Source organism: Cobetia sp. BMC6 (assembly GCF_029991385.1).
Classification (GTDB): domain Bacteria; phylum Pseudomonadota; class Gammaproteobacteria; order Pseudomonadales; family Halomonadaceae; genus Cobetia.
On sequence record NZ_JAKUMF010000009.1, the window covers coordinates 57672 to 114436 of the forward strand.

52 protein-coding genes (2 of these 52 cut by a window edge) are annotated in these 56765 nt (G+C 62.4%); 22 read left to right on the forward strand and 30 right to left on the reverse strand.

Translation table 11 applies throughout. The features are described from left to right. Positions 1-608, forward strand: the 3' portion of a protein-coding gene (locus MKZ40_RS14245; protein WP_254627156.1) for an alcohol dehydrogenase family protein. It extends 427 nt beyond the left edge of the window; the window shows 608 of its 1035 coding nt (coding positions 428-1035); its start codon lies off the left edge, out of view; it ends in the stop codon at positions 606-608. 157 nt (positions 609-765) lie between these two features. Here MKZ40_RS14245 and yghU read toward each other — a convergent pair whose 3' ends face one another. Next, on the reverse strand, positions 766-1629 hold the full coding sequence (gene yghU / locus MKZ40_RS14250) for a glutathione-dependent disulfide-bond oxidoreductase (RefSeq protein ID WP_175090244.1): 864 nt from the start codon (positions 1627-1629) through the stop codon (positions 766-768). Between the two features lie 370 nt (positions 1630-1999). Between yghU and MKZ40_RS14255 the strand changes: the two genes are divergently transcribed. The 3 genes from MKZ40_RS14255 to MKZ40_RS14265 all read left to right on the forward strand — a co-directional run bounded on the left by MKZ40_RS14255 (position 2000) and on the right by MKZ40_RS14265 (position 4154). Beyond that, positions 2000-2569 (forward strand): manganese efflux pump MntP family protein, encoded by a 570-nt coding sequence (locus MKZ40_RS14255; RefSeq protein WP_175090245.1) that lies wholly within the window; start codon positions 2000-2002, stop codon positions 2567-2569. Positions 2570-2807: 238 nt separating this feature from the next. Next, positions 2808-3347, forward strand: a complete 540-nt coding sequence (locus MKZ40_RS14260) for a redoxin domain-containing protein (RefSeq protein WP_175090246.1) — start codon at positions 2808-2810, stop codon at positions 3345-3347. Positions 3348-3704: 357 nt separating this feature from the next. Continuing rightward, positions 3705-4154, forward strand: coding sequence for a DUF3455 domain-containing protein (locus MKZ40_RS14265; protein ID WP_282627959.1), 450 nt, complete (start codon positions 3705-3707; stop codon positions 4152-4154). 294 nt (positions 4155-4448) lie between these two features. Here the strand turns inward: MKZ40_RS14265 and MKZ40_RS14270 are convergent, their stop codons facing one another. Together MKZ40_RS14270 and MKZ40_RS14275 are read right to left on the reverse strand one after the other, a co-directional pair. Further along, positions 4449-5486, reverse strand: a complete 1038-nt coding sequence (locus MKZ40_RS14270; protein ID WP_175090248.1) for a hypothetical protein — start codon at positions 5484-5486, stop codon at positions 4449-4451. Between the two features lie 96 nt (positions 5487-5582). Next, on the reverse strand, positions 5583-6155 hold the full coding sequence (locus MKZ40_RS14275; RefSeq protein WP_175090249.1) for an XRE family transcriptional regulator: 573 nt from the start codon (positions 6153-6155) through the stop codon (positions 5583-5585). A 147-nt stretch (positions 6156-6302) separates the two neighbouring features. Here MKZ40_RS14275 and rhtA point away from each other — a divergent pair, with 147 nt between their 5' ends. Together rhtA and MKZ40_RS14285 are read left to right on the forward strand one after the other, a co-directional pair. Next, entirely contained in the window at positions 6303-7196 is an 894-nt protein-coding gene (gene rhtA / locus MKZ40_RS14280; RefSeq protein WP_175090250.1) for a threonine/homoserine exporter RhtA, read from the forward strand. A 122-nt stretch (positions 7197-7318) separates the two neighbouring features. Next, on the forward strand, positions 7319-7858 hold the full coding sequence (locus MKZ40_RS14285; protein ID WP_254627158.1) for a TspO/MBR family protein: 540 nt from the start codon (positions 7319-7321) through the stop codon (positions 7856-7858). A gap of 182 nt (positions 7859-8040) precedes the next feature. Here MKZ40_RS14285 and MKZ40_RS14290 read toward each other — a convergent pair whose 3' ends face one another. Genes MKZ40_RS14290 through MKZ40_RS14305 form a run of 4 tightly spaced genes read right to left on the reverse strand, consistent with a single transcriptional unit; the run spans position 8041 to position 12924 of the window. Continuing rightward, positions 8041-9549 (reverse strand): ATP-binding cassette domain-containing protein, encoded by a 1509-nt coding sequence (locus tag MKZ40_RS14290; RefSeq protein WP_217485916.1) that lies wholly within the window; start codon positions 9547-9549, stop codon positions 8041-8043. Continuing rightward, complete coding sequence (locus tag MKZ40_RS14295; protein WP_175090251.1) at positions 9546-10463, reverse strand: ABC transporter permease subunit; 918 nt, start codon at positions 10461-10463, stop codon at positions 9546-9548. The genes MKZ40_RS14290 and MKZ40_RS14295 overlap by 4 nt, the downstream gene beginning before the upstream one ends. After that, positions 10460-11386, reverse strand: coding sequence for an ABC transporter permease (locus MKZ40_RS14300; RefSeq protein ID WP_175090252.1), 927 nt, complete (start codon positions 11384-11386; stop codon positions 10460-10462). The genes MKZ40_RS14295 and MKZ40_RS14300 overlap by 4 nt, the downstream gene beginning before the upstream one ends. Then, positions 11383-12924 (reverse strand): ABC transporter substrate-binding protein, encoded by a 1542-nt coding sequence (locus MKZ40_RS14305; protein ID WP_175090253.1) that lies wholly within the window; start codon positions 12922-12924, stop codon positions 11383-11385. Before MKZ40_RS14305 ends, MKZ40_RS14300 begins: the two co-directional genes overlap by 4 nt. Positions 12925-13355: 431 nt before the next feature. Between MKZ40_RS14305 and MKZ40_RS14310 the strand changes: the two genes are divergently transcribed. Beyond that, complete coding sequence (locus MKZ40_RS14310; RefSeq protein WP_175090254.1) at positions 13356-13919, forward strand: GNAT family N-acetyltransferase; 564 nt, start codon at positions 13356-13358, stop codon at positions 13917-13919. A 93-nt stretch (positions 13920-14012) separates the two neighbouring features. On the opposite strand, the gene MKZ40_RS14315 is transcribed toward MKZ40_RS14310, so the two are convergent. Next, on the reverse strand, positions 14013-14855 hold the full coding sequence (locus MKZ40_RS14315) for an alpha/beta hydrolase (protein WP_254627159.1): 843 nt from the start codon (positions 14853-14855) through the stop codon (positions 14013-14015). A 177-nt stretch (positions 14856-15032) separates the two neighbouring features. Here MKZ40_RS14315 and MKZ40_RS14320 point away from each other — a divergent pair, with 177 nt between their 5' ends. Next, positions 15033-15338: a hypothetical protein gene (locus MKZ40_RS14320; RefSeq protein WP_077376944.1), complete on the forward strand. Its 306-nt coding sequence runs from the start codon at positions 15033-15035 to the stop codon at positions 15336-15338. Between the two features lie 165 nt (positions 15339-15503). On the opposite strand, the gene MKZ40_RS14325 is transcribed toward MKZ40_RS14320, so the two are convergent. After that, entirely contained in the window at positions 15504-17468 is a 1965-nt protein-coding gene (locus tag MKZ40_RS14325) for a bifunctional 2',3'-cyclic-nucleotide 2'-phosphodiesterase/3'-nucleotidase (protein WP_175090255.1), read from the reverse strand. Between the two features lie 140 nt (positions 17469-17608). Then, on the reverse strand, positions 17609-18838 hold the full coding sequence (locus MKZ40_RS14330) for an MFS transporter (protein ID WP_175090256.1): 1230 nt from the start codon (positions 18836-18838) through the stop codon (positions 17609-17611). A 156-nt stretch (positions 18839-18994) separates the two neighbouring features. Here MKZ40_RS14330 and MKZ40_RS14335 point away from each other — a divergent pair, with 156 nt between their 5' ends. Then, entirely contained in the window at positions 18995-19906 is a 912-nt protein-coding gene (locus MKZ40_RS14335; RefSeq protein WP_175090257.1) for a helix-turn-helix transcriptional regulator, read from the forward strand. 155 nt (positions 19907-20061) lie between these two features. On the opposite strand, the gene MKZ40_RS14340 is transcribed toward MKZ40_RS14335, so the two are convergent. From MKZ40_RS14340 to MKZ40_RS14370, 7 genes are all read right to left on the reverse strand, one after another. Further along, positions 20062-20781: an amino acid racemase gene (locus MKZ40_RS14340; protein ID WP_136937933.1), complete on the reverse strand. Its 720-nt coding sequence runs from the start codon at positions 20779-20781 to the stop codon at positions 20062-20064. A 112-nt stretch (positions 20782-20893) separates the two neighbouring features. Next, the gene (locus MKZ40_RS14345; RefSeq protein WP_175090258.1) at positions 20894-22174 is read right to left on the reverse strand and encodes a TRAP transporter large permease; all 1281 of its coding nucleotides are present in this window, start codon (positions 22172-22174) and stop codon (positions 20894-20896) included. 4 nt (positions 22175-22178) lie between these two features. Continuing rightward, entirely contained in the window at positions 22179-22736 is a 558-nt protein-coding gene (locus MKZ40_RS14350) for a TRAP transporter small permease (protein WP_175090259.1), read from the reverse strand. 135 nt (positions 22737-22871) lie between these two features. Further along, positions 22872-23810, reverse strand: a complete 939-nt coding sequence (locus MKZ40_RS14355) for a TRAP transporter substrate-binding protein (RefSeq protein WP_217485917.1) — start codon at positions 23808-23810, stop codon at positions 22872-22874. 168 nt (positions 23811-23978) lie between these two features. After that, positions 23979-25187, reverse strand: coding sequence for an aminotransferase class I/II-fold pyridoxal phosphate-dependent enzyme (locus MKZ40_RS14360; RefSeq protein WP_175090261.1), 1209 nt, complete (start codon positions 25185-25187; stop codon positions 23979-23981). A gap of 9 nt (positions 25188-25196) precedes the next feature. Continuing rightward, positions 25197-26513 carry a histidinol dehydrogenase gene (gene hisD / locus MKZ40_RS14365; RefSeq protein WP_175090262.1) on the reverse strand — a complete coding sequence of 439 codons (1317 nt, stop codon included), beginning with the start codon at positions 26511-26513 and terminating at the stop codon, positions 25197-25199. 127 nt (positions 26514-26640) lie between these two features. Next, positions 26641-27654 (reverse strand): D-cysteine desulfhydrase, encoded by a 1014-nt coding sequence (locus tag MKZ40_RS14370; RefSeq protein ID WP_077376967.1) that lies wholly within the window; start codon positions 27652-27654, stop codon positions 26641-26643. Positions 27655-28040: 386 nt separating this feature from the next. On the opposite strand from MKZ40_RS14370, the gene MKZ40_RS14375 reads away from it, so the two are divergent. Continuing rightward, positions 28041-28946, forward strand: coding sequence for a LysR substrate-binding domain-containing protein (locus MKZ40_RS14375; RefSeq protein WP_175090263.1), 906 nt, complete (start codon positions 28041-28043; stop codon positions 28944-28946). 42 nt (positions 28947-28988) lie between these two features. Continuing rightward, the gene (locus MKZ40_RS14380) at positions 28989-29207 is read left to right on the forward strand and encodes a TIGR02450 family Trp-rich protein (protein ID WP_175090264.1); all 219 of its coding nucleotides are present in this window, start codon (positions 28989-28991) and stop codon (positions 29205-29207) included. Between the two features lie 106 nt (positions 29208-29313). On the opposite strand, the gene MKZ40_RS14385 is transcribed toward MKZ40_RS14380, so the two are convergent. The 6 genes from MKZ40_RS14385 to bla all read right to left on the reverse strand — a co-directional run bounded on the left by MKZ40_RS14385 (position 29314) and on the right by bla (position 35844). Continuing rightward, positions 29314-30522 carry a pyridoxal phosphate-dependent aminotransferase gene (locus tag MKZ40_RS14385; RefSeq protein ID WP_175090265.1) on the reverse strand — a complete coding sequence of 403 codons (1209 nt, stop codon included), beginning with the start codon at positions 30520-30522 and terminating at the stop codon, positions 29314-29316. A 2-nt stretch (positions 30523-30524) separates the two neighbouring features. Then, on the reverse strand, positions 30525-31199 hold the full coding sequence (locus MKZ40_RS14390; RefSeq protein WP_175090266.1) for a TetR family transcriptional regulator C-terminal domain-containing protein: 675 nt from the start codon (positions 31197-31199) through the stop codon (positions 30525-30527). 84 nt (positions 31200-31283) lie between these two features. Continuing rightward, complete coding sequence (locus tag MKZ40_RS14395) at positions 31284-32033, reverse strand: class II aldolase/adducin family protein (protein WP_217485918.1); 750 nt, start codon at positions 32031-32033, stop codon at positions 31284-31286. A 141-nt stretch (positions 32034-32174) separates the two neighbouring features. After that, on the reverse strand, positions 32175-33131 hold the full coding sequence (locus MKZ40_RS14400; RefSeq protein ID WP_175090267.1) for an NAD(P)-dependent oxidoreductase: 957 nt from the start codon (positions 33129-33131) through the stop codon (positions 32175-32177). Positions 33132-33434: 303 nt separating this feature from the next. Then, positions 33435-34541 carry an NADH:flavin oxidoreductase/NADH oxidase gene (locus tag MKZ40_RS14405; RefSeq protein ID WP_175090268.1) on the reverse strand — a complete coding sequence of 369 codons (1107 nt, stop codon included), beginning with the start codon at positions 34539-34541 and terminating at the stop codon, positions 33435-33437. Between the two features lie 226 nt (positions 34542-34767). Further along, entirely contained in the window at positions 34768-35844 is a 1077-nt protein-coding gene (gene bla / locus MKZ40_RS14410; RefSeq protein WP_282627954.1) for a class A beta-lactamase, read from the reverse strand. Between the two features lie 198 nt (positions 35845-36042). Between bla and MKZ40_RS14415 the strand changes: the two genes are divergently transcribed. Together MKZ40_RS14415 and MKZ40_RS14420 are read left to right on the forward strand one after the other, a co-directional pair. After that, positions 36043-37404 (forward strand): IS1380 family transposase, encoded by a 1362-nt coding sequence (locus MKZ40_RS14415; RefSeq protein WP_175090269.1) that lies wholly within the window; start codon positions 36043-36045, stop codon positions 37402-37404. A 375-nt stretch (positions 37405-37779) separates the two neighbouring features. Beyond that, positions 37780-38952 carry an alpha-hydroxy acid oxidase gene (locus MKZ40_RS14420; RefSeq protein ID WP_077376993.1) on the forward strand — a complete coding sequence of 391 codons (1173 nt, stop codon included), beginning with the start codon at positions 37780-37782 and terminating at the stop codon, positions 38950-38952. A 117-nt stretch (positions 38953-39069) separates the two neighbouring features. On the opposite strand, the gene MKZ40_RS14425 is transcribed toward MKZ40_RS14420, so the two are convergent. Next, positions 39070-40479 (reverse strand): FAD-dependent oxidoreductase, encoded by a 1410-nt coding sequence (locus tag MKZ40_RS14425; RefSeq protein WP_175090270.1) that lies wholly within the window; start codon positions 40477-40479, stop codon positions 39070-39072. A gap of 230 nt (positions 40480-40709) precedes the next feature. On the opposite strand from MKZ40_RS14425, the gene MKZ40_RS14430 reads away from it, so the two are divergent. Continuing rightward, entirely contained in the window at positions 40710-41531 is an 822-nt protein-coding gene (locus tag MKZ40_RS14430) for an FCD domain-containing protein (protein ID WP_175090271.1), read from the forward strand. A gap of 49 nt (positions 41532-41580) precedes the next feature. Beyond that, positions 41581-42858 (forward strand): Zn-dependent hydrolase, encoded by a 1278-nt coding sequence (locus MKZ40_RS14435; RefSeq protein WP_254627160.1) that lies wholly within the window; start codon positions 41581-41583, stop codon positions 42856-42858. Positions 42859-42971: 113 nt separating this feature from the next. Here the strand turns inward: MKZ40_RS14435 and MKZ40_RS14440 are convergent, their stop codons facing one another. From MKZ40_RS14440 to MKZ40_RS14465, 6 genes are all read right to left on the reverse strand, one after another. Beyond that, on the reverse strand, positions 42972-43733 hold the full coding sequence (locus tag MKZ40_RS14440; RefSeq protein WP_175090272.1) for a M15 family metallopeptidase: 762 nt from the start codon (positions 43731-43733) through the stop codon (positions 42972-42974). A 6-nt stretch (positions 43734-43739) separates the two neighbouring features. Further along, positions 43740-45017 carry a TRAP transporter large permease gene (locus tag MKZ40_RS14445; protein WP_077377007.1) on the reverse strand — a complete coding sequence of 426 codons (1278 nt, stop codon included), beginning with the start codon at positions 45015-45017 and terminating at the stop codon, positions 43740-43742. Then, a complete protein-coding gene (locus MKZ40_RS14450) occupies positions 45014-45580 on the reverse strand; it encodes a TRAP transporter small permease (protein ID WP_175090273.1) in 567 nt (188 codons plus the stop codon). The genes MKZ40_RS14445 and MKZ40_RS14450 overlap by 4 nt, the downstream gene beginning before the upstream one ends. A gap of 209 nt (positions 45581-45789) precedes the next feature. Further along, on the reverse strand, positions 45790-46818 hold the full coding sequence (gene dctP, locus MKZ40_RS14455; protein ID WP_175090274.1) for a TRAP transporter substrate-binding protein DctP: 1029 nt from the start codon (positions 46816-46818) through the stop codon (positions 45790-45792). Positions 46819-47145: 327 nt separating this feature from the next. Next, positions 47146-48021: an MBL fold metallo-hydrolase gene (locus MKZ40_RS14460; protein ID WP_175090275.1), complete on the reverse strand. Its 876-nt coding sequence runs from the start codon at positions 48019-48021 to the stop codon at positions 47146-47148. Positions 48022-48114: 93 nt separating this feature from the next. After that, the gene (locus tag MKZ40_RS14465; RefSeq protein ID WP_254627162.1) at positions 48115-49083 is read right to left on the reverse strand and encodes a LysR substrate-binding domain-containing protein; all 969 of its coding nucleotides are present in this window, start codon (positions 49081-49083) and stop codon (positions 48115-48117) included. A gap of 438 nt (positions 49084-49521) precedes the next feature. On the opposite strand from MKZ40_RS14465, the gene MKZ40_RS14470 reads away from it, so the two are divergent. The 7 genes from MKZ40_RS14470 to MKZ40_RS14500 all read left to right on the forward strand — a co-directional run. Continuing rightward, on the forward strand, positions 49522-50424 hold the full coding sequence (locus MKZ40_RS14470) for a LysR family transcriptional regulator (RefSeq protein ID WP_175090276.1): 903 nt from the start codon (positions 49522-49524) through the stop codon (positions 50422-50424). Between the two features lie 221 nt (positions 50425-50645). Beyond that, positions 50646-51446, forward strand: a complete 801-nt coding sequence (locus tag MKZ40_RS14475) for a putative hydro-lyase (RefSeq protein ID WP_175090277.1) — start codon at positions 50646-50648, stop codon at positions 51444-51446. A 92-nt stretch (positions 51447-51538) separates the two neighbouring features. Then, the gene (locus MKZ40_RS14480; protein ID WP_175090278.1) at positions 51539-52585 is read left to right on the forward strand and encodes a TRAP transporter substrate-binding protein; all 1047 of its coding nucleotides are present in this window, start codon (positions 51539-51541) and stop codon (positions 52583-52585) included. Between the two features lie 164 nt (positions 52586-52749). Further along, entirely contained in the window at positions 52750-53355 is a 606-nt protein-coding gene (locus tag MKZ40_RS14485) for a TRAP transporter small permease (RefSeq protein ID WP_175090279.1), read from the forward strand. Further along, complete coding sequence (locus tag MKZ40_RS14490) at positions 53355-54635, forward strand: TRAP transporter large permease (protein WP_175090280.1); 1281 nt, start codon at positions 53355-53357, stop codon at positions 54633-54635. The genes MKZ40_RS14485 and MKZ40_RS14490 overlap by 1 nt, the downstream gene beginning before the upstream one ends. Positions 54636-54748: 113 nt before the next feature. Next, entirely contained in the window at positions 54749-55432 is a 684-nt protein-coding gene (locus MKZ40_RS14495; protein ID WP_052384353.1) for a DUF2848 domain-containing protein, read from the forward strand. Next, a protein-coding gene (locus MKZ40_RS14500) for an amidase family protein (protein WP_175090281.1) crosses the window boundary here: on the forward strand, positions 55429-56765 show its 5' portion. 55 nt of this gene lie beyond the right edge of the window; 1337 of the gene's 1392 nt are visible here — the first part of the coding sequence; its start codon is at positions 55429-55431; its stop codon lies beyond the right edge, outside the window. The genes MKZ40_RS14495 and MKZ40_RS14500 overlap by 4 nt, the downstream gene beginning before the upstream one ends.

Consider the following 56765-nt stretch of genomic DNA (forward strand, 5'->3'; position numbering starts at 1 on the left):
GCTCGCTCAGCGATGTGGAGCTCGCCTCCTTCCCCTGCTCCTACTCCACCGCCGAGAATCTGCTGACCCGCACCCAGCTTGCCAAGGGCGAGCGCGTGTTGATTACCGGTGCTTCAGGAGGCGTCGGCTCCGCGGCAGTCCAGCTGGCCAAGGCACGTGGCGCCCACGTCATTGCCGTTACCAGTACGGCCAAGGCGGATGCCCTGCGCGACATCGGCGCCGATGAGATCGTGCTTCGCGATCAGACACTGGCGGATGTGGTTGAAGGCAACAGTGTCGAGGTGGTCATTGATCTGGTGGGTGGCCCGCAATGGCCAGAGCTGCTGGATATTCTCGGGCACAAGGGACGCTATGCGGTAGCCGGTGCCATCGGCGGTGAAATGGTGGAACTTGATCTGCGCACGTTATACCTGAAGGATCTGAGCTTCTTCGGCTGTACCGTGCTGGAACCGGAAGTCTTCCCCAACCTCGTGCGCCATATCGAGCAAGGCAACATCAAGCCGCTGGTCGCTGACACCTTCGCACTGGCCGACATAGCCACCGCTCAGGAGGTCTTTCAGCAGAAAGGTCACGTGGGCAAGGTCGTGCTCAAGGTCCGTCAGGACTGAGAGCCCCTGCCTGCGTGACTGGCCACAACGCAAGAGGGCTACCCGATGGGTAGCCCTTCTTGTGACTGAACGCTCATTGCTCGACAGTCATTGCTCGATGGTCACTGCCAGACGATCTCTGTCTAACGATCTCTGTCTAACGATCGCGTGGCGATAATCAGTCGCTACGCTTGTCTTCGGTGTTGGACTCGAAGTCACTCGCCGAGTGGCGTTCGATCAGCTGCTCCTGCGGCTCCCCCCAGAAGCGATTGACCATGCGACCCCGCTTGACCGCCGGGCGCTCGGCAATCGACTTGGCCCAACGCTGAACGTGGGTGTAGTCCTGCACGGAAAGGAACTCGGCGGCGTCATAGAGCTTGCCTTCGGCCAGTGCGCCATACCAGGCGTAGATGGCGATATCCGCGATGCTATATTCATCGCCCGCGATGTAGGCGTTGTCGGCCAGCTGACGATCCAACACGTCCAATTGCCGCTTGGTTTCCATCGCGAAGCGGTTGATCGGGTACTCGAGCTTCTCCGGCGCGTAGGCATAGAAGTGGCCAAAACCACCGCCCAGGTACGGCGCGGACCCCATCTGCCAGAACAGCCAGTTCATGACTTCGACACGTTTGGCAGGGTCCTTGGGGATCAGAGCGCCAAACTTCTCGGCCAGATGCAGCAGGATGGAGCCGGATTCGAACACGCGAATCGGCGTCTCACCGCTCCTGTCCACCAGCGCGGGGATCTTGGAATTGGGATTGATCGCGACAAAACCACTGCCGAACTGGTCCCCATCACCGATGCGGATCGGCCAGGCATCGTATTCGGCACCGCTATGTCCGAGCGCCAGCAGCTCCTCGAGCATGATGGTGACCTTCACGCCATTGGGTGTCGCCATGGAGTAGAGCTGGAAGGGATGCTCGCCGACCGGCAGCTCCTTGTCGTGCGTCGGGCCCGCGATCGGCCGATTGGTACTGGCGAACTTGCCGCCACTCTCGCTTTCCCATGTCCAGACCTTGGGTGGCTGATAACTGTCGCTCATACCCTTGACTCCTTGGCATCCGGTTGAAGCTTCAAGACTTCGATGGCGTCAGACACGCCGGTATTGCGCCGCTCTGACTTGGTAGGCAAGTTATGAAGGTCAGACGCGCGTGACACAAGGGGGTGAAATGACAAGTTTTAGTTGCTAGTATGCCACCAGTTTTTGGGGAGTAGCCCGCTCTCGTCCCCCAACGAGAGTCTCGGATGTCAACATAGTCGGCAAGCATTGCCGTGGCACCGAGGACCCACCTATCCGATCATGCCCGTGATCAGTCAGGACGAGGTTCGGCGAGACCAATGACAGTCAGACGCTTCCGGCCGGTGGTGTCTTGCTGTTATTGACTCGCAACCGGCCTGGAACATCCTGACAAATGCCACTGCTACCGACATTTCTGCTCGCCTTTTCCATGTCCTGCGACGCCTTTGCAGCCGCCTTGTGCAAGGGTGCTGCCATACGTCGCCCCTCATTGAAAGACGCCCTGCGTATCGGTCTCATCTTTGGGGTCATAGAAGCCATCACGCCGGTAATCGGCTGGCTGATCGGTCGCTCACTTGCCGTTTACGTCGAACAGTGGGACCACTGGATCGCTTTCGCCTTGCTGCTGGTGCTCGGTCTGCACATGATTCATGAGGGACTCTCCAAGGATGAGGAAGACGAGGACTGCACCACGCCGCAGTCGTTGCCCCGCCTGATGCTGACCGGCCTTTCTACCAGTATCGATGCCATGGCCGTGGGCGCCGGGCTTGCCTTTGCGGGCGTGAACATCGTGACTACTGCGCTGGCGATCGGCACCGCCACCTTCGTAATGGCCACCACCGGCGTGATGCTGGGCGGTGTGCTGGGCAAGATGGTCGGCAAGCGCGCGGAAATCATCGGTGGCCTGGTGCTGATCGGCATTGGCACGACCATCCTGCTGGATCACACAGGCTATCTGGGCTGATCTTCTACTGAAGAGCGCCCTGAACGGCCCCGTGTCGTCCCCTGGCGATGGACGCACCGTCGCGTTGCGCCAATGGCCCCTTGAAAACCCTGACAATGGCGTCATTCAAGGGGGGACACATGGCGTATCCTGTCGCTGGTCATTCAAGGCACTTGATCTCCAGACACGTGATATCCGCCGCTTGATCAGCGGAGACATGAAAGCCGACGCCGTGAACTTCCAAAGGGAGCCAGATTGCATGTATACACGCAAGCTTCATCCAGGCAGTGAATTCCCGGCCATCCAGGTCAAACGCAGCGACGGTGAGGCACTGACCCTCGGCAGGCCCCAGGGCGAACATGACTGGCAGCTGGTCGTGGTCTATCGCGGCAAACATTGCCCGATCTGCACCAAGTTTCTCAACAAACTGGAGAGCTATCGCGAGCGCTTCAGCGCCCAAGGCGTCGATCTGGTCGCCGTATCTGCCGATGATGAGCAGCAGCTCACGCAGCATCGCGAGTCGCTGGAGGTCAACTTTCCGCTTGCATATGGACTGACCCTTGAACAGATGCAATCGCTGGGACTGTTCATCTCGACGCCGCGCAGCGCAAAGGAAACCGATCACGACTTCCCGGAACCTGCCTTCTTCGTCGTCAATGGCGAAGGCAAGATCCAGATTCAGGAGATCGCCAACGCGCCCTTCGTGCGGCCTGATCTGGATACCCTCATCGGGGGCATCGAGTTCATCCGCAAGCCGGATAACGACTACCCGATACGCGGCACCCGCGATTACGACTGAATCCTTCAGGGTTCACGCCGTCACACAGACGCCCCGCAGCCTCGTGCTGCGGGGCGTCTGTGTATCTGGGCCTATTCTTGACACCTGGCCTTCACCTCACCCGCCTTGCGCTTTTGGCCTCTTTACATGACCCCGCTGATAAGCGCTGAAAACAGGCCACGAAAAAACCACGAAAAAAATATGATCCCGTGACATCCAGACGAGAAAGGCCAGCGTTATGAACAGTGCAAGGGAGACAACGACACACCTGCAACCGCTAGCTGAACCTTATCTGTCTACGGAGTCGTCAAGATGAAAACAATCGCCTGTATCTCTGGTATTTTCGCTGCCCTCGCATTGAGCCCGCTGGCTCAAGCCATGGAGGTTCCCGAGAGCGTCACGGTGCCAAAAGGCAATGAAGTCGCCATGAAAACCGTCGGTGTCGGCAAGATCAAATGGGCCTGCGAAGCCAAGGACGACAGCACCATGGGCTGGGTCTTCAAGGGCCCGGATGCCGCGCTGAATGATGCCGATGGCAAGCAGGTCGGCAAATACTATGGTCCGCCCGCCACTTGGGAATCCATGGATGGCTCCAGGATCACCGGCACACAGCTGGCGGTAGAGCCCAACGGCAAGGGCAACATTCCGCTGCAGCTGGTCGAGGCCAACCCGGCCCAAGGTGAAGGGCATATGCAAGGCGTCACCTATGTTCAGCGCCTCAATACCCAGGGCGGTGCCGCACCTGACATGACCTGCGATGAAGCCCACAAGAACAAGGTCGAAATCGTGATGTACCAGGCCGATTACCTGTTCTACAAGGCGATGTAATCTCTCGCCTTGAATAAAAGGGATTCACCACTCGATGTCGTGTGACAAAGCGTATTGACACAGGGAAGGTGCGATCATGAAAAGCCCCGACATGCAGATGCATGTCGGGGCTTTGTCGTCATCAGTCCCGACAAGGGGATGATGATTCAGCATAAAGCTCAAGCAGCAATATGCAGGCAATAACAGAAGAGATCAGGGAGGCCACCACGCAGACAGCCCGCCTCACATTTCGGTGCCAAAACCGTGAGATTTTTCCCTGATCCGTGAACCGATCTCTGATCCGATAAGCTGCCGTCAGACCAGCGCGAGCATCGTATAGGGCGCTTCACAGGAATGGCGCTCGTCGCGTTCATCCACACTGCCCAGCTCATGGTTGCGATCATTGTCATAGACCACGAACAACCGTTCGCGATCCAGTACCGCAAGCCCTTCCGCCTTGTGCTCGAACTCCAGCACCCCACCATCCTCATGCGTCACCAGCGTCGGGGGCTTGCCCGCGTGGAAGTCCGCCAGCGACAGCACCCACAGATACCCCCCGATCACTTCTTCACTGCCTTGCTCGGTCTCGAAGCTGGTCACCAGATAGAGTCGTGCGTGATAGGGATCATATTCCAGGCTCGAAAGACCACACTCGTGATCCACGCCCTCATACTCGGCGGGGTCAAAGGCATAGACGTCGTGCAGGTCCTCGATGAACTCGATATTGTCGCTGTCGGTCATCGCATAGCGCGCTCCGATGACGCGTCGCACGTACGCGAAGTCATCATGCGAATTGCCTTGTTCGCGCACCCCGAACAGGATCAGCCCATCGCCCTTGTCACTCGGGACGACCGCCAGGCCTTCAATCTTGTAGTACGGCTGGCCAATGGCCGTGTCCAGCTTCTGACGAAACTCCAGTGAGCCCTCGACTCCGTCACGCGGGTCCGGGTCAACCACCTGCACCTTGTCCGGCTCGCCCAGCGGCCAGATCAACAGGTGGTTGTAGGCATTCAGGGCATGGCTCTCGCTATCGATGCGATCAAACCCGGTGGTTGCCAACATGTGACGGCCATCAGTGGTCAGCGCGAAGTCTTCATACTTGACCGCCTGACGGATCAACGGCGTGGTCAGATACTCAAGCTGGCTGTCATCCGGTCCGCGAGAATCCAGTGGCAAGGAAAAGACGGCTGAACGCCCCTCCCCCGGAATCGGCTTGTCACTCGCCATCAGCAGTCGCTCGCCATCATAGGCCACGGCAGAAATCTCGGCGTTCACCAGCTTGCCATCCTCATCCTTCAAGCCTGCCGGAAAACAATGGATCGTGCCCTGTTGCGTGATACGTACCTTGGCCATGCACAGCTCCTTGTAATGAAACGTCATGACATTGGGACAGGCCATGTGGGATTGAGTTCGGGCTAGCCACTTGAAGGTCTTGAGCCACGATCATCATCAGTGCAGTACGTTGCGAATGAAGCGCAGCATCCCGGTGCCCGCGTTGTGGTAGCGGTAGGCCTGGTCACTGGGATAAACATGAAAATCCCCAGCGTGAATGACGATTTCCTCATGTCCAAGGGTGAGGGTCAGCTCACCCTGGGTGACGACCAGCATCTCGTGCCAGCCGGCATCATCCGGCGCGGAGTCATAGTGCTCGCCGGGGGCAAGAGTCCAGTCCCATAACTCGACTTCCTGGGTCGCCGGTTTGCTGGCCAGCAACACGGCGCGGCTTTCGGGTGCCTGCCCGACCCACGCCACCTCATTGATGCGTGCCGAATCTTCGCTTTCCGGGGGCTGTACCAGCGCGTAGAAGAGCACCCCGAGCGCCTCGGCGAGCTTGTCGAGCGTCCCGAGGCTGACATTGACGTCGCCCTTCTCGATGTTCACCAGCATGCGGCGACTGATCTCGGCCTGGTCCGCGAGTGCCTGCTGGCTCAGCTCGGCGGCCAGACGCAGACGGCGAACATTGGCCGCGACATGGACCAGAACATCGGGTCGATCTTTACTGTTGTGCAATATAGTGCGCATCCGTACAATCCCGCTGACGATGAGGGAAGCCGGCATATGACAGGCCTCAAGCTCCCTCCCCTTGCTACCTCAATGTCCCTGAATCATGCCGCATGTGTTCTTGACTGACCATGCCCGTCATCCACTGGATCGCTCAAGGAGCCCCCCATGTCCGTTGCTGTCGCAGCCTCCTCTTCTCGTCTGTGGCCCGTCGCCATGTTGCTGGTCGCCATGTGCTCGATCCAGAGCGGTGCTTCGCTGGCCACTTCGTTGTTTCCGATGATCGGCGCGGCGGGCGCGACGGCGATTCGTCTGATCATCGCATCGATTCTGCTGCTGGCCATTCTGCGTCCGTGGCGCAAGCCGGTGACACGCAAGGCCTGGAAGTCCATCACCCTCTACGGCGTTGCACTGGGTGTGATGAACCTGCTGTTCTATCAGGCCCTCAAGACAGTACCGCTGGGCATCGCCGTGGCTCTGGAATTCACCGGCCCGCTGGCCGTGGCGTTACTGAGCTCGCGCCGCTGGCTTGACCTTGGCTGGGTGGCGCTGGCAATTACGGGACTGGTACTGCTGCTGTTGCTGGGTGAGGACACCGCGGCACCGATCGATCCCGTCGGTGCCGCCTTCGCACTCGGCGCCGGCGTGTGCTGGGCGCTGTATATCCTGTTCGGCCAGAAGGCCGGGGCAGGCAATGGCACCCAGAGCGCGGCGCTGGGCATCACGATCGCGGCGCTGGTCGTCGCGCCCGTCGGCCTGATGGAGGCCGGCAGCGCCATGTTCTCCCTCGATATCCTGCCGCTGGCACTGGCCGTCGCGGTGCTCTCGACCGCGCTGCCCTACACTCTCGAGATGGTGGCCTTGCCGCGCCTGCCGACTCATACCTTTGGCACCCTGATGAGCCTTGAGCCCGCCATCGGGGCGCTCTCCGGCCTGTTGTTCCTCGGTCAGGCGCTGGGCATCTTCCAGTGGCTAGCCATCGGCCTGGTCATCGCCGCTTCGGTAGGCACGACGCTGACCGGTCGCAGCAAGGAAGTCTTCGATGGCCCGGTGCCCGATTGAGGGCGACCCCGCCATCTGCTGCTGAATCGTTCAGGTGCACCTCTCACAGGACAGTGAATCAAGACGCAGCGTGAGATATCGTGTCTTTCTCTATCACGCTTTTCGAGACAGGAGACCGCCAGATGACTTCGCCACGTTCCGCGTCTTCCTCACCCTCCGCTGCGCGCTCCACCGCCCAGATGGTGGTGTGGTTCGGGCTGAGCTTCCTTACTGCCGCCATCGGCGCGCTGGCCTCGGTGGATGCGAAGACCTTCTATGCAAGCCTCACCCAGCCGGCATGGGCCCCGCCGGCGGGTGCCTTCGGGCCGGTGTGGACGGCGCTGTTCGTGATGATGGCGCTCGCCGCCTGGCGTGTCGCGCGCGATGGATTGCATGCCAGAAATGGCTTCCGTCCGCGTCATCGACTGGCGCTCGGGCTGTTCGTGGTGCAGCTGATCGTCAACGGGCTGTGGAGCTGGTTGTTCTTCGCCTGGCACCTCGGACAGGCGGCGTTCATCGACGTACTGGTGCTGTGGGCGCTGATCGCCGTCACCCTGGTGGCGTTCTGGCGCATCAGTCGCCTGGCCGGGCTGTTGATGCTGCCCTATCTCGCGTGGGTGACGCTGGCCAGTGCGCTGACCTGGTCCGTCTGGCAAGCCAATCCCGCCCTGCTGGGCGGGTGAACCGTCAGCGACCGCCCTGACGGCAGATGAGCGGTCATCGCTCGGGCCCAACGCCAGAACATCCCCCGCAGACACCAAACGCCAACGCCCGGCCGAGACTCCTGCAGAGTCTCGGCTGGGCGTTGTCTTATGAAGCTTCGTCTTGCGGTTGCGATGATGCAGCGGTGCGGGCAGGTGAGCGATCAGAGCGCCTTCAAACGACCTTCCTCTACTACCAGCACGCGATCCGCGACCTTGCGCAGCAGTGCCGCATCATGACTGACCAGCACCAGCGCCGTGTCCTGCTCGCGCACCATCTTCACCATGCAGGCGATCACCTCCTGCTGGACCAGCGGGTCGAGGCGTGAGGTCGGCTCATCGGCGAACACGAAGCGCGGCTTGATCAGCATCAGACGCAACAGCGCGAAACGCTGCAGCTCGCCACCCGAGACCTGTCCCGGCAGACGCGAGAGCAATTCCGGCGCCAAGCTCAGTTGCGCCATCAGCTGCGGCAACTGGCTGTCATCGAGACGATGGCGTGCGCTGAGATCCTTCAGCAGGCGGCCCAGTGTCCGGCGTGGCGGGAAGGTCGCCACGGGGTCCTGATAGAGCTTCTGAAACTCAAGCATCTCGGCGCTGCGCACCACTTTCCCTGAATACGGAGCCAGCAGGCCGAGCAGCGCATCCCCCAGCGATGACTTGCCGCAGCCTGACGCACCCTGAATGCCGATGATCTCACCGCCCTTCACGCTGAGCTCCACGTCACGCAGCAACGAGGTGCCCCCGCGCGCGATGGTCAGACTCTCGGCACGGAGGATGGCCTCGCCTGCCGCCTTGCCATCACGGCTTGCACTGTCCGCTGCCGGCTTGAAGGCGGCCTCCGGCCAGGCCTGCGGCGCGGCATTCACCAGGCGCCGGGTATAGGCATGTGTCGGCGCGGCCAGCACGTCACGGGTCGCGCCCTGCTCGATCACTTCGCCCTTGCGTACCACCATCAGGCGGCCGCCGATCTGGTGCGCCAGCGCCATGTCATGGGTGATGACCATCAAGCCGGCACGCGGTGTCTCGGCCAGTGACTTGAGCAGCAGCTCGCCGATCTCGCTGACGCGGGCGGCGTCCAGCCCCTTGGTCGGCTCGTCGGCGATCAACAGCGGCGCGCCGCCGGCGCGGGCGGCCGCGAAGGCCACACGTTGCGCCATGCCACCGGACAGCTTACCCGGCAGCTGCTCGCCGGCGGCAGCGACACCAAGCTGCTCCAGATCACTGCGCGCGGCCGCATGAGAGGCCTGCGCCGAACGCCTCGCGACCAGACGATATGCCTCACTGACCTGACGAATCACCTTCATCAGCGGGTCCAGCGCCAGCCAGGGCTCCTGGGGCAGTACTGCCAGACGGCGACCCCAGAGCGGGCGACGATTCTCTGGCGTGTGCAGAGGATATTGCTCGCCGTCGAGCCACAGGCTGCCGGAGGCCACAAGCTCCTGAGGCAGCGTGCCCAGCAGGGCCTGAGCCAGCAGGCTCTTGCCGGAGCCTGTCTCGCCGATCACCACCAGCGGCTCTCCCGGCTTGAGCGCAAGCGAGACAGGCGCCAGCAGTGCCGTCTGCGCGCCGCGGACCCGCACGCTCACGTCCTCGGCGCTCAGCACCACATCATCCGTCGTTACCCCATGCCGCGCGTGAGAGGCAGGCGTGGTCATCGTCGCGACATTCATGGGCGCGCTCCTTCGAGGGTGTCAGCGGCGGTTGACGTTCTGGCCTTGCTGCCGGACATCAGCAACAGTCCCAGTAACAGCAGGAAGGTGACCAGCACCGGCGTCAGCAGCGCGAACGGCGCTTCACGCCAGTACGGCAACAGCTCGACCATCATGGTGCCCAGCTCCGGCGTGGGCTCTGGAATGCCGACGTGCACGAAGCCCAGCGCGGCAATCGCCATCAGGGCGTTGGCCATGCCGAAGGCCATCGCCGTCATCATCACGGGGGCCATTTCCGGCCACAGGTGATGACGAAAACGGTACCAGGCCCCGAAGCCCAGCAGACGGCTGGCCTCGACGCCGGGACTCGCCAGCACGCTGCGACCGGTGGCACGTGCCAGGCGGAAGAATTCCACCCACAGCACCAGCGACAGGCCCAGCCACAATGCCAGCGGCGTCGACGGCAGGATGACGCTGACCATCAGCACCAGCAGCAGCCCCGGCAATGCCAGCAGGCTATCTGCCACCAGGCTCAACAGGCGCTCGGCCCAGCCACCGCGTCCCGCGGCCAGCAGGCCCAGCGAGATACCCGAAAACGCCGCCAGAATCACCGCCCCCGCGGCAATGGAGAGCGACAGCCCGAGCGCCGCCACCAGGCGGTGATACAGGGAGCGCCCGAGATGGTCATAACCCAGCGGGGCGCTGGTGATCACCTCACCGGCGTCAGAGACACCGACGGCATCCGCGCCCTGCAGTGCACGATAGAGATGCTGCTCCAGCGGGTCTCCCGGTATCACCAGATTGCCCAACAAGGCCAGCAACACGAGGCTCGCGACAATCGCGGCCCCGATCACCCGGCGCAATGGCCAGTCAAGACGTGGACGACGCACGGCATCCACGCGCTGCGGCGCAGCCCCTTCCACCACCTGATTCATTTCACACCCCGTGGGTCCAGTTGGCGACCCAGCAGATCAACCAGCAGATTGACCAGGACAAAGCCGACGCCCAGCACCAGGGCGGTGCCCTGCACCATCGGCACATCGCGCGAGAAGATGGCGTGGACCAGCGCATGGCCGATGCCCGGCCAGCCGAAGATGCTCTCGATCACCACCACCCCTTCCACCAGGGTCACGAACTGCAGCCCCAGATAGGTCACCAGCGGCAAGGCCACATGGCGCAGGCCGTGACGCCAGAAGGTCTGGGCGTTGCTGAGGCCCTTCCAGCGTGCGAAATCATGGAAGGCCGTCTGGGTGATAGCAGCCATGGCATCGCGTGCCAGGCGTGCCGATACCGCTGCCAGCCCGAGCGCCAGCGTCATCGCCGGCAGGATGAAGTGCTGCGGCTCACCATGACCGGCGGCCGGCAGCAGCCCCATCTCCACGGAGATCAGCAGGATCAGCACCAGCGCCAGCAAAAACTGCGGTGTGGCACGCAGCAGACTGCAGACGGCCAGCAGGCTACGGTCCACCCAGCCACCGGCACGCAGACCGGCCAGCAGCCCCAGCGGCGGGCCGATCAACAGCGAGATGCCCAGCGCCGCGCCGGCGAGTGACAGGGAGTTGCCCAGCTGATGACGAATCTCCACCCACACCGATTCCCCGGAAATCAATGAAGTGCCCAGCTCCAGGCGCAGGATATCGCCCAGCCAGTAGAGGAAGTGCAAGCCGCCTTGTGCCTCGAGGCCCAGCTCGGCGCGCACCGAGGCCGCAGCGGCCGCATCCAGCGCGTCATAGCCATAGCGACCGGCCGCGATACGCCAGGCGGCATCGCCGGGCAGACTCTGCATCATCAGATAGCTGGCGCCGCCGACCATCAGCATCACCATCAATAGCTGCAACAGACGTGAAGGGAGATTCATGGTGCCCACCGCAATTCTGAAAGGCCGAAACTACGCTCCCAGGGGTCTACCTGAGCGCGTTGCAGTCGATGGGAGATCGCCAGGTTCTGGTAGTACCAAGCGATGGGGATCACGGGTAATGCCTGCTGGATCACGCCACTGGCCTGCGCTCGCGGGTCCTCACCTTCGGGCGTGGGGCCGTAGCCCTCGCGTGCCATGCGCTCAAGCTCTGCGGTGAAGTCCGCATCGAACCAGCCCATCGCGCCCCAGTCGCCACCGGGGGCTTCAGGCGTTCCCGCGTAATCGCTCAGCACGTTGCCGATGGGGTCCGGCACCATGGCCAGATTGCGCGCGAACAGCGCCATGTCGAGGCTGCCGTCATGATGACCGGCCGGAATCGCCGAGAAATTGGTGATATCGAGGCGCGTCTGGATGCCGATGGCGTGGAACTGACGCTCCAGCACCGTGGCGACCAGCGGTAGCTCCGGACGGTCCGAGAAGGTGATCAGGCTGATCGCGAGGCGCTGACCGTCCTTTTGACGAACGCCATCCTCGCCGACGGTCCAGCCAGCGGCGTCCAGCAATGCACGCGCTTCAAAGACATCCTGATGGAGCTCGGGCAGCGCGGGGTCATGCCAGCCTTCCACCATCGGCGGGAACAGCTGGCTGGCCCCGCGCGGATATCGCAGCACGACCTGCGCGATGGCGGTGCGATCGATCGCCAGGCTCAAGGCACGCCGCACATCAGGGTCCTGGAAGGCCGGATGATTGGCGTTGACCTTCAACAGCATCGTGCGCGGCGTCGCGGCCGCCGCCAGGGTCACGCGCGGCGACTGGGAGAGACGCTGACGACTGGCGGGGTCCAGCCCGTAGGTGAAGTCGGCATCTCCGCTCTCGGCGATCAATGCCCTGCCCTCGGCGCGACTGACCGCCTGATAGCGCGCCTGGCGCACCTCGGGCTGCTCGCCCCAGTAGTCCTCGAAGGCGGTGACTTCGAGGCTCAAGGGCGGCGTCATGCGCAGCATGCGATAAGGGCCGGTACCAATGACCTGCTGGGCAGTGCCTGACTCATCGAAGGACGCCGGTGCCAGAATCTGCTGGCGATAATCGGCCAGATAGGCGGGCAACGCGGCGAAGGGCTCGCTGAGGGCAATCACCAGCGTATGGTCATCTGCGGCGACGATCCGCTCGATTGGCACTGACTTCAAGATGCCCGGCTTGGCACGGGCGATCTCGAGACTCTGACGCGCGACTTCGGCATCCAGACGGCTGCCATCATGGAACTGCACGCCGGAGCGCAGCGTGAAGCGCCACTCCAGGCCGTCATCCGAGACCTTCCAATCGATCGCCAACCCCGGCTGAAGCTCTCCCGTGGCATCCACCTCGACCAATGTCTCGACGACCTGCATGCGCTGGAAAAGGATACCGCTGAGCAGCGGGTCCGCTCCCTTGATGTCAAAGGGCGCGACGATCTCCAGACGACGCGACGTCGCCTGCTCATCGCCCGAAGACTGAGCGGATGCCTTGACGGCCTGAGGCATGCCAAGACCGAGCACCATGAGCGTCATTCCCAGCCAGCACGTGATCTGCTCAGCCACGGGCCGGGAATGCCTTGCAGACCTGGAAGGATCAGCCGACACGGGAGCTGTCAGAGAGCGGAAAAGCGACTTGTACCATCGCCGTTCAGCGTCAGGAGGCCTGAGCCTGCTCAGAGGGTGGACCATCGTCATTGCGCATCCTGTCAAAAAGACATGTTCGCTGCCGTCAGACAGCGCGGGAAAAGCGCAATGTTATAGTATAACGAACTAGCTTTGGCAATCCCGAGCGGCATCTGGTACTGGACAGGCATTCACTTGTCAGGCTGTCCTGAAAACCTGAAGATAGTGCGCTTGAATTAGCACTCACTAACTGACTGGATGGTCGGCCTGCAGAAATTGCAACGTGACGGATGCTACTCCCTGACATAACTCTCAAAAGAATCGGAAGGATCATGGATGATCTCAGCATTTCCCCCATCTACGACACACCTGCCAACCGCTACCTGAATGCAGCGGCGCACCGGCTGAGTTGTGGCAACATGCTCGCGACCTACAAGCGTCATGGTTTCCATTGGGATGCAGAGCAATTCGAGGAAAAATGGCAGGAAAACAAGAACTTCGCCGTGCGCCTCAATGGCGAATGGATCGGCTTCATCAGCCTCAAGTCGCTGAACGACATGGTGTATCTGCGTGACCTGCAGCTGGTGGCCCAGTGGCAGGGACGCGGTATCGGCTCCACCTGTCTGAGCTGGTTGATCGATTGCCTCAGCAAGCGTCAGCCCCACGACACCCTCCTGCGGCTTCGGGCCTTCTCCGACAGCCCGGCCATCGCCCTGTATGAACGCCATGGGTTCGTGAGACTCGAGGAGCCCTTCACCCCGACGCGCGCGGGAGGCATCATCGCCATGCAGCGCAAGGTCAAGACGGGGGCCAGGGCCATGACAACCAGTGAGATGTCTTCGCCCCCTCTTCGCCATGACGCCATGGCAGAAAGCTCGGCAGCGTCTCTGCAATGACAAAAAAACCGCCCGGTCTCATGACCGGGCGGTTTTGTTTGCTCTCTGGGATGGCGCCCGTCACCCCGCTTGGGCATCGGGGCTGGCCATCTCTCAGCGCGCCAGGAAATCCAGGATATAGCGCACGGTTTCTTCGGGCTTCTCGTCAGTGACCCAGTGACCGGCGTCCTTCACCCAGATCAGCTCGGCACCCGGGATGGCATCTGTGAGCATCGGGGCGTAATCCGGCTTCTGGAAGTTGTCCTTGTCGCCCCACAGCACCAGAGTCTTGATCTCGATATTCTTGAGCTCACCGGCGATGGCCTGGGTGTACTCCTTGTTGAGACGACGCATGTTGCGGAAGAAGGCTGCCTTGCCTTGCTCGCTGTTCCACTGGGACACGTAGCGCTCGACCATCTCTTCGGTCGCCACCGCCGGATCATGCACACCACTGGGCATGAAGCCGCGCATGGTGCTGATGAATTCCTCGACGCTGGTCGCTTCCTCGACGCCCGGCTCCAGCAGCTGCTTGAACTCCGGAATCGGCCAGGAATCGAAGCACACGCTGTCGATCAGCACCTGGCGACGAACGCGCTCGGGGTGGTTGACCGCCATCAGCTGACCGATACCCCCACCGATATCATGCGAGACGACATCCGCACTCGCCACACCCAGCGCATCCATCAGCTTGATGAAGATGCGTGTCTGGGCATTGATGGAAACATCAGCACCCACCGGCATGTCCGACTCGCCATAGTTGAGCATGTCCGGTGCGATGACCCGGTAATGTCTGGCCAATTCCGGCATCACATCGCGCCACATCAGCTTGTTGGTCGGAATGCCGTGAATCAACAACAGCGGCTGACCTTCCCCCATTTCCTTGTAGGCAATGCGGTGACCTTCGATCATCGCATAACGGGTTTCCAGGGCTTCCATTGTCACGTTGTCGTGGCTCATTGCTGACCTCCTTGCTTGCTCGATTCTCAATCACGGCCTCGGCGATCTCGATTGCCGAGCCTTGTGCGCCGTGAATGTGGAGCCACCGTACGTATTCTTGAGCAATCACTCAACCTCTTTTTTGATCAATCACTCAAAATACGTTTCAATAGCCGCAATCTTCAAAGGGAAAGCCCAATGGCCCGTGTCATCAACCGTAGTCTGCTCGATCTTCGCCGCCTGACCATCAATCTGGTGACCTACCCCGAGGGCCACAGCGTGATGCGCCATAACGACCCGATGGGTAGCGGCAGCTACTACAAGCTCAATATCGTGCTCAAGAAACCCCGCCAGGGCGGTGTCTTCGAGACCGATGGCAGCATTTTTTGCCTCACAGACCGCGTGGTGTTCTTCCGCCCCGACCTTCACGAACACAGCGTCAGCCGCATCGAGCGCGGCAAACGTGTGCTGCTGAGCATCGCCTTGCACGCGCCTTGGCGGTGATCCGCAGTGAGACTGCGCTCGAGAGTATTGAAGTGAAAGCGGATAGTAAAACAGATGGCGGGTAGCGCCTGGCGACAAAAAACGCCAGTCAGCAATCGCTGACTGGCGTTTTTTCCCACCTGAATCCAGGCCAATAACTACGTGCTCAACAATGAGCTGCCTCGGCTATCGCATCCGGTCCAGCCCGACGCGATAGCGGGCAAAGCCCATCTCGTCCTGATCTACCAGCGTCATCGGATAGACCGCCTGGGCATCGATGAACTGCTGCGCATCCTCGCCGGGGGCGGTGGTGAAGCGAATGTCCAGCGGGGTGTCCGTGTCGATCGCGGCCAGACGCCAGTTGTGATCCGCCGCAGGGTCCACCGCGCCCTGCTGCTGCGTCTGTCGCGAGATGTACTGGGCCAGAATGCTGCGATTCTCGTCCGGTGACGCGAAGGCGACATGCGACTCTCCGGTGCCGGGGAAGTCCTCGCCGTAGGCGCGATAGTTGTTGGTCGCGAGCAGGAAGACATCGTCGTCCTTGACCGGCTCGCCCTCGTAGGCAAGCCCCTGGATACGGTGGGTATCGGAGTCGATCAGCGCGCAATTGCCGTCATAACGCGCCGGCTGCGTGACATCCACCTGATACTCGACGCCGTCGATCACATCGAAGTTGTAGCTGCGGAAACCTTCCCAGTTGATCAGGGGCTGGGGCGTGGCGAGATTCGGGTCAATGCGATGGAACTGCCCGGCACTGCACTCTAGCCATTCCCGCACTTCCTTGCCGGTAACCTTGAGCGCCACCAGCGTATTCGGATAGAGATAGAGGTCGGCGGCATTGCGGAAGCTCAGCTCGCCGGCCTCCATCTCGGTGAACTGGGTCGGGTCATTGTGACGGCCACCGACCTTGAACGGCGCGGCTGCCGAGAGAATCGGCAAACCTTCCAGGTCCGGGTCGCCTTCGACGAAGCGTTTGACGTAATCAGCCTGGGCACGATTGACGATCTGGATCGTCGGGTCGTCCTGCACCAGCGCCAGATAGCTCTTCATCGCCGCACTGGCGCGACCGATGCTGCGGTTGACGTACTCCCGCGTGGCGCCGTGCTCATGCTCGACCAACGCCGCCAGTTCGGCATCTTCCCCCACCTGCGCCTCGCCACCCACCTGAATCGGGCGTGCCTCTGTCTGGCCACTTACCACCCGCCACTGGCCCGAGTCATTGCTCAGTTCGAGATCCATCACGCCCACATGGCTGCCCCAATGCCCCGGCATCATCGCCGGCACCCCATTGAGGGTGCCCTTGGCGATATCGGCCCCCGGCACCTCAGCAAATTCCTCGCTGGGGAAGACCGCATGGGCATGCCCGAAGGCGATGCCATCGATGCCTTCCACCTGCGAAAGGTAATACACCGAATTCTCGGCCATCACCCGGTAAGGGTCAGTCGAGATGCCGGAGTGTGGGATGGCGATCACCACATCCGCGCCCGCCCGGCGCATCTCGGGTACCCAGCGCCTGGCGCTCTCGGTGATGTCCTCGGCCGTCAGGCGGCCCTTGAGGTGCTTGCGATCCCAGGTCATCACCTGCGGCGGCGCAAAGCCGATATAGCCGACCTTCACTGTCTGAGCGTTGCCCTCACTGTCGGTGAAGGCATGGGGGGTGATCTGATAAGGCGTGAAGTACGGCTCGCCGGTCGTGGCGTCCAGCAGATTGGCGTTCACATAGGGGAACTGCGCGCCGGAAAGCGCCCGTTCGAGATACTCGAGCCCGTAATTGAACTCATGATTGCCGATGTTGCCGACATCGTAATCCAGCTGATTCATGACCTTGTAGGCCGGGAAGACATCACCCTCCTCGAGACCTTCCGCCGCCATGTAATCGCCCATCGGGCTGCCCTGAATGAGATCTCCGTTGTCCAGCAGCACGCTGTTGACCACCTCGGAACGCGCCTGCTGGATCAGGCTCGCCGCCCGCACCAGGCCGATGCGCACGCTGGGACGATCCTTGTAATAGTCGTAATCCATCACGTTGGCGTGGATGTCGGTGGTCTCGATCACGCGCAGTGACAGCGTCGCGGCATTGGCTGGCTGAGCGATCATCACGATACCCCCAATGCTGGCCAGACCGAGGATGGCTGCCCGCAGGCGACGCATTGCACACGGACGCCGAGTATTCCCCGCAGCCTCTTTGGTACCAGAGGCCGGCTGACCTTTCCTTCCGGATGATGCATTCGCCATCTCTCACTTCCTTGTCATGGGGGGATGTTCCTGTAGCCCTTCAGGGCAACGCTCCATTATTCAGATGCCGACGCCTCAGGCAACTGGCGGTCCCTGCCCGCCAGCCAGCCGATCCCCGCCATCAGCACACTGAGGGAGGCACACACCATCAATGCCAGCTGCCAGTCACCCTGCCGATCGTAGAGCGCCCCGATCAACGGCGGCCCCATGGCCGCGAGCAGATAGCCCAGGGTCTGCGCCATGCTCGACAGCGACGCCGATTGCATGGCATCGCGCGCTCTGAGCCCCATGAACGACAGGGCGAGAATGAAGCTGGCACCGGAGCCCGCGCCCAGCAACAGCACCCACACCAGCGCCCACCCCGGCATCAGCCACAGCCCGATGAACCCTGCCAGCGACATGCAGGGCGTCGCGAAGGCGATCAGGCGTTGATCCTTCAGGCGCGGCATCAGAGGCACCAGAATCAGCCCCGGCAAGGCTGAGGCCAACTGCAGCAGGCCATGCAACGATCCCGCCTTTTCCGGGGAAAAGCCGTTGTCCGCCAGCATGCTCGGCAGCCAGCTGTTGACGGTATAGAACAGCAGCGAATTGATCCCCATGAACAGCGTCACCTGCCAGGCCAGTGGCGAGCGCCACACGGCTGCCTGACGCACCGGACCCGCGGCACCCTTCTCGACTTCCTTCGCCGCCGGCAGGGAGCGATGTGACAACTGTGGCCACCACATCACCATCGTCATCAATGGCAGGATGACCACGATGAGCATCGCGAATTGCCAGCCATCCGGACTGTCCTGCGCCAGCGGCACCATCACCGCCGAGGCGATGGCGGCCATGATGCCCATGGTCAGCACATAGCAGGAGGTCAGCAGCGCGATGTGTCGGGGAAAGCTGCGTTTGACCAGACTGGGCAACAGCACATTGCCCACCGCGATGCCCGCCCCGATCATGGCGATCCCCACATAGAGCGCCAGCGTGTTGCCCTGCACCCGCAGCACGATGCCGGCGGCGATCGCCAGCAAGGCAAGGAATACACTGCGCTCAAGCCCCACATGACGTGCGAGACGGGGTACCCAGGGGGACACCACGACGAACGCCAACAGCGGCAGAATCATCAGCAACCCTGCCGCCGTGGCATTGAAGCCCAGCGCCGCCTGCAGCCGCTCAAGCAACGGTGCGATACTGGTAAAGGGCGCACGCAGATTCATGGCAATCATCAGGATGCCGGCGATCAACACGGCAGGATGGCTCAATCGCCGAACAGGAGAAGAGTGGCAGAGTTCAGTCATGAGACGCTCGCAGCGAACTTGGAACGGACAGATAGCGGGACGACACATCAGAGGTGAATTCCCGCGCAGATTAACGATAGCGTAATCGCCAATATCGCTGCAGAATTGAGCCATCATGACATCAGATACCTGAAATCGGACAATCTGCGAGCCGACATGCCAGCCACCTCCTCTAGGACCTCCGCGACGCCGATTTCCCTTGCCACGCGAGACGCAACCTCATCGTCGGGAGTCGCCAGCGGTCACTCCTCCGTGCCCTTCTCCAGCAGCGTCTGCGAACATGACCCGGACATCTACGAGATTCCGGCCAGCGCCCTGCATGTGGATACCGGACAACAGGTGATGGAAGTCCCGATCCACCAGCATCGCAAGGGACAGCTGGTCATCGCCCTGCATGGCGTCGTGACCAGCCGCGTGCCGGAAGGGCTGTGGATGGTGCCGCCGCACAGCGGCGTCTGGATTCCCGGCAACCTGCCCCACAGCAACCACCTGACCCGTGGCGGCCGCGTGTGCCACCTGTTCATCGAGCCCGGAGCGCTTGAGATGCCGAGCCACAGCTGTACGCTGTCGATCTCGCCCCTGTTGCGTGAGCTGGTGCTGCGTCTGGCGGAGCTGCCCCAGCCATATCCTGAACAGGGGCCGACAGCGCGGCTGGTCGATGTCCTGCTGGAAGAACTGGCCTGCATGCCCAGCGAACGTCTGCATCTGCCCTTGCCTGAAGACCCGCGGCTGACCCGCATCAGCGATGCCCTGATCAAGACACCGGATGATCGGCGCACCCTGGCCGAGTGGGCGAGCGAACTGGCGATGAGCGAACGCACCCTCGCCCGGCTTATCCAGCGTGACACCGGCCTGAGCTTCAGCCGCTGGCGCCAGCAACTCCACCTGGTGGTGGGGATCCGCCTGCTGGCCGAGGGCATGAGCGTGCAGCGCGTCTCGGAAGACGTCGGTTATCAGTCCGTCAACGCCTTCATCAGCATGTTCAAGAAGCTGCTCGGCACCACGCCTGCACGCTACCTGCAGGAGCGCGAGCAGCGCCGCTCGGGCAGTGATATTGGCGACGCGTGACTACGCCCCCCATGGGCGAAGACCCCGCGCATCGCCATGACGATGCCGCGGGGTCTTTGCATGACGCTACCTGAGCGTGGCGCCACTTGAGCGTGGGCAAGCGCTTGGAAACGCTCTCTACCAAATGAGGACACAGCCACCGCTGTGCTCGACGCTTACTGGGTGGCAGCCTGCGCGACACTCACGGCCAGCGCTTCGACGGAATCCACGATCGGCAGCCGGTCATCCAGGAGATGGCTGATGAGGGAGAGCTCCGTGCAGGCCAGTACCAGCACATCCGCTTCCTGCGCCACCAGGTCAGCGGCTGCCTGACGGAAGGCCCCCCCGACGGCGTCATCACTCACCTGTCCTTTCTTGACGCTGCGAATCACCTCCAGCATCGCGTCCTCATCCTGGGGATAGGCCAGCGATAGACCACGCGCCGCGATGAAGCCTTCGTAAAGACCTATCTTGCGCAGCGCCGGCGAACACAGCATGCCGACACGTGCGCCCGGCCACTGCGCCGCCACCCGGTCCAAAGTGCGCTCGACGATATGCCACACCGGAATCGAGACGGCGTCCTGAGCATCCTGCCAGTAGTAGTGGGCGGTATTGCAGGGCATGACCAGAAAATCACATCCTGACTGCTCCAGTCGCTGGGCCATTTCCGCGATGGCAGGCCCCGGAGAGACATCGCACCCTTCCAGCAGAGCCTTGATGCGCGACGGCACCTTGGGATTGTTGTCGACCATCATGTGCACATGATCGATGTCATCCTCGGCCGGCGTGGCCTGGATCACCTGCTGCATGAAGGCCACCGTGGCATCCGGCCCCATGCCGCCCAACACGCCCACGACAATATGTTCTGCGCCCGAGGCGTCATGCGAGCTTCTCATTGGTCGTTCTCCGACAAAACTCTCACTGAAGGTCAAGGCTCGAGAGGATAGCGACGTGGCCGGCATCCTCTCGAGGAACTGTGATGACGAGCAACTGCCATCCGCTGCGCCGCTAGAAGCCCATCATGTCCGGCAGCCACATCGTCAGCTGCGGCACGAAGGCCAGCAGCAAGGCGATCAGCACCATGGTGCCGACCAGCGGCAGCGCACGCACCGAGATCTTCTCGATGGACACGTTGGCGATGCTGGAACTGATGAACATGTTTTCGCCCAGCGGCGGGGTCGAGAAGCCGATCCCCAGGCTGACCACCAGCACGATCCCGAAGTGCACCGGGTCGACGCCCAGCTCCACCATCACCGGCAGCAGCACCGGCGTGACGATCATGATGGTCGCCAGGATCTCGATGAACATGCCGACGATCAACAGGAAGGCGATCACCAGAATCCACACCAGCCACAGGCTGTCGGTGATGTTGAGGATGCCCTGGGCGATCATGGCCGGAATGTGATGCTCCACCAGGATGCGACCGAAGGCGGTGGCGGTGAACATGATGATCAGCACGCGACCGGTCAGCCAGGTCGTGTTCTGGAAGGCTTCATTCAAGCCCAACAACGAGGACTCCTTGTGAATGAAGACGCCGACGAACAGCGCATAGAAGATCGAGACGACGGCGGCTTCGGTCGGCGTGAAGAGACCGCTGTAGATGCCGCCGAGGATGACCACCGGTGCCATCAGTGACCAGAAGCCTTCCTTGAGCACCTTGAAGACACGTGCCTTGTCGTACGGCTCGCCCTGGGCCTGATAGCCGTTGCGCTTGGCGGTGATGTAGTTGGCGATCATCAGGGCCGCCCCTAGCATGATGCCCGGGATGACCCCCGCCATGAACAGCGCCGAGATCGACTCGTTGGCGGTCACCCCGTAGATGACCAACGGCATGCTGGGAGGAATCACGACGCCCAGTCCGCCAGCGGTGGCGGTGATCGCCGCCGGATAGCTGCGGCCGTAGCCACGTTCGATCATCGCCGGAATCACCAGCATGCCCACGGCCGCCGTGGTCGCCGGCCCCGAGCCGGAAATGGCGCCGAAGAACATGCAGGCCATCACTGCCGCCGCCCCCAGACCACCTGCGGCCGGCCCAGCCAGCTCTTCGGCGATACGAATCAGACGCCGCGCGATGCCGGCGTCGCCCATCAGGGCACCCGCCAGAATGAAGGACGGCAGTGCCATCAGCGGAAAGGAGTTGATCGACGAGAATGCCAGCTCCACCAGCGAGGTGATGTCATCACCACTGACGACATAGACCGCCATGGACGCCACCCCAAGGGCAACGACGATGGGGGAGCCCAGAAACAGCAGTGCACCAAACAGAGAGAACAGAATAGTCGCGGCCATGGTATCAGCCTCCCATCTTGGCGGTGCGAGTGACGTCGGTGGAATCTGGGGTCGATTCCGTGATGCGCTTCACTTCCTCGTCGTCCACGTTACCGGGCTCGATGCCTCTGACCAGCTTGAGGAACTGCACCTGCAATACGCGAAAGGCCATCAAGGTGAAGGCCACTGGGAAGATGTAATAGACGTAGGCGAGCGACCAGCCGAGCGCCGGTGACTCATAGGGGAACTCGGTGAGAAGTCCGATCAGATCCAGGCTCTTGTAGGCGATGGTCAGGCTGAAGAGTGCCCAGATGATGTCGACGAACAGCAGGATGGCGTTGGCCACCTTGCGCGGCAGCAGATTGATGTGGGTCTGCAGCCGATTGTGGGCACTCAGGTGAGCCGCATGTGCAGCCCCCAGGAAAACGAACCAGACGAAGGCGTAGCGTGCCAGCTCTTCCATCCATGCCATGCCGATACCGAACACGACACGTAATACCACTTGAGAAAACAGCAGGAGTACGAAGACCGCCAGCAGGAAACGGCAGGCGTAATCCTCGATATTGTTCAATCTGGCCAACATGCGAGCCTCCTTCACGATGAACTATGAGAGGGATACCCGCACTGGGGGGTATCCCTGCTCGAGAGCATTGAACGCAGCAGGGGTCGCTCAGGCATCATTCACGCTGACGCCGCGAGCGCCCCCGCCCACTCGGGCTCAGTAGCCCAATGCTTTCTGCAATTCATCGAAGGATTCCTTGCCGCCGATCTCTTCATAGAACTGCGGCCAGACCTTTTCCTTGGCGATGCTGACCCACTTGTCCTCGTCGGTCAGCTGAGCGGACTGCACCCCTTCCGCTTCCATGCCAGCACGCGCTTGAGAGGCCTCGGTCAGCTGGAATTGAAGCGCATAGAGCTGGGCTTCCAGGCCAGCGCGATCGATGATCTCGCGCTCCTCGTCAGAGAGCTTGTTGTAGGTACGCACCCCCATGACGATGGGCTGCAGGGAGTACTGATAGTGAACCTCGGTCAGATACTTCTGCACTTCCTGGAATTTCATCGTGTAATTGACGATATCCGGGTTGTCCTGACCATCGATCACGCCCTGCTGCAGACCGGTGAAGACTTCCGGCCACGACATGCTGATCGGGCTGGCACCCCAGGCCTGATAGGTGGCGAGCATGATCTTGTTCTGCGGCACACGGATCTTCAGGCCCTCAAGGTCTTCCAATGATGTCACCGGACGCTTGGAGTTGGTCAGATAACGGAAGTTGGAATACAGCCAGCTGACGATGTGGACGCCGGCCTGTTTCTCGGCGATCTGGTTCCATTCATCCGCCAGCGGGCCGGTGGTGGCCTTAACGGCATCCGCATGGCTACGCAATGCATAGGGCATGGTGAGCGCGCCGAGGCGCGGCGCATAGGGCGTCAGGTTGCCGACGCCGATCAGCGCGAAGTCCAGCTTGCCGATACGCGTGTCCTGGATCATGCCGGTCTCGGAGCCCAGCTGACCGCCCGGGAACAACTCCACCTGCATCTCGCCATCGGAGAGTTGCTCGACCAGTTCCTCGAAGCGCTGTGCAAGTGCGCCCTGATCCGAATCCATCGGATCGCCCATGCCGACCTTGAAGGTCTTGGCCTGAGCGGTCGCTGACATCACCAACATCACTGCGGTTGCCAAGAGAGCTTTATTGAACATTGTTATTACTCCACTGGTTGCGGGTCCACATGCCCTGTCACCAGGACATGCGGATTGAAGATCATGTGGCTTTCAAAGCGTTATCGTTATGGGTTCACCACTGTCATATGCTGCCGCCAGGCACAGTCACGCGACGGTCAAGACTGGTCGTGCGCTGTGCAGAGCGTCCTGAATCAGGTCCGCGATCACCTCACAGTCCTGGACGTCGAAGGTCAGCGGAAGGCGCAGATCACACAGTGTCGCCAGCACCCGGTCGGCATTGGGCACCGCACGATGGCTGCCCAGATAGGCCCAGCTGTCGTAGCGACTGGTGTAATCCTCAGGCAGCGACTTGCCGTACCATTTCACCGGTAGCCCACGCGCTTCACAGCCTGCGATGAAGGCGGCGATCTGCTCGTGGGTGCACTGCGCCAGCGTGAACTGGATGGAGCTTCCAACGTAGCCTTCCAGCGGGCCACGCAGGATGGGCGTGACGCCCTCCATGGCCGTGAGCCGGTCCTGCATGCGGCCATAGAGGGCATTCCAGCGCTCGCGACGCTCAGCCAGCTCTCCCAGTTGCGGACGCAGGATGGCGGCACGCAGATTGTCCATGCGACCACTCATGTTGGGGGTCTGCAGGCGCGTCTCAGCGAAGCTCTCCGCTGCCGGCGCCGCCAGGTGACGGTCGTACAACATGTAGGAGCCTGAGAGAATGATGGCGCGTCGCATCACCTCATCATCGGCGGTCGCCAGGAGGCCACCCTCACCGGAATTGACGTGCTTGTAGGTCTGGGTGCTGTAGCAGCCGACCTTGCCGAAAGTGCCGCTGGGCTTGCCGTCGTAACTGGCGCCCATGGTATGCGCGCAATCCTCGATCACCGTGATGCCGCGGCTGTCGCAGATCTGCATGATCGCGTGCATGTCGCCGATATGCCCGCGCATGTGCGAGAGCATGAAGAAGCGGGCCCCGCTCTGATCGGCCGCACGCGCCAGATCCTCCGGATCGACGGTGGTGTCCTCGAGGATGTCCACCAGCACCGGCTCGCCACCGGCGGCGACGATGCTGCCGGGCACCGGGGACAGGGTGAAGGCGTTGCACAGCACCTTGTCACCGGCCTCGAGTCCACAGGCGCGCAGCGCCAGCTGCAGGGCATAGCCGCCGGAGGCACAGGCCAGCGCATGGGGAATGCCCAGACTCGCCGCGAATTCCTGTTCTAGCAGCGCCGTTTCGCCCTGCTCGCCTTCCGCCAGGTTGTAGCGATGCAGGCGACCACTGCGCATCACGGCGACGGCAGCCTCGATGGCGGTGTCGGAGATGGCTTCCTGCTGGGTGAATGACTTGGCAAAACGACGCATGTGGCCTCCTCAGTAACGCTTCTGGGCATAGACGGGGAAGTCCCAATCCTGCTCGGGGAAGTATTTGGTGAGGCGCCAGTCACAGGCACGCGCATGGCCTTCCATCCCTTCGGTGCGCGAGATGCGCGAACCGATGGCACTGAACTTGAGGTTGGCTTCGGCACTGAGCTGCTGGGTAGTCAGTACCTTCATGAACTTGTGGACATTCAGGCCTCCGGAGTAGCGACCGGCCCGCTTGGTCGGCAGGATATGGTTGGTGCCGGAACACTTGTCACCGTGGGTGACTGTGCTGCCTTCGCCCAGGAACAGAGAGCCGTAGTTGCCGAGATTCTGCTTCCACCACTCCAGGTCCTCACACAGCACCTGCAGGTGTTCGCAGGCGTACTGATCACTGATCTGGACCACTTCTTCGCGGGTGTCGCACAGGATGACTTCACCGTAGTCGCGCCATGCGGCATGGATGACCTCGGCGTTGGGCATGTCGTTGCCGACCAGCGGCACCAGCTCGATGACGCGGCGCGCGATCTCTTCACTGGTGGTAAACAGCCAGACCGGCGAGTTCGGGCCGTGCTCCGCCTGGGAGACGAGATCCACCGCGATGGTCATCGGGTCTGCCGTGTGATCGGCGATCACCGCCGATTCGGTGGGGCCGGCGAAGACGTCGATACCGACCTGCCCGAACAACAGGCGCTTGGCTTCGGCAACGAAGGCATTGCCCGGACCGACGAGGATGTCGGCTTCGCGCCCGCCGAACAGGCCGAAGGCCATGCTGGCGACAGCGTGAACGCCGCCCATCTCCAGGATGCGGTCGGCTCCGGCCACATGCATGGCGTAGGCCACCGCCGGATTGATGCTGTCACCGCGCGGCGGCGAACAGGCCGTGATGTGCTTGACGCCGGCGGCCTTGGCCGTGGCGACACTCATCAGCGCCGAGGCGGCATGCGCGTAGCGTCCACCCGGCACGTAGCAACCCGCGGCATCGATGGGCAGCACGCGCTGACCCAGCACGACACCCGGCTCGGTCTCGATCTCGAAGGACGTCAGGCTGTCGCGCTGCGCTTCGGCGAAACGACGGATCTGGCGATGGGCGAAATCGATATCGTCCTTGACGCTCTGCGGCACGCTCTCGATCAGCGTGGCCAGCTTTTCTTCACTGAGGACGAAATCGCCGCTCCAGTTGTCGAACTTCTCGGCATACATGCGCACGGCATCTTCACCACGCGAGCGAATGTCCTGCAGCATGTCCTGGACGATGGCCGTGGTGCGCTGATCTTCCTCTGCCACGCCGTCAGCTGCTTCAGCCAGCTTGAGGTGTCTGATTGTCATTGTGATTCCCCGAAAACTGCTGTGATCATCACGCTCCCTTGCCACCCGGGCCGGGAGCGTGTCGTTACGGGATGCGTCAGTCACGCCGTGACCTTCAGGCGGGACGCATCACTGGCCGCAAACGCTATCAGGCCTGGTAATCCGCGAAGTTGAAGGCATCGGGGTAGCCGAACAGGGCCACGGCACCACCGGTGTGCAGGAAGACCACGTTCTCGCCTTCCTTGAAATGCCCCTTGCGCACCAGATCGATCAGACCGGCCATGCCCTTGCCGGAGTAGACCGGGTCCAGCAGGATGCCTTCCTGCTGGGCCAGCAGCGTGACGGCCTCGACCATGCTTTCGGTCGGAATGCCGTAGCCTTCACCGACGTAATCGCAGTTGGCGACGACATCTTCACGCTTGACCACATCCGACAGGCCCAGCTTGGCTTCGGTCTTCTGCGCCAGCGCGAAGACATTGCCTTCCTGCTTGTCCTTCGGTGCCCGCACACCGATGCCGAGTACCGGAATGCCGGAGTTGCAGGCGGTCAGGCCCGTCACCAGTCCCGCCTGGGTGCCGGCGCTGCCGGTGGCGTGAACGAGGTGATCGATCTTGAGGCCCATGTCGTTGGCCTGGGACAGCAGCTCGAGGGCGGCATTCACGTAACCGAGTGCGCCGATCTCGTTGGAGCCACCCCCCGGGATGATGTAGGGCTTCTTGCCCTTGCCGATCAGCTTGTCGGCCAGCGCTTCCATCTCGGCGGCCATGTCGGCACCACCGGCACGCTTGGCAACCGTCGCGCCATGCAGCTGGTCGAGGAAGACGTTGCCGTTGTAGTTGTAGCTGCGGTCGTCGCTGCCGGTACGGTCTTCCAGCAGGATGTGGCACTCAAGGCCCAGCTTGCAGGCAGCGGCAGCGGTCTGACGCGCGTGGTTGGACTGGGTTGCGCCCTGGGTGATGATGGTATCGGCGCCCTGCTCCAGCGCATCCGCCATCAGAAATTCCAGCTTGCGGGTCTTGTTGCCGCCAGTGGAAAGCCCGGTGCAGTCATCACGCTTGATCCAGAGACGCGGCCCACCCAACAGCTTGCTCAGGTTGTCCATCGGCTCCAGCGGAGTCGAGAGGTGACCAAGGCGAACACGGGGAAAACGGGACAGATGCATACGAGCCTCCAGGCGAGTCATTGTTGTCATAGGGATTACTCTCATAACGACGTTCGTCGAATGTGTGACATCACTCCGGCACGCCGCCGAGCGGTCTTCTCAACAGTAAGCCGCGATTCTCGCCAGTCCCAATGCCATGTTTCTCAAAGTTTGTTACTTTTCTGCATGACCAGTGGCTTCCTCTGATCCGACTCAGATATCCAGAAGATCGACATGTCCGCAACGCCGACTGGCAGTCATATCCATTGCCCAAAAGCCCCGTTCTCATGGGACACCCGGTCAGCGTCGTGCCATGTCCGCAGGTGTCGCTGCAGGCTTCACCACAATGGGAAAGCGGTGCATGATGGCCAACCTCCAACAACAACCGACATCTCCTCAGGCGACGCATGAAGATCGAATGGATCGAAGACTTTCTCGCATTGATCAAGGCCGGGACCTTCTCGCTGGCAGCCGAGCGACGCAACGTGACGCAACCCGCCTTCTCGCGCCGAATACGGCAGCTCGAGGAGTGGCTGGGGGTCGAGCTGGTCTATCGCCAGTCGCAGCGCATGATCCTCACCGAGCACGCGCTGGAATATGAGCAGGAAATGCGGGAATGGCTGGCGCGGCTCTATACGCTGCGCAGCCGGCTACGCAGCGAGGCCCGCCAGGGGCCGAAGGCGATCATCACCACTCAGCACACCCTCACCGTCAGCTACCTGCCACGGTTGCTGCGCTATTTCCGGCACAACTCCCCCGACGCCGGACTGCAGGTGAAGTCGCTGGACCGCAGTGAATGCCTGCAGTTGTTCGATCATGGGCAGGCCGATCTGCTGCTGTGCTCCGAGCTTCAGGGCGCGCCGGTCTTCGAGGGAAATTGCGGCATCAATCGCCTCTCGCTGGGGCTGGAGCGCCTGCTGCCGGTGTGTGCGCCAGATACCCTGGGTCGCCCCCTGCACCTGCCACGCAGTGATCAACGCCTGCCCTTGATCGCCTATGATCCGGAGAGTTTTCTGGGCCAGATTCTGGCCTCGCCCTATCTGATGGATCTTCAGCGCGCCCAGGACATCGACATCATCTGCGAGACCTCCTTCACGCTGGGCATTCGTGAACTGGTGATGGCCGGACTGGGGGTCGGTTGGCTGCCCCATGGATTGATCGAGGATGATCTGGAGAGCGGCAGGCTGCTCTCACTGCTGGATGATCTGGGTGGGCCGCCCCTTGAGGTAGCCTGCTATTGCCGCAATGACAACAACAGCACAGCGACCGATGCACTCTGGCAACTGCTCAACGAGAGCCCGCCTGCCGTATGACATCGTGAGCCTCTCATCACTCTTCACCTTCAAGAGCCCGACATGAATCGCCTGAATCCCGACAAGCTGTTGCAGAGCAAATGGACCGCCGTGACTCCCAAGAATCGAGAGCGGCATTTCATCGTCACGCGCCTGATTCGTGATGAGCAGGACGAACATGTGGTCGAGGTCGTGTTGCAGGCGGTACTGACCCGCAAGGATTACACCCTCGCCTGGCGTGAGCTCAAGGAAGACAGCGTCTGGCAGATGGGCTGGAAATGACGCTGTGAATCACGCTTCGGTGAACGCAGACACGCCGCCCGAGGGCGGCGTGTCTGCGTTGATCTGATGAATCGTTTGATAGTCCCGGCACCGCCGAGGCCGCGCCTCAGGTCACGCCTGAGGACACGTCTGAGGTCACTGCGTCGGGCTCGAGCTGATCACACAGTAGCGTCATGCGCTGCACCGCTTCCAGCAGGGTGTCATCCGGCACGGTCAAGGCGACACGTACCAGTGGCCTTCCGCAGTCGCCGAAGACACTGCCCGGCATCACCGCGACCTGCTGCCGTTCCAGCAGCCGCCAGGCGAACTGTTCACCATCCAGGCCGGTGCGTGAGACATCAACCATCAGGAACATGCCGCCCTGGGGCAGGCTGGAAGACAGCTGCGAGATGGCCGCCAGCGCCTCATGGACCAGACGCGCGCGGCGCCCGAGTGATTCGCGAAGACGCTCGGTAGTATCGAAATCTCCGCGCAGCGCGGCCTCTGTCATGTCGGCGATGAAGGGCTGGTTGCCGAACAGCATGGTCTCCGAGACAGGCAACAGCCGGCGGCAGAATTCCGCTGAGCCGATGGCCCAGCCACTGCGAAAGCCGGTGGCAGCATGGCTCTTGGAGATGGAGGACACCACCACGGTGCGCTCACGCAGTGCCTCGATCTCAAGCGGCGAGACGAATTCGCCCGCGAAGATCAGCGCTTCATAGACCTCATCACAGACGATCCACAGGTCATGCTCGCGACACAGCTCACCGATGCGCTCGAGCGTCGCACGGTCCATCACCGCACCCGTCGGATTGTGCGGCGTATTGAGCAGCAATACGCGACTCTGCGGCGTGATGGCCGCGGCCAGATCTTCCGGCTGCAACACGAAGCCATGCTCCATGCGCAGCGGTACCGGCTGCAGGTCACCGCCGGCACCCCGGATCACGCCCTCATAGGTGGCGTAATAGGGGTCGCCGGTCAGTACGCCGCATCCTTCTTCCACCAGCGCCAGCATCACCGCGAACAGCGCCGTCTGAGTGCCGGGGAAACACAGCACGTTGTCTGCGCTGATCTCGGGCATGCGCGCTGAGTAGCGCTCGGCCAATGCCGCGACCAGCCCCGGTTCGCCACGGCCATCGGAGTAGCGGGTACGCCCGGCGCGCAGCGCCTCGACACAGCGCTCGACCAGCGCCGGGTGTGTGGCGATATCCGGTTCTCCGATGGTCAGCTCGATGATCGGTTCTCCCGCCAGAATTCGCTGACGAGCGGCACTGTGGACGGCCCATTTGTCACCGCCCAGATCGCTCAATCGTTCGGTGATGGTGGCGTAGCGCATGCTCAACTCCTGTGAGGTGGGGGTGTTGTTGTCATCTCGACATGCTCAAGCAAGGTGCCGTGAGGCAGGCGCAGGATGCCCTCTGCCGCTCGCATGGCGATCCCGGGCAATCGCTCGACGGCATAGAGGCCATGTTCCAGCCCACCTTCCAGCCACAGACCATCGATCAGGCCATTGAGGGCGATCGCCTGCTCCTCACAGATAGCGTCATCAGCGGGCTGATCATTGGCGCTCAGAACGGGTTGGATCAGTAACCGCAGCAGATCGAGAAACTCGCGATAGGTTTCCTGATGGACCGCCGAGTAGGTGGCATCGTGACGTACCCGACCGATGAAGGTCGCCCACAGGGAGACCTTGTGGGCGGCCAGATTGGGCTGCGTGAGACTCGCCGCGATGAAGCGTGCCAGACGACACGCCGAGGATTCATCACTGACCGGGCTGGCATCGGCGATATCAGAGGTCAGCTGGCCCATCATGTAGGCATAGGCGGCCCGCACCATGTCATCCTTGGTGCCGAAGTGGTGGCGAATCAGCCCGGGTGAGACACCGGCCGCCTCCGCCACGCGGCGCACGCTGGCGCCGGCCAGACCATGCTGCGCGACACAGCTCAGCGTGGCTTCCAGCAGGTCGCGACGACGCTGATCCTGGGAAAGACGCTGAAACACCTTGCGACTCATCTGGGCCCCTCTCCTTCACTCAACGCCGGGATTGCCGCACTTGCCTCACTCTCACGTGACAGCGGCCACGCATCGAGGGAAGGCTTATCGACGATAGTCACTGCCAAGGCTCTCCAGCAGACGCAGGTGGGAATCCCATTCCAGTACCAGATCGCCATCCTCATGGATGGCCATGTCGTACTGGTCGACCACATGCGCACAGATCTCGGGCGAGAGACGGCGCACCGGCTGGCCCATGGACAGGGTCGCGACCTGAATCTCGCAGCTGCGCTCGAGGTAGAACATGTTGTTGAACATCTCGGCAGCAGAGGCACCGGTGGTCAGCAGGCCATGATTGCGCAGGATCAGCGCCGGATTCTCGCCAAGGCTTGCCACGATGCGTTCGCGCTCATCCAGATCCAGCGCGATGCCTTCGTAGTCGTGGTAGGAGACGCGACCATGGAACTGCAGGGCGATCTGATTCAGCGGCAGCAGTCCTTCTTCCAGGCTCGATACCGCCACGCCGGCGCGCGTATGGGTATGCATGATCCAGCTGGCAGAGTGGCTTGCCGCATGAATCGCCGAGTGAATGGTGAAACCGGCTGGATTGACCCGCGCGGCGCTGTCATCGACCTTCTCGCCGTTGACGTCGATCTTGACCAGCGAGGATGCGGTGATCTCCTCCCAGCGCCAACCATAGGGATTGATCAGGAAGTGCCCTTCCTCACCCGGCACTCGCGCCGTGATGTGGGTATAGATCAGGTCGGTCATGCGGTAGTGCGCCGCCAACCGATAGCAGGCTGCCAGATCAAGGCGTGCCTGCCATTCCGCGTCACTCATGGTCGATGCCTGCATGTCGCTGTCTCCTGTGATCAAGATGTCGCTGTCTGGGGTCGAGAAAGGCTCCGCAGAGCCCTGAAAAGCCTTGACGCCTCCACCTTCCGGTCCTCAATAGCCGGGGGCCACAATAGCCAAGGTCCTCAATAGACCAGGGCCTCAATAGCCGCGCTGGCGATCCACGCCCAACGTGAGCGGCAGGCCATCGCGCAACTCGCGCGCCGTGGCCACCACCTGCTCGGCGACCACCTCGGGGAGCGAGTCACTGGCGACATGCGGCGTGATGCGCAGGCGCGCGTCTTGCCACCAGCGATGATTGGGCGCCAATGGCTCCTCGCGGAAGACGTCCAGCGTCGCGCCCGCCAGCTGAGCGGACGCCAGTGCCGCATCGAGATCGGCTTCCACCAGGTGCTCGCCGCGGCCGATCTGCACAAGCCAGGCCCCCGGCCGCAGCTGGGCGAACAGGGTCGCATTCAGCACATTCTCGGTGACCGGAGTCAGCGGCAGGATGTTGATCAGGTAATCCGCCCCCTGAGCCGCGGCCATCACCGCATTGTTGCCCGTCAGATAGCACACGCCTTGCACTGCTGCGACAGGTTCACTGCGACAGGCGACCGTCACCGAGAATCCCAGTGCCGACAGCGAAGTGACCACCGCGCGCCCCATGCTGCCGTGGCCCAGCACCGCCACCTGCGCCTTCTCGGGCGCACGCATCGGCAAGGGCTGCCACTCACGGCGCGTGGCATTGTCTGCCATGACGGCAAACTCGCGCTCTTGATGCAGCACTTCATGCGCGGCAAACCCGGCCATCAGAAATGCCTGATGCGGATCTCGTACCCGTGCCACCTGAACCTCATCTGACAGCCCCGGATGACTGAGCAGAGCATCCACCCCCGCCGCGATCGACATGGCAAGCATGAGATTGGGGTACGGCGCGAAGGCGTCTTCTCCCGGCTGCCAGCAGATGGCGAACGCGACCTCCGTGGGGTCTTCGATCTCATGCGGGTTCTGCAGCACGACATCCTCGCCCAGCTGGCGCAGCGCCTCACCGTAGAGGCTGTCCAGGTCCAGGGATTCACTCAGGTAGACACCCAGAATCGGGGCTTGGCTTGGCATTGGCTCTCCTTGTGTCACGACTGGCAGCGAATGGGTTGCGGTGGATCTTCCACCACTATTGCACACTCGTATAATTACTGCCAGCCGTCCTGTACTCCCCCGAGCCTTCATCGCCCTGCTGGCGCAGCGCCGCCTTGAGCCACAAGGAGAGGCGCAAACGCCTCTCCACTCTCCTCCCTCAAATCGAGGCTTCGCGCCGCCAGGGGGATTGAGCAAAGGGGATTGAGCAAACAAGAACGCCCGCGATCATCGAGCAAGGGCTCATGAACGCGGGCGTCAGTCATCGATGTCCTTTCACGGACTTCAGTCCTGCTGATTCTCCAGCAATGACTTCAGACCATGCGGCTGGCAACGCAGATACTGGGGCGAAACCTTGACGGTATCTCCCAGCGCGGCGGCCGCATGCCAGGGCCAGCGCGGGTCATAGAGAATGCCGCGCGCCAGGGCGATGGCATCGGCACGCTCTGTCACCAGCAGGTCTTCCGCCTGCTGTGGCTCGGTGATCAAGCCCACCGCGATGACGGGCATGACCACCTGAGCCTTCAAGGCCTCGGCGTGCGGGACTTGATAGTTGGGCTCCACCGGAATCTGCTGCTGCTCGCTGAGCCCGCCGCTTGAGACATGCAGATAGTGGCAGCCACGGCGGTCAAGCGCCTTGGCGAGTTCGATGCTCTGTGCGAGATCCCAGCCGCCCTCGACCCAGTCCGTCGCGCTGATCCGGATGCCCAGCATGACCTCGTCAGGAATCGCGGCGCGAACGGCGTCGAACACCTCAAGCGTCAGCCGCATGCGATTCTCCAGTGAACCGCCATAGTCGTCCTCGCGCTGATTGCTCAACGGTGACAGGAATTGATGCAGCAGATAACCATGCGCCGCGTGCAGCTCGATCCCGTCGAGACCGATCTCGACGGCACGCCGGGCCGCTTCCACGAAGGCGTCGATGGTCTGGGCGATCTGCTCGGCGCTCATCGCCTCGGGAAGCGGCCCCCCTTCACTGAAGGGAATCGCGCTGGGTGCCAGAGTCTGCCAGCCGTTGGGTTGTCCCGGAGCAATGGCAGTTCCGCCCTCCCAGGGCTTCTCGCATGAGGCCTTGCGGCCCGCGTGACCGATCTGCACGGCCAACGGCATCGGCGAATAACGACGGATACGCTCGACGACACCTTGCATCGCGTCACGCGTTGCCTCGTCAAAGAGCCCCACATCGCCATGGGTGATACGCCCTTCGGGGGAGACGGCACTGGCCTCGAAGATCAGCAGGCCGGCACCTGACTGGGCCAGATTGCCGAGATGCTGGTCATGCCAGGCTTGCATCCGGCCATCCTGGGCGGAGTACTGGCACATCGGTGCAATGATGATGCGATTGTCCAGCGTGAGCGGGCCGAGCTTCAGCGGGGAAAACAGTGTGGACATGGATATCCTCCAGACACGTGCAGGAACAGGTTGGGCAAGGCTCATGAGCGGACATGACAGGGGGAGCGGGTACCATCTCCCCCGGCAAACCATTGCGGATACAGTTCAGGCACAATGCGGGCGAGAGGCAGGAGTCACAAGTAAAGGATGGCATCAGGGCCGGCAACGCTGAGTTGCCCAGGCTTCACGCAGGCTCTCTCAGGCGCGCTACTTCAGGCATGCTCTTTCAGCACGTTCTCTCACGCGTCACGCGATCAATGTCAGCGTGCGTGTCCACACCTTCGGTGGCCGGTCCTTCGATGGCCAGTACCTCGATGGCCAGTACCTCGGAGACCAGCAGACGCCCGACATCGGCAATCGCGGCGTCACGCACCGCACGCTCGGCCTCGCTCTCGGTCAGATAGACCGCCACGATCAACGGGGCGTGATTCGGCGGCCAGATGATGGCGATATCATTGTTGGTGCCATGCCCCCCGCCCCCGGTCTTGTCAGCGATCTGCCAGTCATCCGGCAAGGCGGCACGCAGCTTGTCACTTCCCGTGGTATTGGCCAGCATCCAGCCCTGCAACGTGAGACGCGACGCCTCGCTCAGCGCCTCCCCCAGCAGCAGCCGCTGAAGGGTGGACGCCATCGCGTCGGGGGTGGTGGTATCACGGGGGTCACCCGGAGTGGCCTCATTGAGCGCCGTTTCACGACGATCCAGACGTGTGCTGTCATCCTTCAGAGTCCGCAGATAATTCGTCAGCCCGACAGGCCCACCGATGGCATCGAGAATCAGGTTGCCGGCGGTATTGTCGCTGGTGGTGATGGTGGCGCGGCACAACGCCGCCAGTGTCATGCCATCGCCCTCCACCTGACGTTCAGTGACGGGGGAGTAGGTCACGAGATCCGCCGGGCGAATCTCCACCTTGCGTGACAGCGACTCCTGGCGGGCATCCACCCGCGAGAGCAGATTGCCGCATGCCAGCACCTTGAAGGTGCTGCTCATGGGGAAACGCTCATCACCCCGCCAGCTGACACGTCTGCCATCGGCAGTATCCAGTACCGTCACACCAAGGCGCGCGCCGACCCGCTGCTCTATTTTCTGCAGATTGGCGACCACAAGCCCCTCACGCTCCGCCTCGGAAGCGACCACGGACGCTGCGTGAGCCGGACTGATCATCAGCCATGACAGACAGGACGCCTGCATCGCGTCACGCCCACGACGCAGGACTCTTGCCCTTGCCGCGCCTTGGGGACTGGCCGGATCGCGCGGCGTTGTCGGGCGCCGACCATCGGCTGAGGCGCTACAGGCAAATCTCATGGGTCCATCACCTTTCATGGGGGCGCTACCTGACACCTCAGGCCGCGCAGTCAACGTGTCCGTCTGCAGACGTCGTGCAGCAGGTTGGTTGCATCATTGCCATGATCCTGAATCCGTGAGACCAGCCCCCAGAAATGCTTCTAACCTACTGAACTGCATGGCAATATAGCGAATATCGCCATTCACCCAGACAGTGCCATGCCCAACGTCAAGTTCCGCGCCAGTCGCCGCACCCTCACCAGCCACGCCGGGCTGTCCATCATCGGGCAATGCTTCGAGATCGCTGGCGTCGACAGCATCGACAGCCGCTTCCCCACCACGCTGGGCATGCGCACCAGTGACGTGATCAAGAGCTACCTGGGCCTGCTGTGTCTGGGCATGAGCGACTATGACGCTGTCGAGAACTTCCGCCGCGACAAGCCCTTCCAACAACTGCTGACCCTGCAGAAGGTGCCGAGCGCGGCGACGCTGCGACAGCGGCCGGAGAAACTTGCCGCCAACGACCTGCAGGCGCGCACCGCCACCTGGTCCACGACCCTGCTGTCACTGATCGAAGCACCGATCACCGCCGAGACGACGCACGTCTGCCTGGACATCGACACCTTCGTCATGGACAACAGCAACTCGAAGAAGGAAGGCGTCTCGCGGACCTACCAGAAGGTCGATGGCTACACCCCGATCGCCGCCTATCTGGGCAACGAAGGGTGGTGCCTGGGTCTGGAACTGCGGCCTGGCAAGCAGCACACCATGAAGGAGAGCAACGCCTTCCTGGAGCGGGTACTGCCTCGCGCCCAAGGCCTGACCAAGCAACCGATCCTGTTACGCGAGGACAGCGGCTTCGACAGCCAGGCGCACCTGGCGCTTCTCGAACAGCAGCGCCAGGTCTTTGCCGACGAGGGGCGCCGGCTCGACTATGTCGTCAAATGGAACCCGCGCGGCTCGGCCACGGCGGATCAGGATACCTGGTTGGCTGTGGCAGCGGACTACTGGGAAGAGCTGCGTCCTGGCAAGCGCCAGGCGCTGTGGACGCAGACCGTCTCGATCCACGACGACAACAAGACCGAATACGTCGTCCAACGCGTGATGCGCCTGGTAGAGCGCACCGCCGATCGCGATGGCCAGTTGCTGCTCGAACCGGACTATGAGTTGGAAGGCTGGTGGACCAGCCTGGACGAGGCGCCGGAGGCGGTGATCAAACGCTACCAGGCGCATGCCACCCACGAGCAATTCCACAGTGAGATCAAGACCGATCTCGACCTGGAGCGGCTGCCGTCGGGCAAGTTCGCCACCAACGATCTGATCCTGCACCTCGCCCAGCTGGCCTACAACATCCTGCGGCTGATGGGGCAGCTGGGCATGACCGGCGAGCTGAGCCCGGTGCGCCATCCCGCCAAGCGGCGCCGGATCCGCACCGTGCTACAAGAGCTGGTGCATCGTGCGGCGCTCGTGATTCACAAGGCGCGGCAGATCATCCTCGACTTCGGGCAGGACATCGGACGCATGACGGTGTTGAACACCTTGCGAAGCCGCCTGCGCTATCCCCGAGGCACGCCATGCTGATCGTCTGTCGGACAAAGGCACCACGCAGAGAGCTGACGGTCATCGGCAGCCAGTATCAGCGTGCCCGGCGGGTAGAAATGCCTGTCAAAATGGGCTGCTCTCGTCGGTCAGCGTCGCCATGGTTGGTCCTCCCCGGTATGCGTTCAGCGGTTGAGACGGAATCGGCGGTCAGAAAATGCTCGCTGGCGGTGATAGGGGAAGTGTCGGCGCTGGCTTCACGGAATCAGGATGATGCTATGGCACAGGCGTCCTCGACAGATAGACGTATCGCCAATGGTGAACCCCCCATCCATCGGAGACAATAAGCCCAGCATCCCCTTGGCGATGTCCCTGAACCTCAAACGATCCGCCTTCTCTCCTTGGATGGAGTTCTGCATGACCATCACCTGCATCAATGATCTGCAACGCCTGGCGAAACGCCGTGTGCCGAAGATGTTCTACGACTATGCCGACTCCGGCTCATGGACGGAAACCACCTATCGCGCCAACGAGGCTGATTTTGCCGCCATCGGACTGCGTCAACGGGTGATGGTCGACATGGACAATCGCACCCTGCGCACGCAGATGCTGGGAGAGGATGTGGCCATGCCGGTGGCGATCGCGCCCACTGGCCTCACCGGCATGCAGCATGCCGATGGCGAGATGCTGGCCGCGCGCGCGGCGAGTGACTTCGGCGTGCCCTTCACGCTCTCGACCATGAGCATCTGCTCCATCGAGGATGTCGCATCCGTCAGCACACGCCCCTTCTGGTTCCAGCTCTACGTGATGCGCGACAAGGATTACATCGGGCGGCTGATCGATCGCGCCAAGGCGGCGGAATGTTCCGCGCTGGTGCTCACCGCTGACCTGCAGATCATCGGCCAGCGCCACAAGGACCTGATCAATGGCCTGAGCGTCCCTCCTCGCCCCACCGTGGCCACCGCGCTAAACCTGGCGACCAAGTGGCGCTGGTGCGCCGGCATGCTGAAGACGAAGCGCCACAGCTTCGGCAACATCGCCGGTCACGTGAAGGACGCCGACAACCTCAGCTCCCTGTCGAAATGGACCGCCAGTCAGTTCGACCCCAGCCTGAGCTGGGATGACATCAAATGGATCAAGGATCGCTGGGGCGGCAAGTTGATCATCAAGGGCATCATGGAGCCGGAGGATGCCGAGATGGCCGTTCAGGCAGGCGCCGATGCCGTGATCGTCTCCAACCACGGTGGACGTCAGCTCGATGGTGCGGCCTCCTCCATCTCCGCTCTGCCGGACATTCTCGCGGCGGTCGGCGACAGGACAGAGGTCCACATGGATGGCGGGATTCGCTCTGGCCAGGATGTGCTCAAGGCGGTGGCGATGGGCGCCAAGGGCGTCTATCTGGGACGCGCCTTCCTGTATGGACTCGGCGCCATGGGCGAGCAAGGCGTGACGAAGACCCTGGAGATCATCCACAAGGAGCTCGACACGACGCTGGCCCTGTGCGGACTGCGGGATATCCACGACGTGGACACGCGAATTCTCAGGCCCGGCACCTATCCGGTGGCCAGTTCACAGACCAGAAGCTCGTGAGAAACACGAGCCTTTGATGACGACGACGGCCGACATGCGCCGGTGGAATCAACCACGGCACATGTCGGCCTGTCATCCTGTGCACGCTGCCCTCTCGGGCCAGCGCACCGGCTTGCCTCAATGCACCTTGAGTCGCGGCCCCATGGCGTGGCGCAACACATCACTGACCACCTCGGCTGAGCCCTTGAGGGGCCCCAGCAGCAGGAACTGATGCTGACGCTGCAGTCCTTGGTAGGCCGCGCGTGCAAAGCGCCCTCTCACCTGCAGATCCTCATGCCCATCGTTGCCTTGTGCGTTACTCAGCTTGGCGCTGAGCTTGCCACCGAGCTCACCGACGCTGCCCGCCCTGGCCAGCGACAACAGCGTGCCGCGATCCTTGAACTCGAAGACCTGAGCCGCCTCGCCCTGCTGGCGACGCGGCAGTTCTTCCGCCAGGAACTCGGCCTGTTCGCTGGCCACCTGTGCCGTGGGTGGCAAGGGTGCCTCATCGATGCAGGCACAGTCGCCCAGCGCGTAGATGGCTTCCTGCTCAAGGCATTGCAGTCCGGGCGTCACCTTCCATTGACGCTTCTTGTTGCTGGCCAGTCCTTCGACCTCCTCGACGATGGCAGGCCCCACACGCCCCGCCGCCCAGACCACCAGGTCTGCCTCGCGAGTCACGGACTCGTCACCTTCGCTGATCTCGACGCTGCCGGGTGATACCTTGGCGACCTGACGAGACAGTTCGATATTGATGCCCTGTGCCTCGAGTCGCTGATGGATCGCCTCGCGCAGTTCCTCGGAGACCCCCGGCATGAAGGTCTCGGTGGCCTCGAGGATCGTGATCTCGACCCGCGAGTCCTTCGGCGCAGGCGCATCATGTCTGCCACGCGCCTCATGCAGATAGGCGGCGAGCTCGACACCGGTGGCACCCGAGCCGACGATCACCACCTGATACGGCCGCCCCGGAGACTCTTGAGCACCATCCTTGGCACCATCCTGGGGGGCTGACGCGCTTGAATCCCCTGTCGATGCTGTTTCCCTTGCCACATGGTTGGCCAGCAAGCCACGCGAGAAGCGCTCGGCAATACGTTCGGCGTCTTCGGGCGAGTCAAGCAGACAGGCATGCTTCAGCACGCCCTCGACGCCCATGTCAGGTGTCACCCCTCCCAAGGCCAGTACCAGCTGGCGATAACCTCTGACGCGGACCGGCACCTCGGCGGTCGCGTCATCTTCCCTGCCCGGTATCGCCGCAAGGGTGATCTGGCGTTGTTCAGGGTCCACGCCTTCGAGGGCGCCGCACTCGAAGCGAAATCCCCACTGCTCCGCCAGACCGGCATACCCCAACTCATCGACCTGGCGCCGTCCGAGGCCCGCCGCGATCTCATGCAGGCGCGGCTTCCACACGTGACTGGTGTCGCGATCGATCAGCAACACGTCCTTGTGGCCTGCCTTGGCCAGGCGAACCGCCAGTTCCAGTCCGCCGGCACCGCCACCGACGATAACGATATCGGCGTCACGCGTTCGCTGAGAATCATGCGTTTCCATAGGGCCTCCTTTCGCGGGGTCGAATAGAGAAACCTTATGTCAGACCAGGCGCTTTTCAAGACTGCCACCCGGAACTTCGCCAATGCGCAGCCTTTGATGCGACGCGTCATGCCCTTGATCGAATTCGCGACGCTCACGTGCGCATTGCGGGTTTGACAGCGCTCGAGTCCGCGACTAAAGCTTATTTATACGAATAAATATGAATGACTCGCCTCCGCTCAGGACATCGCATGCCGACATCGCCTCCACCACTGATCACGTCACGCACCAGCAATGGCTCTGGCGCTCCCAAACGCCAGAAACTGGCCGAGCTGATCAGCGATGACCTGAGGCGCAGCATCGTGCGTGACGGGTTGAGCGAAGGTGACCGGCTACCCAACGAGAAGGCGCTGATGGCCCAGTACGGCTGCGCCAAGGGCACGCTGCGTGAAGCCCTCAAGATTCTGGAAGTCGAAGGCTTGATCACGCTGAAGACGGGCCCCAATGGCGGCGCCGTGCTGAATGCGCCGAGCATGGAGCCCGCCAGTCGCATGCTGAGAAGCTTCCTGCACTTCAAGACGCTCAATGGCGCCCAGGTCTATCAGCTGCGCCGGCTGCTGGAAGTCGAGATGGCGGTATCGGTGGTGGGCCTGCTCAGCGAAGAGGATCTGGTCGCGCTCGAGCACAATGTCAGTGACTGCAGTTGCCATCAGCCACAGGGCGAGGACCAGCGTCGCCAGCGTTTTCTGGAAATCGAGTTCCATCAGGTACTGGCGCGCGCCTGTCCCAACCCGCTGCTCAGCTTCATGTGCCAGTTCCTCAACGACATGCTGCACGAGCTTGTCGTCATCAAGAAGGCCTATCTCCCGGAGCGCAAGCAGTTCGATGCCGCCAATCAGCATTACCACACCGGCCTGATCACGGCGTTCCGCCAGCAGGATCACGAACAGGTCCGTCAGCTCATGACGGAGCACATGCAGGATGCCGAGCACCATATGACGGCCCTTGAGGTGGAAATGGCCGACCAGCTGCTCGTCACTCCGGCGCAGCTGATGGCCGACAGCAGAGCCTGAAACCGCACGACACATCACAAGAACAATATTCACGAGAGGAAGGAAATCGATGACCACTGCCCAGATGGATACCTCCCCCGTCAGCACCCTGAGCGAGCTGCGCACCGACAGTGATCGCCTGTGGCAATCCCTGATGACCCTGGCCGAGCTGGGCGCCACGCCCAAGGGCGGCGTCAACCGCCAGGCGTTGACCGAACTGGACCGCCAGGCGCGCGACCTCTTCATTCAATGGTGCAAGGCCGAAGGCTGCACGATCCGTATCGATGCCATCGGCAACATCTTTGCGCGCCGCGCCGGCACCGATCCGGACGCCCCGGCGGTGATGACCGGCAGCCACATCGATACCCAGCCCACGGGCGGCAAGTTCGATGGCTGCTTCGGGGTGATGGCGGGACTGGAAGTGCTGCGCAGCCTCAACCAGCACGACATCAAGACCCGCTGCCCGGTGGAGGTGGTGGTCTGGACCAACGAGGAAGGCTGTCGCTTTGCGCCCTGCATGATGGGGTCCGGTGTGCATACCGGCCAGTTGTCATTGCACGAGATGCTGGCTCAGAAGGACACGGATGGCGTGACCGCCGGCGAAGCGCTGGATGCCATCGGCTATCGGGGCAGCGATGAGATCCCCCGCGAGAACGTGCGCGCCTTCTTCGAGAGCCATATCGAGCAGGGCCCGATCCTGGAAGATGAAGAGACCACCATCGGCGTGGTGATGGGTGCGCTGGGCCAACGCTGGTTCGATCTGTCGCTGACCGGCCAGGAAGCCCATGCGGGCCCCACGCCCATGTCGCTGCGCCAGGACGCCATGCTCGGCGCGGCCGAGATCACCGTCGCCGTCAATCGCATCGCCATCGAGCATGCACCGCACGGTCGCGGCACCGTGGGCGTGATGCAGGTCCATCCGGGCTCTCGCAACGTCATCCCGGGTCAGGTCAACATGACCATCGACCTGCGCTCGCTGGAGCCCGACTCCCTCACCGCGATGGTCGCCGAACTCAAGGAAGTCGTCGAAGCCGTCAGCCAACGTCACCGTCTGGCCTTCGAGCTCACCCCTACCGCCGACTTCGTCCCCGAGCACTTCGCCGACAACTGCGTGAACGCGGTGCGCAATGCCGCCAGCCAGCTCGGCTACTCGCATCTCGACATAGTCAGCGGTGCCGGTCACGACGCCATCTTCATGGGCCGTATCGCTCCCGCCGGCATGATCTTCGTCCCCTGCGAAGGCGGTATCAGCCACAACGAGATCGAGAATGCCGCCCCCAAGGACCTGCACGCCGGCTGCAACGTGCTCTTCCACGCCATGCTCGATCAGGCCGAGATCGTCAGCTGAGGCGTGATTTCCCTTGCGCAGGATGACAAGACGCCCCGCTCGAGAGGTCATCGAGCGGGGCGTCTTGTGTCTGGCGCTGTGCATGGCCAATCCGTGCGACCCGCCATGAGTCGCTATTGCAGAGACCGCTTCCAGAGACTCTCGATGCTGTCCATCTCCGCCGGACCGAAGAGTGCCTCGGGCTCGCTCCGGTACCAGGCCCAGAGCTGATCCCCGAAGTCGAAGTGCCACCATTCGCTGGGCAGGTTGGTGAAACCGGCTTGGGTCATGACGTGATAGAGCAGCCGCCGGTTGTTACGTGCCGCAGCCTGGGGCGTGTCTGCGCCAGGCGGATGACGTTCGAAATAATCGGCGTGGGATTCAGGTGTCGCCTCATCGAACAGCGTCCCCATCTCGAGTAGCAAGCCATCGGCATCGCAGATCGTGACATCCACGGCACCGCCGGTGAGGTGCGGGCTCGGCGCGTCAGGATCACGACTGGGCAAGGAGACGAATTCCCGCGTACGCGCCAGCAGCTGGGCCTCGCAAAGCGAGGGGTCATGCGTCTTGAGCGACTGATACAGCGTCTCGAACAGATACTGCTGTACCCGCCAGGGTCGCCAGCCATCCATCACCACCAGCGACAGCCCTTCCGGCAGGGCGCGTGCGGCCTGCAGCAGGCGCTGATACACCGCACGCCGCACCAGACATTCATTGACCGCCCCGGGAATGCCGAGGCGTGCGTAGGCGGGATAGACCTTCAGGCATGACGGCCCGAGGCTGGTCGGCACCAGAGGACTGTCACAGCCCTTCACAGGAATGCAGGTCACCTGCGACCAATCCGGCTCGTCATGACTCGGGATGGCAGGAGGCGTAAAAGTCAGTGATGACGTCATGAGGTGTTATCCAGACAGGGTCGGCAACCACAGAGTTAAGGGCGGGAAGACGATCAGCATCAGCAGTACCGCGACCGCCACCAGCACGAAGGGCCAGATGGTGCGAAACAGTGAGGTGATCTCGAGCTTGCTGACCGCGGCGGCCACGAAGACGCAAGCCCCCATCGGCGGCGTGATCAGCGCGATGGTGATATTGAGCGTGATGATGACACCCAGATGCACGGGGTCGATGCCGGCGGCCATGGCCACGGGCACGAAGATCGGTGTCAGCAGCATCAGCGCCGAGACCTCTTCCATGAACATGCCGGTGACGAAGGTGATGGCACTGAGCAGCAACAGGATCAGGATCGGGCTGTCGATGTAGGGCGTCAGCAAGGCCACGAACTGATTGGGCACCTGGGCATAGGACAGCAGCCAGCTGACGATGGACGACACCGCCATGATCACGAAGATGGCACTGGTCAGACGCGCGGTATCCTTGATGGCACCCCATACCTCGACAAGCTTGAGCGGCCCCTGACACAACCCGCAGAGCAGAACGTAAGCGACGATCAAGGCGCCGGATTCCGTCGGGGTCACGATGCCCAGCACGATACCGGAGACGATGATCACCGGCGCGACCAGTGCCGGCAGCGCGCCGATGATTGCCGAGATCACTTCACTGCGTGCCGGTGCCTGACCGCGCGCCTGCAGGCCATGCCGACGGGCATACCAGGCATTCATCGCCATGAACGCCACCGCCAATACCAGTCCGGGCACGACACCGGCCAGGAACAGGCTGCCCACGGAGGTATTGGTCAGCGAGGCGTAGAGGATCATGAAGATGCTGGGTGGAATGATCGGGCCGATCAACGAGCTGCCTGCGGTCAGGCCTGCGGCGAAGGACGTCGAATAGCCTTCCTTGCGCATGGCGGGCACCAGCAGCGAGCCGAGCGCGGAGGTATCGGCGACCGCCGAGCCATTGACGCCGGCGAAGAAGACGCTGGAGACGACGTTCACGTGGCCCATGCCACCGCGCAGATGCCCGACCATCAGCCGCGCCAGGCGCATCAGGCGCTCGGTCAGACCACTGATGTTCATCAGGTTGCCGGCAAGGATGAACAGCGGAATCGCCATCAGCGAGAAGGCATTGATGCCACCGAAGAACTGCTGTGGTCCGAGACGTTCCAGCATCGAGATATCGATGAACAGAAAGCCGGTCACGGCGGTGGCGAGCAGGGAGAGAAACAGCGGCAGGCCCAGCAGGACGTGCACCACGAAGATGGCCAGCATTGCCCAGATCATGTGCGCGGCCCTCCTGTCTTGTCATCATGCGCCGGAAGGTCGGCGAGCTCCTCGTCCGGTGCGATCTCCAGTGTCTGGGATCTCAGCGGCCGTGGGCCATGCAACAGCACCTGGGCCGTGATCAACGCGAAACCGATCGGCATCGACAGCATCGGCACGCTGCGGCTGATGCCCAGCCCCATGGTGCGGAACATGCTCGCCGACATGGCGTAGTGCCAGGTCATCCAGGTCGCGCCGGCCATCAATACGAGCGTCAGCCACCATTGGTAATGGATCAGCCCCCTGGCCATGCGCGGAGGCAGACGCCGTTCCAGCAGCGCCACGCGCATGTGTGCCCCTTCTGCCCAGACGACGCCGATCGCCAGCATGACACTGGCGATGATGAGATAGCGGGTCAGCTCATCGACCCAGATGGGCGCGCCGCCCAGTACATAGCGCATCACCACGCCGTAGAGCATGATCAGCACCGTGGAAGCCAGCAGCATCGCCGCAATCGCCAGCGTCACGCGGCCACAGGCATGCAGCAGGCCTTCCCTGAAGGAAGACAGTCGTGAAGGAGTCATGGAAGTCATTTACCGCAATCCACCAGAATGGAGGGAGAATCAGAGCCCCGATGCCCGGACGACATTGCCCGGGCATCGGGGGGACTGCACCATCAGCTCATCAGGCCCAGGGCTCTCTCACGTCGAGAGGCGCTGACGTCGAGAGGCGTTGACGTCGAGTCACGCCTGGGCACTTGAGCGCTGTGGAAACCGCGCGCCTCACATGCCCCTCATGAAGAGAGACCGGCATCCTTCATCGCGGTATCGATCAGCTCTGGTGCGATGTCCTGACTCTTGAGCCACTCGAGGTAGGCAGGCTGGCCCTTGCTGCGAAATGCCTCGAGGTCTGCCTCGCTCGGGCGGATCACTTCCATGCCCTGCTCTTCAAGCAAGGCGATGCGTGACTCGACCTGGCTCTGGTTGTCCTGACGGGCCTGGGCATTGGCTTCCTTGACTGAATCGAGCAGTGCGGTGCGCTCTTCGTCAGACAGGCTCTCGAGCAGCTGACCATTGGCGACCAGGAACTGATCCGAGTATTGGATGTTGGCCAGCGTCAGGTACTTCTGCACTTCCTGCAGACTGCCCAGCAGGATGTACATAGGCGGGTTCATCTGACCATCCGCCGCCCCGGTGCGCAGCGCCATGTAGACTTCCGTCCACGGAATCGGCGTACCCGAGGCGCCGAAGGCCTCATAGAGCGCTACCTGACTCGGGTCCATGGCGCGGAAGCGAAGCCCCTCGAAGTCATCGGGGCTGGTGATCGGACGCTTGTCGTTGGTAAAGGCCAGAAAGCCCCCCTCCTCCACGACGGCCAGAATCTCGGCGCCGTTGGTGCGCTCACTGAACAGTTGCTGCACCTGCTGCCAGTACTGACCTTCATCGAAGAAACGACGCGCCTCATCAAAGCCGTCGAACATGAACGGCGTGGCGCTGACATAGACTTCCGGCACGATGGGAGCCATGCCCGCGAAGGAGGCGATGTTCAGGCTCGGTGCGCTGATGACCTGCTCCATACGTTCCTGCTCCTCTCCCAACATGCTGTTGGGGTAGAGCTTGAGCTCCAGCTCACCATCGGTCTTCTCTTCCACCAGCGTCTTCAGGTTGCTGGCAAAAACGTGCACGGCATTCTTGTCGGCATCCGGTGCGCCGTTATAGCTGAGATTGATGGTCTGGGCCTGCACGCTGGCCGCCAGCAGGCTGAGCGCCAGAGTGGAACCGGTAAGCGTCTTGCGCAGCAGAGATGTCTTGGACAAGGACATGTGGATTCCCTTTTGTTTTTGTAAATATCGGTGGTATGCAGCGGGAGAAACGCCGTCCCGGGGGTATGGCACTGTGGCCAGCCAAATATCGAGCGTTGCTCCCACACGTCGAAAGTAGCGTTGTCGCTGTAGACTAATCAATCATGCAGGTGTTGTTTTTTCGTCCACACCTACTGGACCAGACAAGCCCAAATCTGGCTTGGCGTTCCCACAGACCTGACGCACCCAAAGACCAGGATGGCCCCGCAAACCGGAGTTTTCGGGGCCATTTCAATGACACGGCGAGGCTGTGCTGATCGAAGCAGGGCTTGACGAGGCGCTACATCGTCAGTGGGCATGCACCCCCTTGAGATCACTGCGCCAACCCATACCGGACTCTTCCATCAGGCGCTCATGCACGCCTTCGATATTGAGGCCGACCCACTCCTCATATTGGGCCAGATCACTGTACTCGGAGAGATCGACTTCCTGCTGGATCTTCTCAAGTGACTTGCCGACGAGAATGCCGTCCGTCACCTGGGAATATAGTGACTCCAGATACGTCAGATAGCGTTCGACATCGGCATGATCACCGATCTCGGCATGCCCGCCAACGAAGGTATCGAAGTCGTATTTCAGCACTTCACGCGTCGAGTTGATCATGCCCTGGATATCGTAGCTCCAGAGCTTCTGCCACGGCATGCGTCCGATGACGATCCAGTCCACCACGAATATCGTGGCGTGGTCCTTGAAGTACATGCTGATCGACCCGCGCCCGTCATTCGGTCCGTGATAGCGCAGCTGGACTTCCTTGCCGCCCAGTCGCAAGGTCATTTCATCATCGAAGACGAGATCCGGCGGCACGGCCTGCGCCCGGGTATTGGCGAAATCCTGAGCTGCCAGCCGGTGCGCGATGAAGATGGTCTCCGGGGTGTCGAAGACCTCGCCGCCATAGATGTGATCACTGTGGTTGTGGCTATACACCACATAGCGAACCGGAGTGTCGAAGCGTTCCTTGATCTCGTTGTTCAACCAGCTCGCCGCAGCGTGATTCATCGGGTCCGTCACCAGCGCGCCCTGATCGGTAATCATGAACACGGAGCGGTGGCGATCATCGATGAAGCGATAGAGCCCATCTCCGAGAGATTCTATCTCATAGGCCTGGGCCTGCAGACTGAAAAGAAGCGCTGCCAGCGCCAGTGCTTTCTTGAGGGGGCTCAGCATCGGAGGAAGTCCTTGCATCAGGAAGGGTTATCGTGAGTTGTCACCCTGCCCTGCCCCTATACGAGGATGCGCAAGCACTGGATGCAGCGGACGTCACATGCCAAGCAGACGTGGCGCGTCTGCGGTGAAGAACCGCAACCCTTTCTGCAGGTGGGCAAGGCAGGCCTCGACGGCCACCGTCATCTCCCGCCCACGCCGCGTACAGATCTGCGCACGGGTCGTCGCCAGTGCGGGGTGCTGCATCGGCAACAGGCAGATATCGCCGCGCCGCAGCTCCTCCACCACGCTCAACTCCGGCATGAAGGTCACGCCGATCCCCGAACGCACGAAATTCTTGAGCACCGACACGGAATTGGTGCGTAATTGCGCACGCAGCGAAACGCGCTCCTGCTGCGCCGCCTGATTGACCATCTGACGCATGCCGGTGCATTCATCGATCAGCGCCAGCGGCCACTGCGCTACCTGCGAAAGCGTCAACGGCTCTGCGATCTCGAGTAGCGGATGCTTCGCCGGCACGATCAGATCCAGCGGCTGGCAGGTCTCCACATGACAACAAAGAATCGGATCGACAGGCGGGGCGTAGAGCAGCGCAATATCCACCTCGAAGTCGCGCAGCAGCTCAGTCGCCTCATTCACTCCGGCCATGCGCACCACGACCTCGATGCCGGGATGACGTGCCATGAAGCTCTGCAAGGGCAGCGAGATCAGGTCAGCGATGAAGCCCTCGCCCACCGCAATTCGCACCTCACCGCTGCGCAGCCCCTGCAAGGCGCTCAACTGCGAGAGCGCTGCCGCCTCCGCCGCCTGCTGACGATGAAAGTGATCCAGCAGCAACACCCCGGCCTGGGTCGCACGCATGCCCGTCTCGCAGCGCTCGCACAGCGCGACACCCACCTCTTCTTCCAGCTGCTTGATCTGGCGGCTGACCGCGGAAGGGTCAAGATTCAGATGCCGTGCCGCTCGCCGCAGTGAGCCCCGGCGGATGATTTCATTCAGCGCCGTCAACGCCTTGGGATTGAGCATGGAGACAGTACCCGCCAGCAGCAGTGGAGGAAGAGGCAAGACTCGGATCACTCAGGATATCCCTGCAGTTCAAGCGACTCCAGAGGCCCATATCGTGAAGTGATCGACAACGAAAAAGGAGCCGCTTGGGCGGCTCCTTGTAGTTCGACGTGATCAGCAGTTGCCTTTCTTGGCCTGCCCGGGCGGACAGAAGTCGCCGCCTCCACGCTTGTGGTCATGGTGTCCATCACCGATCTCGATAATGGGTTCGGCATCGATCCGCGCCGGTGTATAACTGCACCCTGCCATTACAAGGGCGCTCAACATCACCAGGCTGACAAGTCGCATACTAGTCTTCATCATCATTCCTTTTCATGAAAATCAACCATCTCTTGATGCCTCACATCGTACCGGAACACAAGCAACAGAGAACGCAATTTCTCAGCGAATGATAGTGTGGGCCCAGGGGTGCATCATCCATTGAGACAGGATCTGGCCATGTTCGATTTCAAGGAAGTGGAAGCCTTCGTGTGGATCACCCGCTTGGGATCGTTCCGGCTGGCCGCCCAGCACCTGCATCTGACCCAGCCCTCGATTTCCGAACGTATCAACAAGCTGGAAACCACCCTGGAAACCCGTCTGCTGGAGCGCACTCGCCGACCGGTACAGCCGACGCTCAAGGGGCGCGAATTCTATCGCCACGCCGAGGCGCTGCTGGAAGCGCGCCAGAAAGCGCTATCCATGATGGAGTTAAATACGCCCTTCCAGGGCGTGCTGCGACTGGGTGTCGTCGAGACCGTCGCCCATAGCTGGCTGCCCGGCTTTCTGGCCGAACTGGCGCGCCGCTACCCGGACCTCACCCTGGAACTCGAGGTCGATAGCTCCCCGGGACTCGCCGCCATGCTCACCGCCGGCGATATCGACCTCGCCTTTCTGATGGGGCCGGTAACGGCAGAGAGTGTGCTCAATCGGTTTCTCTGCAGCTACACGATGGGCTTCGTGATCAGCCCCGCGCTGGGCTTCACCGAAGACAACTTCTCCTTGCGACGCTTGAATGCTCTGCCGCTGATCTCATTTGCCCGCAACAGCCGGCCGCACCATGAACTTGGCTCCATGCTGCATCAGATGGGACTCGATGACGTGAAGCTGCATTGTTCAAGCTCGCTATGGACCATCGTGCGCATGACGCTGGATGGCCTCGGCGTCGGCGCCATCCCGCCGCGCATCGTCGCCGAGGAAATCCGCCAGGGCACCCTGCTCAGCCTGCCCTGCGACCTCCCCGAACTGACCTTCACCGCCTCCTGGCCGACCCACATGGAAAGCGCCCTCGCCGAAGGGGTCTGCGAGCTTGCCATCGAGATAGCCCGCCAGGATCAGGAGGCTCATTCACGCCTGTCCTGAGCATCGCTGTCTGCCCACGACGCTCTCGTATTCCTCATGTTCCTGTTCCTGCTCCCGCTGTTCCTGTCTCGCTCACATCTCACGGGCCTGCGACGGGCCATTTCACACACCACATGAAAGGAGTTTCCGATGTATTGACTCGATAAAAATCGATTGGATTTATCCGGGTGCGCTTCTTATGGTGAAGACAGACAACAACAACTTCACAAGAAGCCCCCACGATGCCCCAGACACTTCTCAGTGCCGCGTCGTCCCCCTGCGAGGCGCGCGAGCAGATCCGCAGCGGTCATTGGGCCAGCCACACCAGCGGTATCGCTGCAGGCTTTGCCCAGACCAACCTGATCATTCTGCCAGCCGAGGCTGCCGGCGAATTTCTGCAATTCTGCCAGGCCAATCCCAAGGCCTGCCCGTTGCTGGATGTCACGGCCGTCGGTTCTCCCGTCCCGACAGGGCTCGGTGAGAACATCGACCTGCGTCATGACTTGCCCGCCTATCACATCTACCGTCACGGCAAGCGTGAAGAAACGCGCACGGATATCGCCGCCCTGTGGCAGGACGATTTCGTGGCGTTTTCCATCGGTTGCTCGTTCTCGTTTGAAGAAGCGCTGCTCAACGAAGGCGTCGAGGTTCGCCATGCGCGCCTGAAGCGCAACGTGCCGATGTATCGCACCAACATTCCGCTGATCAATGCCGGACGTTTCCACGGCAATCTGGTGGTGTCCCTGCGCCCGATGTCGGCGGCGCATGCCATTCGCGCCATCCAGATCACCACTGACATGCCCCGCGTACACGGCGCGCCCGTCCATCTGGGTGACCCCGCCTTGATCGGCATTTCCGATATCAACACCCCCGACTTCGGCGATGCACCTACGCTTGAGACAGACGACCTGCCGGTGTTCTGGGCCTGTGGCGTCACGCCACAACTGGCGCTGGAGAATGCGCGCCTGCCGTTGGCCATCGCACACAGCCCGGGCCACATGCTGATCACCGATATCCCCAATCATCGCCTCAAATACGGATGACTGCTTGTGGGAGCCACGGACCTGCTCCGCAACAGACAAGACCGTCAGATTCTTTCGATAACACCAGATGCACAACAACAATGGTGACTCCCATGAAGACACGTTTTGCCCTCTCCACCCTTGGTCTCGCGCTCGCCGCTACCGGTAGCGCCAATGCTGCCGACACCCTCAACGTGGTAGGTAGCTGGAGCAGCCTTGAGCTCAACCGTCAGTTCGAGAAGCCCTTCTGGAGCGAGACGTTGCCAGCTGCCAGCAGCGGTGAGCTCAGCACCCAGGTGACCACCTTAGACCAGATGGGCATTCCCGGCTCCGACGTCTATCGCTACCTGGGCGATGGCGTCTTCGATGTCGGCATGACCGTGGCGGATTACACCGTGTCGGACGCGCCGGAACTCGAAGGCCTGGATCTGCCGATGATGGCTCCGACGGCCGAGGAGGCCCATAAGGTTGCCGAAGCCTTCCGCCCACTGGCCGAATCCGCCATGAACAAGCGCTTCAACAGCCATGTACTGGCGATCGTGCCGTATCCGGCCCAGGTACTGTTCTGCAATACCCCGATCGAAGGGCTAGATGGTTTGAAGGACAAGAAGGTACGTGCCAGTGGCCGCTCCACCGGTGAGTTCATCGAGGCGCTGGGCGCGCAGAGCCTCAACATCGCCTTCAACGAGGTGCCGGGCTCCCTGGAACGTGGCGTGATCGACTGCGCCGTCACCGGTTCGCTCTCCGGCTACAGCGCCGGCTGGCACGAAGTCTCCAGCCACCTGATGCCGCTGCCGCTGGGCGGCTGGGATTACGTGATCACCGCCATCAATCAGGACAAGTGGCAGAGCCTGAGAGCTGATAGCCAGACGCTGATCCAGCAACAGGTGGACAGCAAATTCACCGCGCCGGTGTGGGAAAACGCGCGTGGCGAGACCGCGCGTGGCGTGGCCTGTCTGACTGGCGAAGGCGATTGCCCGCTGGGCAAGAGCGCCGACATGACGCTGGTCGACTTCAGCGATGACGATGCCAAACGCGCACGTGCGGCGCTTGAAGACACCGTCCTGCCTGCCTGGGCGGCACGTGTCGATGCAGAGACGCGCACGGCCTGGAACGAGAGTGTCGGCAAGGTCGTCGGCCTGACCGCCACCGCGGAGTGATCCAACGGCCCCTGCTCGCGAAGGGCTGTTCGCGAGCAGGGGCCGATAGCCCCGCCCTGCCCGGACACGGCAGACATGCTCCCCAGAGACACGGCGCTGAACGCCCGCACCTCGCCTGATTGGCACGGATCAGCGTCGTTCACCGCCCCAGCAGGACCAGACTCATGAACTCCTTCCTTCACGCACTCGATATCCTAGTGTCCCTGACACGTGCGATATCGCGCCACGCCGCACGCCTGATGGGCCTGTTGCTGCTGGCCGTCGTGGTCTTCATCGGCGCGGAAATCCTCATGCGCCAACTGTTCAATCATCCGCTGCCCGGCGTGCACGAATATGCCGGCTATGTGCTGGCGATGCTCTCGGCGTGGGGGCTGTCCCACACCCTGATGGAGCGTGCCCACATCCGTATCGATGTCGTGCATGGCAAGCTGCCGGCCTTCTCGCGCCACACCCTGGATATCCTCGCGATGCTGGCGCTGAACCTGGTGGCCTGGGTGATCCTGATCAATGCCTGGCCGGTGCTCGGCAAGTCGTTGAGCAACGGCTCCACCGCCAATACCCCGCTGGCGACACCGCTGTGGATTCCGCAGCTGCTGTGGCTGTCCGGTTACGCCTGGTTCGCGATCACCACCAGCGTGCTGGGACTGCGCGTTCTCGTTGCCGCCTGTCTGCGTGATACCACCACGCTGGAGACACTGGCCGGCCCCGATCACGGAGAAAGCGAAGGGGCTCTGGCCCAGGCGGCCTCCACGACCAAGGAGACACGCTGATGTTGGGCTTTCTTTCGGTAGGTATCCTCACCCTGCTGCTGGCCGGCATTCCCGTTGCGGTCACCCTCTTCCTGCTCGCCTTCGGGATCGACCAGTTCTATTCCTTCTTCCCGCTGACCAAGGCGCTGGGCCAGAACCTGTGGTCTGCCACGGACTCCTTCCTGCTGATCGCGATTCCGCTGTTCGTGCTGATGGGCGAGATCATCGTGCGCGCCGGCATCGCCGAGAAGGCTTACCGCGCCATGGACCACTGGCTGTCGTGGCTGCCGGGCGGTCTGCTGCACGCCAACATCACCACCTCGGCGCTGTTCTCGGCGACCTCCGGCTCCTCGGTAGCCACAGCGGCGACGGTCTCGACCGTGGCACTCCCCCAGGGCAAGAAGCTCGGCTACGACCCCAAGCTGTTCTGCGGCAGCATCGCCGCGGGCGGCACCCTCGGCATCCTGATCCCGCCGTCGATCAACCTGATCGTCTATGGCTTCCTGACCGAGACCTCCATCCCGAAGCTGTTCATGGCCGGTCTGGTACCGGGCCTCGGCCTGGCAGCGCTGTTCATGCTGGCCTCGCTGCTGCTGTGTGTCTGGAAGCCATCGCTGGGCGGCCCGCGCAAGAGCGCGAGCTGGAGCACCCGCCTCAAGAGCCTGTCGTTCCTGCTGCCGCTGCTGGTGCTGTTCATCGTCATCGTCGGCTCCATCTATCTTGGCTGGGCGACGCCCACCGAAGCCGCCGCCATCGGCGTGCTGGCCTCACTGGGTCTCGCCGCCATCAACCGCTCGCTGAACCTGTCGATGATCAGCCGCGCGCTGGACGGCACCGTCAAGACCACCTCGATGATCCTGTTCATCATCATGGCGGCCTCCTTCCTCAACTTTGCGCTGGCGTCCTCCGGCATGGTCCAGCAGGTCACCGGCCTGCTCGAAGCCTATGACCTGGGTCCCTTCGCGCTGCTGATGGCGGTGATCGCGCTGTTCATCGTGCTCGGCTTCTTCATCGAGACCCTGTCGCTGATGGTCATCACCATTCCCATCGTCACCCCGCTGATCGTCGCGGCCGGTTACGACAAGGTGTGGTTCGGCATCGTGATGATCCTGTTCGTCGAGCTGGCGCTGATCACCCCGCCAGTCGGCTTGAATCTCTACATCGTGCAGGCCTCACGGCGTGGCGAAGCCTTCGCCGACGTCATCATCGGCACCCTGCCGTATCTGGGCGCGATGCTGGTGATGGCAGCGCTGCTGGTGGCCTTTCCGCAGATCGCGCTGTGGCTGCCTTCGGCACTGTAAACCTGCTCTAGCCTGGCACCTGCTGGCAAGCCGGCAGGTGTCATTGGCGCCACACCGTTCATTCAAGAATTTTTCAAAGAACAAAGACAACCCCGATAACGGAGCGATAAACCATGCTGACCTTTACCCATGACAACGGCGAATTCACCCTTGATGTCCAGCGCGTCGCGATTGCCGGCTGGGCCGGACGCGACCAGGCGGGCGTGCAGCACCATATCGACGAGCTCAAGCTGCTGGGCGTGGCGCCGCCCTCCCAGACCCCGCTGTTTTACCGCGTGACCCGCGAGACCCTGACCCAGGCCTCTCAGGTCGCGATGCTCGGCGGCGAAGGCTCCGGTGAGGTCGAGACCTGTCTGGTCAGCGACGCCGAGGGCACCCTGTGGGTGACGATCGCCTCGGACCACACCGACCGCAAGCTCGAAGCCGTCGGCGTCGCCGAATCCAAGCAGCTGTGCGCCAAGCCGATTGCCCGCCATGCCTGGAAGCTCAGTGAGGTCATCGACCACTGGGACAGCCTCGAGATCGAAAGCGAGATCGAAGACGCCGGCAAGACCGTGCGCTATCAGCAGGGCACCCTCGCCGAGCTGCTGCCGGTCGCCACCCTGATGGAGCGCCTGCCGGCCGGCATCGCCAAGGACGGCAGCCTGGCCCCCAACAGCGTGCTGCTGTGCGGCACCGTGCCGGCGATCGGTGGCATCCGCCCCAGCCCGAGCTTTACCATGCGCCTGATCGACCCGCAGACCGGTCGTCGCATCGAGCACCGTTATGAGGTGGAAGAACTTGAGGTGGTGGCATGAGTGATGAGCACAAGCGCCTTGAACAGGCGCGTGAATTCTGGGCACGCCCGCCCCGCCAGCGCAGGTTGACGCAGTTGCTGGCCGCCTATCAGACAGGCAGTTTCGGCCCCGAGCAGACCGCCACGGTGCTTGCCGAGCGCCATCAGGCCCTGGGCGAGAGCGCCAGCCACAGCATCATCAGCCGCGATGATGCTGGCATGAGCGTGCAGGCCGCCGCTCAGCAGCAACTCAAGGCGGCTGCGACGTCGTTGCCGCTGGGGGGTGTTCCGGTCTCGATCAAGGACCTCTTCGACGAAACCGGCATGACGACGCTGGCAGGCTCGCGGGCACTGGCAGGAAGCCAACCAGCCGATCAGGACGCTGTGGCGCTGAGCCGCCTGAAAGCCGCCGGTATCCTGCATGCCGGCCGCACCAGCATGAGTGAGTTCGCGTTCTCTGGCCTGGGCCTGAACCCGCATGTCGGCACGCCGCCCAACCCCTTCGATGGCGAGCGCATCACCGGCGGCTCGACCTCCGGCGGTGCCGCCTCCGTCGCCTTCGGGCTGGCAGCCGCGACCCTGGGCAGCGATACCGGCGGCTCGCTGCGGATTCCGGCGGCCTTCTGTGGCCTGACGGGCTTCAAGCCGTCACAGGCCAGCGTGCCGGGAGATGGCGCCTTCCCGCTGTCACCTAGCCTGGACTGCATCGGCCCCATCGCGCCCAGCGTCGCCTGCTGTCGCCGCCTGTGGGAAGTCCTGAGCGGTGAGGTCGCTGACGCGACGCCGCTCACTCGCCCGCTGACGCTGCTGGTGCCGGAGAGCGAGCTGGTCAGTGAAGTGGATGCCGATGTGGCCGCCGACTTCGCCGCCCTGCTGGAACGGCTCGAGGGTCTGGGGGTTCGCCTCCAGCGTGCGCCGGTCGAGGCCATCGAGGCCGCTTACGCCATCAATCAGCGCGGCGGGCTGGTCATTCCGGAAGCGGCCGCCGTGCATCACGAACTGCTGGCCGCCCACGAAGCCCAGTATGATCCGCTGATCGCCGAACGCCTGAACGGCGGGCGCGACATCACCTCCAGCGAGTATCTGGCACGCCTGTGGCCGCGCACCGCCATCCAGCAACGCTTCGCTCAGCAGGTGCAGGACGTCGATGCGGTGCTGATGCCGACCGTTGCCATGCGTGCTCCGCGTCGTGACCTGCTGGAGCAGGATGGCGCGCTCTTCGCCCAGCTCAACAAGCGCGCGCTGCGCAACACCAACGTCTTCAACTACCTGGATGCCAGCTCGATCTCGATTCCGGGGCCGGCACCACAGAACGAAGAACCGCTGGGCCTGATGCTGTCGCGCCCTCAGGGTCA

Bases quoted from the DNA above. Each gene is read 5' to 3' on its own strand.
- MKZ40_RS14360 (WP_175090261.1), bottom strand. From the start codon at position 25,187: ATGCGTCGTTTTGCCAAGTCATTCACCCAGCAGGAAGCCATCTCCGAC.
- MKZ40_RS14440 (WP_175090272.1), bottom strand. From the start codon at position 43,733: ATGACGTCATCACTGACTTTTACGCCTCCTGCCATCCCGAGTCATGAC.
- MKZ40_RS14370 (WP_077376967.1), bottom strand. From the start codon at position 27,654: ATGCATCTGTCCCGTTTTCCCCGTGTTCGCCTTGGTCACCTCTCGACT.
- MKZ40_RS14350 (WP_175090259.1), bottom strand. From the start codon at position 22,736: ATGTTGGCCAGATTGAACAATATCGAGGATTACGCCTGCCGTTTCCTG.
- MKZ40_RS14290 (WP_217485916.1), bottom strand. From the start codon at position 9,549: ATGAATGTCGCGACGATGACCACGCCTGCCTCTCACGCGCGGCATGGG.
- MKZ40_RS14315 (WP_254627159.1), bottom strand. From the start codon at position 14,855: ATGAGCCACGACAACGTGACAATGGAAGCCCTGGAAACCCGTTATGCG.
- MKZ40_RS14325 (WP_175090255.1), bottom strand. From the start codon at position 17,468: ATGCGTCGCCTGCGGGCAGCCATCCTCGGTCTGGCCAGCATTGGGGGT.
- MKZ40_RS14480 (WP_175090278.1), top strand. From the start codon at position 51,539: ATGAAGACACGTTTTGCCCTCTCCACCCTTGGTCTCGCGCTCGCCGCT.
- MKZ40_RS14335 (WP_175090257.1), top strand. From the start codon at position 18,995: ATGCCAGCCACCTCCTCTAGGACCTCCGCGACGCCGATTTCCCTTGCC.
- MKZ40_RS14305 (WP_175090253.1), bottom strand. From the start codon at position 12,924: ATGGTGCTCGGTCTTGGCATGCCTCAGGCCGTCAAGGCATCCGCTCAG.
- MKZ40_RS14285 (WP_254627158.1), top strand. From the start codon at position 7,319: ATGACTTCGCCACGTTCCGCGTCTTCCTCACCCTCCGCTGCGCGCTCC.
- yghU (WP_175090244.1), bottom strand. From the start codon at position 1,629: ATGAGCGACAGTTATCAGCCACCCAAGGTCTGGACATGGGAAAGCGAG.
- MKZ40_RS14415 (WP_175090269.1), top strand. From the start codon at position 36,043: ATGCCCAACGTCAAGTTCCGCGCCAGTCGCCGCACCCTCACCAGCCAC.
- MKZ40_RS14295 (WP_175090251.1), bottom strand. From the start codon at position 10,463: ATGAATCAGGTGGTGGAAGGGGCTGCGCCGCAGCGCGTGGATGCCGTG.
- rhtA (WP_175090250.1), top strand. From the start codon at position 6,303: ATGTCCGTTGCTGTCGCAGCCTCCTCTTCTCGTCTGTGGCCCGTCGCC.
- MKZ40_RS14260 (WP_175090246.1), top strand. From the start codon at position 2,808: ATGTATACACGCAAGCTTCATCCAGGCAGTGAATTCCCGGCCATCCAG.
- dctP (WP_175090274.1), bottom strand. From the start codon at position 46,818: ATGTCCTTGTCCAAGACATCTCTGCTGCGCAAGACGCTTACCGGTTCC.
- MKZ40_RS14390 (WP_175090266.1), bottom strand. From the start codon at position 31,199: ATGAGTCGCAAGGTGTTTCAGCGTCTTTCCCAGGATCAGCGTCGTCGC.
- bla (WP_282627954.1), bottom strand. From the start codon at position 35,844: ATGAGATTTGCCTGTAGCGCCTCAGCCGATGGTCGGCGCCCGACAACG.
- MKZ40_RS14445 (WP_077377007.1), bottom strand. From the start codon at position 45,017: ATGATCTGGGCAATGCTGGCCATCTTCGTGGTGCACGTCCTGCTGGGC.
- MKZ40_RS14420 (WP_077376993.1), top strand. From the start codon at position 37,780: ATGACCATCACCTGCATCAATGATCTGCAACGCCTGGCGAAACGCCGT.
- MKZ40_RS14375 (WP_175090263.1), top strand. From the start codon at position 28,041: ATGAAGATCGAATGGATCGAAGACTTTCTCGCATTGATCAAGGCCGGG.
- MKZ40_RS14450 (WP_175090273.1), bottom strand. From the start codon at position 45,580: ATGACTCCTTCACGACTGTCTTCCTTCAGGGAAGGCCTGCTGCATGCC.
- MKZ40_RS14470 (WP_175090276.1), top strand. From the start codon at position 49,522: ATGTTCGATTTCAAGGAAGTGGAAGCCTTCGTGTGGATCACCCGCTTG.
- MKZ40_RS14310 (WP_175090254.1), top strand. From the start codon at position 13,356: ATGGATGATCTCAGCATTTCCCCCATCTACGACACACCTGCCAACCGC.
- MKZ40_RS14355 (WP_217485917.1), bottom strand. From the start codon at position 23,810: ATGTCAGCGACCGCTCAGGCCAAGACCTTCAAGGTCGGCATGGGCGAT.
- MKZ40_RS14460 (WP_175090275.1), bottom strand. From the start codon at position 48,021: ATGCTGAGCCCCCTCAAGAAAGCACTGGCGCTGGCAGCGCTTCTTTTC.
- MKZ40_RS14400 (WP_175090267.1), bottom strand. From the start codon at position 33,131: ATGCCAAGCCAAGCCCCGATTCTGGGTGTCTACCTGAGTGAATCCCTG.
- MKZ40_RS14430 (WP_175090271.1), top strand. From the start codon at position 40,710: ATGCCGACATCGCCTCCACCACTGATCACGTCACGCACCAGCAATGGC.
- MKZ40_RS14405 (WP_175090268.1), bottom strand. From the start codon at position 34,541: ATGTCCACACTGTTTTCCCCGCTGAAGCTCGGCCCGCTCACGCTGGAC.
- MKZ40_RS14425 (WP_175090270.1), bottom strand. From the start codon at position 40,479: ATGGAAACGCATGATTCTCAGCGAACGCGTGACGCCGATATCGTTATC.
- MKZ40_RS14395 (WP_217485918.1), bottom strand. From the start codon at position 32,033: ATGCAGGCATCGACCATGAGTGACGCGGAATGGCAGGCACGCCTTGAT.
- MKZ40_RS14320 (WP_077376944.1), top strand. From the start codon at position 15,033: ATGGCCCGTGTCATCAACCGTAGTCTGCTCGATCTTCGCCGCCTGACC.
- MKZ40_RS14495 (WP_052384353.1), top strand. From the start codon at position 54,749: ATGCTGACCTTTACCCATGACAACGGCGAATTCACCCTTGATGTCCAG.
- MKZ40_RS14330 (WP_175090256.1), bottom strand. From the start codon at position 18,838: ATGACTGAACTCTGCCACTCTTCTCCTGTTCGGCGATTGAGCCATCCT.
- MKZ40_RS14475 (WP_175090277.1), top strand. From the start codon at position 50,646: ATGCCCCAGACACTTCTCAGTGCCGCGTCGTCCCCCTGCGAGGCGCGC.
- hisD (WP_175090262.1), bottom strand. From the start codon at position 26,513: ATGACAATCAGACACCTCAAGCTGGCTGAAGCAGCTGACGGCGTGGCA.
- MKZ40_RS14255 (WP_175090245.1), top strand. From the start codon at position 2,000: ATGCCACTGCTACCGACATTTCTGCTCGCCTTTTCCATGTCCTGCGAC.
- MKZ40_RS14265 (WP_282627959.1), top strand. From the start codon at position 3,705: ATGGAGGTTCCCGAGAGCGTCACGGTGCCAAAAGGCAATGAAGTCGCC.
- MKZ40_RS14340 (WP_136937933.1), bottom strand. From the start codon at position 20,781: ATGAGAAGCTCGCATGACGCCTCGGGCGCAGAACATATTGTCGTGGGC.
- MKZ40_RS14270 (WP_175090248.1), bottom strand. From the start codon at position 5,486: ATGGCCAAGGTACGTATCACGCAACAGGGCACGATCCATTGTTTTCCG.
- MKZ40_RS14300 (WP_175090252.1), bottom strand. From the start codon at position 11,386: ATGAATCTCCCTTCACGTCTGTTGCAGCTATTGATGGTGATGCTGATG.
- MKZ40_RS14380 (WP_175090264.1), top strand. From the start codon at position 28,989: ATGAATCGCCTGAATCCCGACAAGCTGTTGCAGAGCAAATGGACCGCC.
- MKZ40_RS14490 (WP_175090280.1), top strand. From the start codon at position 53,355: ATGTTGGGCTTTCTTTCGGTAGGTATCCTCACCCTGCTGCTGGCCGGC.
- MKZ40_RS14485 (WP_175090279.1), top strand. From the start codon at position 52,750: ATGAACTCCTTCCTTCACGCACTCGATATCCTAGTGTCCCTGACACGT.
- MKZ40_RS14435 (WP_254627160.1), top strand. From the start codon at position 41,581: ATGACCACTGCCCAGATGGATACCTCCCCCGTCAGCACCCTGAGCGAG.
- MKZ40_RS14385 (WP_175090265.1), bottom strand. From the start codon at position 30,522: ATGCGCTACGCCACCATCACCGAACGATTGAGCGATCTGGGCGGTGAC.
- MKZ40_RS14275 (WP_175090249.1), bottom strand. From the start codon at position 6,155: ATGCGCACTATATTGCACAACAGTAAAGATCGACCCGATGTTCTGGTC.
- MKZ40_RS14345 (WP_175090258.1), bottom strand. From the start codon at position 22,174: ATGGCCGCGACTATTCTGTTCTCTCTGTTTGGTGCACTGCTGTTTCTG.